The 55,465-nt window shown below is 68.6% G+C and carries 52 protein-coding genes (1 of these 52 cut by a window edge); 17 read left to right on the top strand and 35 right to left on the bottom strand.

What is annotated here, in order from left to right:
- Together HCC78_RS17720 and HCC78_RS17715 are read left to right on the top strand one after the other, a co-directional pair.
- Positions 1-367, top strand: the final stretch of a protein-coding gene (locus HCC78_RS17720) for an NAD-dependent succinate-semialdehyde dehydrogenase (protein ID WP_172330127.1). The gene continues 1,079 nt to the left of window position 1, outside the view; the window shows 367 of its 1,446 coding nt (coding positions 1,080-1,446); the start codon falls outside the window, past its left edge; its stop codon occupies positions 365-367.
- A gap of 13 nt (positions 368-380) precedes the next feature.
- Complete coding sequence (locus HCC78_RS17715; RefSeq protein ID WP_172330126.1) at positions 381-2,126, top strand: dihydroxy-acid dehydratase; 1,746 nt, start codon at positions 381-383, stop codon at positions 2,124-2,126.
- A 48-nt stretch (positions 2,127-2,174) separates the two neighbouring features.
- Here the strand turns inward: HCC78_RS17715 and HCC78_RS17710 are convergent, their stop codons facing one another.
- The gene (locus HCC78_RS17710) at positions 2,175-3,197 is read right to left on the bottom strand and encodes a LacI family DNA-binding transcriptional regulator (RefSeq protein WP_216671206.1); all 1,023 of its coding nucleotides are present in this window, start codon (positions 3,195-3,197) and stop codon (positions 2,175-2,177) included.
- Between the two features lie 4 nt (positions 3,198-3,201).
- On the opposite strand from HCC78_RS17710, the gene HCC78_RS17705 reads away from it, so the two are divergent.
- The 7 genes from HCC78_RS17705 to HCC78_RS17675 all read left to right on the top strand — a co-directional run bounded on the left by HCC78_RS17705 (position 3,202) and on the right by HCC78_RS17675 (position 9,295).
- A complete protein-coding gene (locus HCC78_RS17705; protein ID WP_172330124.1) occupies positions 3,202-3,396 on the top strand; it encodes a hypothetical protein in 195 nt (64 codons plus the stop codon).
- Positions 3,393-4,424, top strand: coding sequence for a sugar ABC transporter substrate-binding protein (locus tag HCC78_RS17700; protein ID WP_172330123.1), 1,032 nt, complete (start codon positions 3,393-3,395; stop codon positions 4,422-4,424). Before HCC78_RS17705 ends, HCC78_RS17700 begins: the two co-directional genes overlap by 4 nt.
- Before the next feature lie 106 nt (positions 4,425-4,530).
- On the top strand, positions 4,531-5,487 hold the full coding sequence (locus HCC78_RS17695; RefSeq protein WP_172330122.1) for an ABC transporter permease: 957 nt from the start codon (positions 4,531-4,533) through the stop codon (positions 5,485-5,487).
- Between the two features lie 15 nt (positions 5,488-5,502).
- Positions 5,503-6,273: an ATP-binding cassette domain-containing protein gene (locus HCC78_RS17690; protein WP_172330121.1), complete on the top strand. Its 771-nt coding sequence runs from the start codon at positions 5,503-5,505 to the stop codon at positions 6,271-6,273.
- Positions 6,273-7,307: an ABC transporter permease gene (locus HCC78_RS17685; RefSeq protein ID WP_172330144.1), complete on the top strand. Its 1,035-nt coding sequence runs from the start codon at positions 6,273-6,275 to the stop codon at positions 7,305-7,307. Before HCC78_RS17690 ends, HCC78_RS17685 begins: the two co-directional genes overlap by 1 nt.
- A gap of 12 nt (positions 7,308-7,319) precedes the next feature.
- On the top strand, positions 7,320-8,324 hold the full coding sequence (locus HCC78_RS17680) for a Gfo/Idh/MocA family oxidoreductase (RefSeq protein WP_172330120.1): 1,005 nt from the start codon (positions 7,320-7,322) through the stop codon (positions 8,322-8,324).
- 11 nt (positions 8,325-8,335) lie between these two features.
- Positions 8,336-9,295, top strand: coding sequence for a sugar phosphate isomerase/epimerase (locus tag HCC78_RS17675; RefSeq protein ID WP_172330119.1), 960 nt, complete (start codon positions 8,336-8,338; stop codon positions 9,293-9,295).
- Between the two features lie 73 nt (positions 9,296-9,368).
- Here the strand turns inward: HCC78_RS17675 and HCC78_RS17670 are convergent, their stop codons facing one another.
- From HCC78_RS17670 to iolG, 5 genes are read right to left on the bottom strand one after another with little or no spacing between them, the layout of a single operon-like run.
- A complete protein-coding gene (locus HCC78_RS17670) occupies positions 9,369-10,487 on the bottom strand; it encodes a Gfo/Idh/MocA family protein (RefSeq protein WP_172330118.1) in 1,119 nt (372 codons plus the stop codon).
- A gap of 9 nt (positions 10,488-10,496) precedes the next feature.
- On the bottom strand, positions 10,497-11,468 hold the full coding sequence (locus tag HCC78_RS17665) for a hydroxyacid dehydrogenase (protein ID WP_172330117.1): 972 nt from the start codon (positions 11,466-11,468) through the stop codon (positions 10,497-10,499).
- Positions 11,468-12,280, bottom strand: a complete 813-nt coding sequence (locus tag HCC78_RS17660) for an HpcH/HpaI aldolase/citrate lyase family protein (RefSeq protein WP_172330116.1) — start codon at positions 12,278-12,280, stop codon at positions 11,468-11,470. Before HCC78_RS17660 ends, HCC78_RS17665 begins: the two co-directional genes overlap by 1 nt.
- Before the next feature lie 12 nt (positions 12,281-12,292).
- Positions 12,293-13,720 (bottom strand): NAD-dependent succinate-semialdehyde dehydrogenase, encoded by a 1,428-nt coding sequence (locus HCC78_RS17655; protein ID WP_172330115.1) that lies wholly within the window; start codon positions 13,718-13,720, stop codon positions 12,293-12,295.
- Between the two features lie 5 nt (positions 13,721-13,725).
- Complete coding sequence (gene iolG, locus HCC78_RS17650; RefSeq protein WP_172330114.1) at positions 13,726-14,733, bottom strand: inositol 2-dehydrogenase; 1,008 nt, start codon at positions 14,731-14,733, stop codon at positions 13,726-13,728.
- 97 nt (positions 14,734-14,830) lie between these two features.
- Here iolG and iolD point away from each other — a divergent pair, with 97 nt between their 5' ends.
- The 4 genes from iolD (at position 14,831) to HCC78_RS17630 (ending at position 19,581) form a co-directional block, all read left to right on the top strand.
- On the top strand, positions 14,831-16,702 hold the full coding sequence (iolD, locus tag HCC78_RS17645; RefSeq protein ID WP_172330113.1) for a 3D-(3,5/4)-trihydroxycyclohexane-1,2-dione acylhydrolase (decyclizing): 1,872 nt from the start codon (positions 14,831-14,833) through the stop codon (positions 16,700-16,702).
- Between the two features lie 5 nt (positions 16,703-16,707).
- Positions 16,708-17,619, top strand: a complete 912-nt coding sequence (gene iolE / locus HCC78_RS17640; protein WP_172330112.1) for a myo-inosose-2 dehydratase — start codon at positions 16,708-16,710, stop codon at positions 17,617-17,619.
- Entirely contained in the window at positions 17,616-18,431 is an 816-nt protein-coding gene (locus HCC78_RS17635) for an SDR family oxidoreductase (protein ID WP_172330111.1), read from the top strand. The genes iolE and HCC78_RS17635 overlap by 4 nt, the downstream gene beginning before the upstream one ends.
- Positions 18,432-18,507: 76 nt before the next feature.
- Complete coding sequence (locus HCC78_RS17630; RefSeq protein WP_172330110.1) at positions 18,508-19,581, top strand: Gfo/Idh/MocA family protein; 1,074 nt, start codon at positions 18,508-18,510, stop codon at positions 19,579-19,581.
- A gap of 113 nt (positions 19,582-19,694) precedes the next feature.
- Here the strand turns inward: HCC78_RS17630 and HCC78_RS17625 are convergent, their stop codons facing one another.
- From HCC78_RS17625 to HCC78_RS17585, 9 genes are all read right to left on the bottom strand, one after another.
- Complete coding sequence (locus HCC78_RS17625) at positions 19,695-20,579, bottom strand: MurR/RpiR family transcriptional regulator (protein WP_172330109.1); 885 nt, start codon at positions 20,577-20,579, stop codon at positions 19,695-19,697.
- 110 nt (positions 20,580-20,689) lie between these two features.
- Positions 20,690-21,508 (bottom strand): ATP-binding cassette domain-containing protein, encoded by an 819-nt coding sequence (locus HCC78_RS17620; RefSeq protein WP_172330108.1) that lies wholly within the window; start codon positions 21,506-21,508, stop codon positions 20,690-20,692.
- Entirely contained in the window at positions 21,508-22,629 is a 1,122-nt protein-coding gene (locus HCC78_RS17615) for an ABC transporter permease (protein WP_172330107.1), read from the bottom strand. Before HCC78_RS17615 ends, HCC78_RS17620 begins: the two co-directional genes overlap by 1 nt.
- Positions 22,630-22,688: 59 nt before the next feature.
- On the bottom strand, positions 22,689-23,639 hold the full coding sequence (locus HCC78_RS17610) for a sugar ABC transporter substrate-binding protein (protein WP_172330106.1): 951 nt from the start codon (positions 23,637-23,639) through the stop codon (positions 22,689-22,691).
- 56 nt (positions 23,640-23,695) lie between these two features.
- Positions 23,696-24,805 carry a phytanoyl-CoA dioxygenase family protein gene (locus HCC78_RS17605; protein WP_172330105.1) on the bottom strand — a complete coding sequence of 370 codons (1,110 nt, stop codon included), beginning with the start codon at positions 24,803-24,805 and terminating at the stop codon, positions 23,696-23,698.
- Between the two features lie 188 nt (positions 24,806-24,993).
- Positions 24,994-25,935, bottom strand: a complete 942-nt coding sequence (purU, locus tag HCC78_RS17600) for a formyltetrahydrofolate deformylase (RefSeq protein WP_172330104.1) — start codon at positions 25,933-25,935, stop codon at positions 24,994-24,996.
- 3 nt (positions 25,936-25,938) lie between these two features.
- Entirely contained in the window at positions 25,939-27,102 is a 1,164-nt protein-coding gene (locus HCC78_RS17595) for an FAD-dependent oxidoreductase (protein WP_172330103.1), read from the bottom strand.
- Positions 27,099-27,413, bottom strand: a complete 315-nt coding sequence (locus HCC78_RS17590) for a MocE family 2Fe-2S type ferredoxin (RefSeq protein ID WP_172330102.1) — start codon at positions 27,411-27,413, stop codon at positions 27,099-27,101. The genes HCC78_RS17595 and HCC78_RS17590 overlap by 4 nt, the downstream gene beginning before the upstream one ends.
- Before the next feature lie 54 nt (positions 27,414-27,467).
- Complete coding sequence (locus HCC78_RS17585; RefSeq protein WP_172330101.1) at positions 27,468-28,604, bottom strand: fatty acid desaturase family protein; 1,137 nt, start codon at positions 28,602-28,604, stop codon at positions 27,468-27,470.
- A gap of 166 nt (positions 28,605-28,770) precedes the next feature.
- Here HCC78_RS17585 and HCC78_RS17580 point away from each other — a divergent pair, with 166 nt between their 5' ends.
- Positions 28,771-29,811, top strand: a complete 1,041-nt coding sequence (locus HCC78_RS17580) for a LacI family DNA-binding transcriptional regulator (protein ID WP_172330100.1) — start codon at positions 28,771-28,773, stop codon at positions 29,809-29,811.
- Here the strand turns inward: HCC78_RS17580 and HCC78_RS17575 are convergent.
- The 19 genes from HCC78_RS17575 to HCC78_RS17485 form a co-directional block, all read right to left on the bottom strand.
- The gene (locus HCC78_RS17575; protein ID WP_172330099.1) at positions 29,790-30,614 is read right to left on the bottom strand and encodes a 3-methyl-2-oxobutanoate hydroxymethyltransferase; all 825 of its coding nucleotides are present in this window, start codon (positions 30,612-30,614) and stop codon (positions 29,790-29,792) included. The genes HCC78_RS17580 and HCC78_RS17575 overlap by 22 nt on opposite strands.
- A 72-nt stretch (positions 30,615-30,686) precedes the next feature.
- Positions 30,687-31,700 (bottom strand): sterol desaturase family protein, encoded by a 1,014-nt coding sequence (locus tag HCC78_RS17570; RefSeq protein ID WP_172330098.1) that lies wholly within the window; start codon positions 31,698-31,700, stop codon positions 30,687-30,689.
- Positions 31,701-31,752: 52 nt separating this feature from the next.
- A complete protein-coding gene (locus tag HCC78_RS17565) occupies positions 31,753-32,586 on the bottom strand; it encodes a TIM barrel protein (RefSeq protein WP_172330097.1) in 834 nt (277 codons plus the stop codon).
- Between the two features lie 2 nt (positions 32,587-32,588).
- Positions 32,589-33,785 (bottom strand): Gfo/Idh/MocA family protein, encoded by a 1,197-nt coding sequence (locus HCC78_RS17560; RefSeq protein WP_172330096.1) that lies wholly within the window; start codon positions 33,783-33,785, stop codon positions 32,589-32,591.
- A gap of 13 nt (positions 33,786-33,798) precedes the next feature.
- The gene (locus tag HCC78_RS17555) at positions 33,799-34,590 is read right to left on the bottom strand and encodes an ATP-binding cassette domain-containing protein (protein WP_216671204.1); all 792 of its coding nucleotides are present in this window, start codon (positions 34,588-34,590) and stop codon (positions 33,799-33,801) included.
- An 11-nt stretch (positions 34,591-34,601) separates the two neighbouring features.
- Positions 34,602-35,672: an ABC transporter permease gene (locus HCC78_RS17550; RefSeq protein ID WP_216671203.1), complete on the bottom strand. Its 1,071-nt coding sequence runs from the start codon at positions 35,670-35,672 to the stop codon at positions 34,602-34,604.
- A 73-nt stretch (positions 35,673-35,745) separates the two neighbouring features.
- Positions 35,746-36,714, bottom strand: coding sequence for a substrate-binding domain-containing protein (locus HCC78_RS17545; protein WP_172330095.1), 969 nt, complete (start codon positions 36,712-36,714; stop codon positions 35,746-35,748).
- Between the two features lie 270 nt (positions 36,715-36,984).
- Positions 36,985-38,343 (bottom strand): fumarylacetoacetase, encoded by a 1,359-nt coding sequence (gene fahA, locus HCC78_RS17540; protein ID WP_172330094.1) that lies wholly within the window; start codon positions 38,341-38,343, stop codon positions 36,985-36,987.
- A gap of 64 nt (positions 38,344-38,407) precedes the next feature.
- Positions 38,408-39,781: a short-chain fatty acid transporter gene (locus HCC78_RS17535; protein ID WP_172330093.1), complete on the bottom strand. Its 1,374-nt coding sequence runs from the start codon at positions 39,779-39,781 to the stop codon at positions 38,408-38,410.
- Between the two features lie 21 nt (positions 39,782-39,802).
- Positions 39,803-40,750 (bottom strand): 3-hydroxyacyl-CoA dehydrogenase family protein, encoded by a 948-nt coding sequence (locus HCC78_RS17530; RefSeq protein ID WP_172330092.1) that lies wholly within the window; start codon positions 40,748-40,750, stop codon positions 39,803-39,805.
- Positions 40,751-40,855: 105 nt separating this feature from the next.
- Positions 40,856-41,539, bottom strand: a complete 684-nt coding sequence (locus HCC78_RS17525; protein ID WP_172330091.1) for a GntR family transcriptional regulator — start codon at positions 41,537-41,539, stop codon at positions 40,856-40,858.
- A gap of 298 nt (positions 41,540-41,837) precedes the next feature.
- Positions 41,838-43,058 (bottom strand): Gfo/Idh/MocA family protein, encoded by a 1,221-nt coding sequence (locus tag HCC78_RS17520; protein ID WP_253949235.1) that lies wholly within the window; start codon positions 43,056-43,058, stop codon positions 41,838-41,840.
- 7 nt (positions 43,059-43,065) lie between these two features.
- On the bottom strand, positions 43,066-43,875 hold the full coding sequence (locus HCC78_RS17515; protein ID WP_172330090.1) for a TIM barrel protein: 810 nt from the start codon (positions 43,873-43,875) through the stop codon (positions 43,066-43,068).
- Positions 43,876-43,941: 66 nt separating this feature from the next.
- Complete coding sequence (locus tag HCC78_RS17510) at positions 43,942-45,054, bottom strand: ABC transporter ATP-binding protein (protein WP_172330089.1); 1,113 nt, start codon at positions 45,052-45,054, stop codon at positions 43,942-43,944.
- 2 nt (positions 45,055-45,056) lie between these two features.
- Positions 45,057-46,127, bottom strand: coding sequence for an ABC transporter ATP-binding protein (locus tag HCC78_RS17505; protein ID WP_172330088.1), 1,071 nt, complete (start codon positions 46,125-46,127; stop codon positions 45,057-45,059).
- A 4-nt stretch (positions 46,128-46,131) separates the two neighbouring features.
- Positions 46,132-47,016, bottom strand: a complete 885-nt coding sequence (locus HCC78_RS17500; protein WP_172330087.1) for a carbohydrate ABC transporter permease — start codon at positions 47,014-47,016, stop codon at positions 46,132-46,134.
- Positions 47,016-47,894 carry a carbohydrate ABC transporter permease gene (locus HCC78_RS17495; protein WP_172330086.1) on the bottom strand — a complete coding sequence of 293 codons (879 nt, stop codon included), beginning with the start codon at positions 47,892-47,894 and terminating at the stop codon, positions 47,016-47,018. The genes HCC78_RS17500 and HCC78_RS17495 overlap by 1 nt, the downstream gene beginning before the upstream one ends.
- A 78-nt stretch (positions 47,895-47,972) precedes the next feature.
- Complete coding sequence (locus HCC78_RS17490; protein ID WP_172330085.1) at positions 47,973-49,316, bottom strand: ABC transporter substrate-binding protein; 1,344 nt, start codon at positions 49,314-49,316, stop codon at positions 47,973-47,975.
- Between the two features lie 154 nt (positions 49,317-49,470).
- On the bottom strand, positions 49,471-51,192 hold the full coding sequence (locus HCC78_RS17485; protein ID WP_172330084.1) for an extracellular solute-binding protein: 1,722 nt from the start codon (positions 51,190-51,192) through the stop codon (positions 49,471-49,473).
- A 601-nt stretch (positions 51,193-51,793) separates the two neighbouring features.
- Between HCC78_RS17485 and HCC78_RS17480 the strand changes: the two genes are divergently transcribed.
- Both HCC78_RS17480 and HCC78_RS17475 read left to right on the top strand, forming a co-directional pair.
- Positions 51,794-52,045: a hypothetical protein gene (locus HCC78_RS17480; RefSeq protein ID WP_172330083.1), complete on the top strand. Its 252-nt coding sequence runs from the start codon at positions 51,794-51,796 to the stop codon at positions 52,043-52,045.
- Positions 52,046-52,603: 558 nt separating this feature from the next.
- Positions 52,604-52,858 (top strand): carboxymuconolactone decarboxylase family protein, encoded by a 255-nt coding sequence (locus tag HCC78_RS17475; protein WP_172330082.1) that lies wholly within the window; start codon positions 52,604-52,606, stop codon positions 52,856-52,858.
- A gap of 356 nt (positions 52,859-53,214) precedes the next feature.
- Here HCC78_RS17475 and HCC78_RS17470 read toward each other — a convergent pair whose 3' ends face one another.
- A complete protein-coding gene (locus HCC78_RS17470) occupies positions 53,215-54,108 on the bottom strand; it encodes a LysR family transcriptional regulator (RefSeq protein WP_172330081.1) in 894 nt (297 codons plus the stop codon).
- A 90-nt stretch (positions 54,109-54,198) separates the two neighbouring features.
- Between HCC78_RS17470 and HCC78_RS17465 the strand changes: the two genes are divergently transcribed.
- Entirely contained in the window at positions 54,199-55,137 is a 939-nt protein-coding gene (locus tag HCC78_RS17465) for an NAD(P)H-binding protein (protein WP_172330080.1), read from the top strand.
- Positions 55,138-55,465: the final 328 nt, after the last annotated feature.

Here is a 55,465-nt window from a genome sequence, read left to right as displayed (position 1 = left end):
CAACCGCGGCTTCTATGTCGAGCCGACCGTGCTGGGCCAGGTCCCGGAGGATGCCCGCATCCTGTCCGAGGAACCCTTCGGCCCGGTCGCCCCGATCATGCCCTTCGCGGGCTTCGACGAGGCGATCGCGCGCGCCAATGCGCTGCCCTTCGGACTGGCGGCCTATGTCTTCACCGGCTCGATGGCGACCGCGGACCGTGCGGCCAGCGCGCTCGAGGCCGGGATGATCGGCGTCAACGACATGCTGCTGGCCACCGCCGAGGCGCCGTTCGGCGGCATCAAGGACAGCGGCTCGGGGCGCGAGGGCGGGCAGCTCGGCATCCTCGACTATCTCGAACCCAAATACGTCAAGCAGCGGCTTGCCTGAGCAGGAGACCAGAATGACCAAAGACAAGCCCCAGGGGATCGCCCGCGGCCTGACCAATTACGGCGACGCGAAATTCTCGAAATACCTGCGCCGCAGCTTCGCCTCCTCGATGGGCTACAGCCGCGAGATGCTGGACAAGCCGATCGTCGGCATCGCCCATTCGGCCTCGGGCTTCAACAACTGCCACCGGCATTTCCCCGAGATGATCGAGGCGGTGAAGCGCGGCGTTCTGGCCGCGGGCGCCCTGCCGATCGAGTTTCCGACGATCTCGCTGGGCGAGGTGTTCCTGTCGCCGACCTCGCTGAAATTCCGCAACCTGATGTCGATGGATGTGGAGGAGATGGTTCGCGCCCAGCCGATGGACTCGGTCGTGCTGCTGGGCGGCTGCGACAAGACCGTTCCGGCGCAGCTGATGGGCGCGGTTTCGGCGGATCTGCCGGCCGTGCAGCTGGTCGCCGGTCCGATGTCCACTGGCCGCCACAAGGAGCACCGGCTGGGCGCCTGCACCGATTGCCGCCGCTTCTGGCAGCAGTACCGGGCGAACAAGATCGACGACCAGGAAATCGACACGGTCGAGCAGAAGCTCGCCTCCACCGCAGGGACCTGCGCGGTGATGGGGACGGCCTCGACCATGGCCAGCCTGACCGAGGCGATGGGCATGATGCCCGCCATGGGCGCGGCGATCCCGGCGGTCAGCGCCGACCGGCTGCGCATGGCCGAAGCAACCGGCAAGCTCGCGGTGGACCTCATCGGCTCGGACCGCACGCCGAAGGCGATCCTGACCCGCGAGGCGCTGGAAAACGCGGTCACCGTGCTGCTGGCGCTCGGCGGCTCGACCAATGCGGTGCTGCACCTGGCGGCCATCGCCGGGCGGGCCGGGCTGTCGCTGGATCTGCACCGGCTGAACGAGATCTCCGACCGCACGCCGGTTCTGGTGGACCTCAAGCCCACCGGCGCCTTCTACATGGAGGACCTGCACTATGCGGGCGGCATTCCGGCGGTGATGCGCGAACTGCGCGACCTGCTGCATCTCGACGCCGTGACCATCACCGGCGAGACCGTCGGCGACCGGATTGAGGCGGCGGACCCCTGGGTCGACCGCAACGTCATCCACGAGGGCAGGGCGCCGGTGCGCGCCAATGGCGGGCTGGTTGCGCTCTACGGCAATCTCGCGCCCAATGGCGCGATCCTGAAGCGCTCGGCGGCGGATGAAAGCCTGTTCGAGTCCGAGGCCCGCGCGGTGGTGTTCAGCTCGCTCGCCGATCTGGCCGAGCGGATCGACGATCCCGATCTCGACGTGACCGCCGCCGACATCCTGGTGCTGCAGAATGCCGGGCCCGCCAGCGAGGCCTCGATGCCCGAGGCGGGCTACCTGCCGATCCCGAAGAAGCTGGCCCAGGCCGGCGTCACCGACATGATCCGCATGTCGGATGCGCGCATGTCGGGCACCGCCTACGGCACGATCGTGCTGCATGTCTCGCCGGACGCGGCCTCGGGCGGCACGATCGGCCTGGTGCGCGACGGTGACCGCATCCGCATGAGCGTGGCCGAGCGGAAGCTGGAACTGCTGGTCTCCGAGGAGGAGCTGGCGCGGCGCCGTGCGGAAATGCCCCCGGCGCCCGCGGTGGAGCGGCGCGGCTATGACCGGCTCTACCACCGGGAGATCCTGCAGGCGGAGGCGGGCTGCGATTTCCGCTTCCTCGTGCCGGAACCGGCGGCCGAGGCCGCCGGAGAGGACCGGCTGAGCGCCGCCGAGTGAGCGCGGCCGGGGCGGTGCCCGCCACCGCCCCGGCGCCGGCTGCGGGGATCAGAACCCGCAATTGTAGCGGGTATGCACCAAGATCGGCGTGTGCGGTGGGTCGCTGCGCAGCCCCTGGTGCCATTCCCGGATCCAGCGCGCCGCCATCGCCACCTCGGCCGCGAAATCGTGCGAGATGACGTAGTCCATCACCTTCTCCTCCAGCAGCAGCCGGGAATGCGGCGTCAGCTCGTGGCCGACGAAGACCGTCTCTTCCGCGCGGCCGATGTCCTTCAGCGCCCGGGCGAGGCCGCGGTTGGCGCCGGCCACGTTGTAGATGGCGGCGGGCGGGCCGTTGGCCTCGATATACTGGCTGAACTGGGCATGGGCATTGCCCGGGTCGTCGTCGACGATCACCCGCTCCTCGATCCGCAGGTAGGGAAAGTCGTTGCGCAGCGTGCGGCGGAAGCCCATCTCGCGCTCCTGCTGGCAGCGGAACGGCTCGCTCATCACGAAGAGGATGCGGCGGCCTTCGCATTTTTCCAGCGCGTTGCCGATCAGCAGCCCGGCGACGGACCCCGCCGCATACTGGTCATTGCCGACATAGGCGCTGCGCCGCGAGGAGGGCAGGTCGGTGGTCAGGCAGACCACGGGGACGCCCGCGGCTTCCAGCCGCCGGATCGCGCGGTTGATCGCCGGATGCTCGCGGGCGATGACGACGGCGCCCTTCGCCTCCAGCCCGTGTTCGGTGATCTCGCGCGCCAGGACCATCGGATCGGTCTGGCTGGTGCGCTCGTAATGGTCGTGCAGGACGATGCCGGGCAGACGGCGGTTCACCTCCTCGACCGCCCGGCGCATCGCGGCGTTGAAACCCTCGCCGGAATCGCAGAACAGCCGCAGCTCGGTCTTGCCCTCGGCCGAGCCCGCCTCCTGGCGGAGCTTCTCCAGCGCGCCGAGCACGCGCTGGCGCGTCTTCGTCCGCACGCCTTCGCGGTTGTTGAGCACCCTGTCGACGGTGGCTGGGCCGACGCCGGCCAGCGCGGCGATCTCCCGGATCGTGGGGGTCTTCCAGTCCGGGCGGGCAGGCGGCATGTCCATGGCTATCCAATTTCTGATGTCCAACACATCATTGCTGCCGCAATCCGCCCGGTTTGGCCAGATGGAAGCCGAATTTTCGCAGATGCAGCATAAAATGATGCCGAACACATCAAAAATGATCGAACGCGAACCTTTCCTCTCCCCTCCCCATTATGCAATGAACATTGCACGAACTTGGAGGAGGAAACAATGAAAATTGCAAGAACGCTGGCGGCCTCGGCTGCGCTGGCGACGGCGGCGCTTGCCGGCAGCATGGCCGCAGCGCAGGAAAGCGACGACAGCTACCGTTTCGTGATGGTCTCGCATATCGGTTCGAACGACCCGAACATGGCCTGGCTGACGCTGTCGATGGACGAGTTCACCAAGCGCTATCCGAACGTCACCACCGAATACATCTCCACCAACCAGTATTCCATCCAGGAGCTCGTGCGGCTTCTGGAACAGGCGATCGCGACGCGCCCCGACGGCATCGCCGTGCCGATCGTGTCCTCCGACGCGCTGGAAGGTCCGCTGCGCAAGGCCATCGAGTCCGGCATCCCGGTCGTCGCCTTCAACATCGCCGATCCGCGGCCGAAGGACGAGCGCATCCCCTATCTGACCTATGTCGGCGGCGACGAGTACCTGACTGGCCAGGAACTGGGAAAATACGCGCTGGAACAGGCGGAGGCGGGCGAGATCCCGATGCCCGAACGCGTCGTCTGCGCCAGCCATGACAGCGCCCACCAGGGACTGAAGGCGCGCTGCGCCGGCATGAAGGAGGTCATGGAGGCGGCCGGCGCCAAGTTCGAGGAGCTGTTCATCGGCGCCGAACCCGCGACCGCGCGCAACACGCTGCAATCCTATCTGCAGGCCAATCCGGACACCAACTACATCTTCACCGTCGCGCCCTGGTCGGCGCCCTGGGCCTGGGGCGTGGCCAACGACATGGGGCTGGACCCCGATGTCGACGACAAGGGCATGACGATCATCACCGTCGATGCCTCGCCGGCCGCGCTCGAAGGCATCAAGGCGGGCCATGTGCTGGCCTCGACGAGCCAGGGCTTCTGGCTGCAGGGCTATGCGCCGATGGAGTGGCTCTACTGGTACCACGAGCTGGGCTACACCCCCCAGTCCGACATCCTGACCGGCCCGACGGTCATCACCGCCGACGCGATCGACCACTGGGAGACCATGGTCCGCAAGGTCTTCGGCGATGTGTATGACGAGCAGAACACCTGGTGAGGCTCCCTCCGGAGCGGCCTGCATTCCGCCGGCCGCCCCGACTCCGGGCCGCCCCGGCCTCTTCCCCCGGGGCGGTTCGCCTTTCCAGCCATTGCCAGGACCTGCCATGAAACATCTCGTCAAGGGCCAGGGGTTCGGCGCCGTGATCGGCGTCGCGCTGATGCTGGCCGTCTTCTCGCTGATCGACTTCTCGGGCTGGTGGACCGCCCAGACCATGTCGAACGTCATCCACTACACATCCATTCTCGGCATCCTCGCCATGGGCCAGGCCCTGGTCATCATGACGAAGGAGATCGACCTGTCCGTCGGCTCGGTCTACGGGCTGGCGGGCATCGCCTTCATCATGCTGCAGCCCGCGCTCGGCGTGCCCGGCGCGATCATCGCCGCGCTGATCATCGCTGCCGCCATCGGGCTCCTGCAAGGCTTCGGCGTCGTCAAGGGCGGGCTGCCCTCGATGATCGTCACCCTGGGCGGGCTCTTCACCGTGCGCGGCATCATCTATGTCTGGACCGGCGGCTCGGTGAAGGCCTTCCCGGAAGAGGCCCGCAATGCCGTCGTCACGAGGCTCTTCGGCGGCGAGATCCTCGGTCTGGAGGCCGCTGTCTTCTGGATGCTCGCGATCGGCGCCGTCCTGAACCTGATGCTCTGGGCGACGCGCTTCGGCAACCACCTGCTGGCGACGGGCGGCAGCGCGGAAAGCGCCGACAGCCGCGGCGTGCTGACCGGGCGGGTCAAGATCACCGCCTTCGTCCTCTGCTCTGTACTCGCGGGCTTCGCCGGCATTCTGACGCTGGCCGACCAGCCGCAGACCCATGTCACCATCGGCGACCTGATGGAGCTGGAGGCGATCTCGGCCGCGGTGATCGGCGGCTGCCTGCTGTCGGGCGGGCGCGGCTCGCTGACCGGCGCGGTTCTTGGCGCCTTCATCGTCACCAGCTTCCGCTACGAGCTGATCGCGCTCGGCGCGCCGAGCTCGTGGTTCATCACCTTCGTGGGTGTCGTGCTAATCGTGGCCGTCATCTTCAACCAGAAACTCGCCCGCATGGCCGGGCACAGCGTCTGAGGGAGGAAGGACGCCATGGCACATCCCCTGATATCGGTGAAGAATCTCGACCTCTATTTCGGCGCCTTCCATGCGCTGAAGGACGTCTCGGTCGATTTCAACGCGGGCGAGCTGGTCGGGCTGGTCGGCGACAACGGCGCGGGCAAGACGACGCTGATCCGCGTGCTCTGCGGCATCCACAAGCCCACAAAGGGCGAGGTCTGGTTCGACGGCACGCAGGTGAAGGAGTTCCACCCCAAGCTTGCCATCGACAACGGCATCGAGACGATCCAGCAGTCGGTCGGGCTCTGCGACAACCTTTCGATCGCGCGGAACTTCTACCTGGGCCGCGAGCCGGTGAGGAAGATCCTCGGCATCCCGTTCCTCGATTTCGCCAAGATGCGCGGCGAGAGCCGCAAGGTGATCCGCGAATTCGGCCTGCGCGACAATGTCAGCGCCGATGACGAGGTCGAACGGCTCTCGGGCGGCGAGCGGCAGTCGGTCAAGATCGGCCGTGCGGTGGAATTCATGAACCGCGTCGTCATCATGGACGAGCCGACCAACCACCTTTCCGTGCGCGAGCGCGAACATGTCAACGAGCTGGCGGTGCAGCTGAAGGAGCAGGGGCTGCTGGTCATCTACATCACCCATGACATCTTCCAGGTGCACAAGCTCGCCGACCGGATCGTCATCATGGAGAACGGCGAGAAGGTCGAGGACGCCAGGACCACCGACATGACGGCCGACGAACTGGAGGAAGTCATCCGCCAGGGCGGCCGCAAGGTCGAGAAGCGGGGGGCCGCGTGATGGTCGCCGCCGCCGCAAGCGACACCGCCGCGCAGCGCCGGGCCGCCAAGCGCAGCCCGCTTTCCGTGGCGGGCTTCAAGAAGACCGTCAGCCGCCATGCCGAGATCGGCATCTTCCTGATCGCGGCGCTGCTGATCCTGGTGTTCTCGGCCACGTCGGACGGCCGCTGGGCCAATGCCTACAACATCGGGACGATCCTGCAGGTCACCGCGACGCTCGGGCTGATGTCGGTGGGCGTGGCCCTGGTGATCGGCACCGGCGAGATCGACATTTCCGTGGGCTCGACCTTCGGCATGGGGGCGCTGACCTACCTGTCGCTGGTGCAGCAGATCGATCCGCCGCTGGCCGCGCTGGCCTCGGTCGCGGTGGGGGCCGCCATCGGCGCCTTCAACGGGCTCCTGGTGACGCGCACGGGCACGCCCTCGCTCATCATCACGCTGGGATCCCTCATGATCTTCCGCGGCATCGCCATCGCGCTGACCGACGGGTTCAGCTTCTCGGTGCCCTACAAGATGCGATCCGGCGCGATGTACACGGCCTTCGGCGGCGACAGCATCGGCATGTTCAACACCGGCGTCTTCTGGCTGGTGGCGGCGCTGATCGTGCTGACCGCGATGCTGAAGCTCATGCCCTACGGCAACCGGTTGCTCGCGGTCGGCGGCTCCGCCGCCTCCGCCCATTCCCGCGGCGTCCGCGTCGACCGGGTGAAGCTGCAGGCCTTCATCCTCTGCGGCGCGCTGGCCGCGCTCGGCGGCACGCTCGAGGCCGGGAAGCTCGGCTTTGCCGACGGCTCCATGGGCCGGCTGATGGAACTGCAGGCGATCGCCTCCTGCGTGCTCGGCGGCTGCCTGCTGGCGGGCGGGCGGATCTCGCTGATCGGCGCCGTGATGGGGGCCTTCGTGCTCAGCTCCATCCAGTCCTATCTGGTCGTGATGGGCGTGCGCCCGCAATGGTTCATGCTGCTTCTCGGCCTGATCGTCGTCTTTGCCGCCCTCGGCGACCGCAAGCTGCGGGCCTGGGCCCTGAAACGTTAGGAAACCTTTCGAATGACACTCAGACTTGCCGTCATCGGCGCCGGGATCATGGGCGCCGACCATGCGAGGATCATCGCCGAGGACCTGCCCGGCGCCACGCTGCAGGTGATCTGCGACGCCTCCGCGGAGCGGGCGCGGGCCGTGGCCGAGGCACATGGAGCGGCGGATGTCGCGACCGACCCGGAGGCAGTGATCGCGCGTCCGGATGTCGATGCGGTGCTGATCGCCAGCCCCGACGAGACCCATGCGCCGCTGACGCTGGCCTGCATCGCCGCGGACAGGCCGGTGCTCTGCGAGAAGCCGCTGGCGCCGGGATCGGCGGCCTGCATCGAGGTGATGGAGGCCGAGATCGCCGCTGGAAAGCGGCTGGAGCAGCTCGGCTTCATGCGCCGCTTCGACGGCTCCTACACCGAGATGAAGGCCGCGCTCGACGGCGGCCAGATCGGCCGGGCGCTGATGATGCACAATTTCCACCGCAACGTGGACAGCCCCGGAAGCTGGTTCACCGGGCCGATGGCGATCACCAACTCGGCTTCGCACGAATTCGACGTGGTGCGATTTGTCCTCGGCACGGATTACGCGACAATCTCGGCCTTCCAGCCCAAGCGGTCGGACGACATGGTCGCGCCGGTGATGATGGTGCTGGAGACCGCCGCCGGGCAGCTCGTCAATATCGAGATCAACAACAATGCCGCCTATGGCTATGACGTGCGCGGCGAGCTGGTGGGGGAGGCGGGATCGGTGATGATGAGCACGCCCGTCTATGCCACCTACAATTCGCAGCTCGCCCATGCCGAACGCTATGCCGCCGACTGGCGCCGCCGCTATGCCGAGGCCTACCGGCTGCAGAACCGCGCCTTCCTCGATTTCGCCGTGACCGGCCGGCCTTCGGCCATCGCGGCTTCGGCCTGGGACGGCTATGCCGCCGCGGTGGCGGGCGAGGCGGGGGTGAAGGCGCTGGCCAGCGGCGCGAAGGCCCCGGTCGAGATGATGGCGAAACCGGATTTCTATTCCTGAAGGACCCGATCATGAAACTTGGATTCGTCACCGACAGCCTCGGCGGCATGGATTTCGACGCGGTGCTGTCCCATGCGCAGCGCATGGCCGTCGAGGGGCTTGAGATCAACACCGGCGGCTGGTCGACCGCGCCGCATTTCGACGTGAACGCGATGCTGGGCTGCAAGGCGGCGCAGGCGGAGTTTGCGGCGAAGATGGCGGATCACGGGCTGGAGGTCATCTCGCTCAATGCCAACGGCAATCCGCTGCATCCGACGCAGCCCGCCCAAGGGGAGTGCCTGAAGGACACGATCCGGCTGGCGGGCGAAATGGGGATCACCAAGGTCTGCACCATGTCGGGCCTGCCTGCGGGGCGTGCGGGCGACGAAATGCCGAACTGGGTCACCGCCTCCTGGCCGCCCGAGACGCAGGCGATCCTGCGCTATCAGTGGGAGGACGTGCTCGTCCCGTTCTGGACGGAGATCGCGGCCCTGGCAGCGGAGTGCGGGGTCGAGCGGATCGCGCTGGAGCTGCATGGCAACCAATGCGTCTACAACGTGCCGTCGCTGCTGAAGCTGCGCGGGGCGGTCGGCCCGGTGATCGGCGCCAATCTCGATCCCTCGCACCTGCACTGGATGGGCGCAGATCCGCTGGCCGCCGCCGAGGCGCTGGGGCAGGCCGTCTATCATGTCCATGCCAAGGACACGATGCTGAACGCGCCGGTGCAGGCGGTGACCTCGCTGCTGGAAAACGGCTCGCTGACCGACATCCCGGCGCGCAGCTGGTCCTATGTCACGCTCGGGATCGGCCATGGCGAGGAATGGTGGCGGCAGTTCTGCTACCGACTGAAGATGGCGGGCTATGACGGCTGGCTGTCGATCGAGCACGAGGACGTGCTTCTGAACTCGGTCGAAGGTCTGGAGAAATCCGTCGCGCTTCTGCGCAACGTCATGCCGGTCGAGCCGGCGGATTTCCGGCTGCAGGCGATCTGAACCTTTCCCCGGAGCGGCAGAAGGCCCGGCAGGATCGCTCCTGCCGGGCCTCTTCCCGTCGCGTGGCCGGGGATCAGACGGGTTTCCAGATGCGCTCCTTCGAGGACTGCTGGATGGTTTCCACCAGCGTCTGGATGCGCAGCCCCTTGCGGAAATTGAACGGCTCCCCGCCGCCGCTGCCGATGGCAGAGACATAGCCCGCGACCTCGATCGCCTTGAGGTCGTTGAAGCCCAGCTGGTGTCCCGGCGCGACGCAGAACCGGCCATAGGGCGCATGTTCGGGCGCGGCCTCGATCCGGCGGAAGCCGCGGCGGCCGGGCGCGTCATCGGCGGAATAGAAATGCAGCTCCGAGAACCGCTCCTGGCTGAAGGCCAGCGCGCCCCTGGTGCCGTAGACCTCGAAATCATGCTGCATCTTGCGGCCCGTCGCGATCCAGTTGCCCTCGACCGAGCCCTGCGCGCCATTGGCGAAGCGCAGGAAGGCGCGGCCCACGTCGTCGACCTCGACCGCCTTGGTGCCGCCGCGTCCGTCGGGCCGTTCCGCGATCATCGTGACGCAATCGCCCATGACCTCGGTGACCGGCCCCAGCAGGTATTCGGCCGTGGCCAGCGCGTGGCTGCCGATATCCGCCAGCGCGCCGCCGCCTGCCGGATCATGCCGGAAGGTCCAGGGGGCCATGGGATCGGCCATGTAATCCTCGGCATGCAAGCCCCGATAGCCGCGGATCTCGCCCAGCTCGCCGCCCTCGATCATCTCCTTGGCCAAGCCCAGCATCGGGTTGCAGAGATAGTTGAAGCCGACCTGCGTCTTCACCCCTGCCGCCTCCGCCGCCTCGGCCATCTCGCGGGCATCCGCGGCGAGCGGCGCCAGCGGCTTCTCGCAATAGACATGCTTTCCGGCCGCGATGGCTGCCAGCGCCATCTCCTTGTGCAGCGCGTTGGGCGCGGTGATGTCGATCACGTCGATGCCGGGATCGGCGATCATCTCGCGCCAGTCGGCGGTGCCGCGGGCAAAGCCGAAGGCGGCAGCGGCCTTCGCGGCGGCCTCTTCGGTGATGTCGGCAACGCAGGCCAGCTCGATCTCCATGGGCAGGTCGAAGACCTTGGGGGCGGAGGCGAAGCCGAAGACATGGGCCTTGCCCATGAATCCGGTGCCGATCAGCCCGATGCGGAGCTTGGGTTTCGCAGTCATGATGGTCCTTCAGGCGGAGGCGCGGATGCGGTTGACGACCAGCGCCGGGTCGATGGTGCCGTCGAGAAAGCCCATGGCGTTCCCGATCGCCGAGAGCGCCATGCGCTCCGAGCATTCATAGGTCAGCCCCGCGACATGGGGCGACAGCACGGCGGTGTCGCAGCTGGCGAAGGGCCCGCCCGCGACCGGGGGCTCGTCGTCGAACACGTCGAGCCCGGCGGCGGAGACATGGCCCGAGGCCAGCGCCGTGGCCAGCGCGTCCTCGCAGACGATGCCGCCGCGGGCGGTGTTCGAGATGACGATGCCGGGCTTCATCGCAGCGAATTCCGCCGCGCCGAGCAGGGGCGCGTCGCCGCGCGGGATGTGGATGGTCAGGAAATCCGCCCAGCCCAGGCCCTCCTGCAGGTCGGTGACCGGCTCGACCGGCCCTTCGGGCCAGCCGGTGCGGGCGAGATAGGGATCGTAGGCGCGGATCGCCATCCCGAAGCCGCCGGCCATCCGCGCGACATGCCGCCCGATCCGGCCATAGCCCAGGATCAGCAGATTCCGCCCCGAGATCTCGCGCGGCTCCAGCTTGTTGCGCCAGCCCCACTCGCCGGGATGGCGCACCGCGGCATCGCCCTTCAGCGTGCGCTTGGCGGCAGCAAGGATCTGCATCATCGCGTGCTCGGCCACCGAGACCGAATTGACGTCGCCGCAGACAGCCAGCGCGATGCCGCGGGCGTTGAGCGCGTCGAGATCGACCGAGTCGTAGCCGACCCCGTGGCGCGACACGACCTTCAGCCGCTCCGCCTTCGCGATGGTCGCCGCAGACAGCGGCTGGGTCCGGATCACCAGCGCATCCGCCTCCGCGATCCGCGCGGCGCAGGAGGGTTCGGAGACTTCCTCGACATAGTCGACCTCGACGCCCCCGGCCTCCAGCTCGCGCAGCCGCGCCTCGCCAGAGGGATGGAGCTTGCCGGCAACCAGCAGGCGGACCATCAGTAGCCCCCCTTGATCGCCGTCACCTTCGCCTTGCCCTCGATCCCCTTGCGCCAGTCGGCCACCGACTGCGCCGCGGCGCCCGCGAGCAGCCGCGTATCGCCCGAGACCGTGGTCATGTCGAAGCCCCACTCCACCGCGCGGATGGCATATTCCGCCGTGCCGCAATGGATGGCCGCCCGGATCCCGTTGGCGCGGCAGGCATCGCGCACCTTCAGGATTGCCTCGATCACCTCCGGTTCCTCGCGGTCGAAGGCCGGGGTCAGGCGGCCCTCGGAAAGCGAGAAGCTCAGGTCCGCCGGGCCGATATAGATGCCGTCGAGCCCCGGCGTGGCGGCGATCTCGTCGAGGTTCGACATTGCCTCCGCCGTCTCGATCATCGCCCAGGCGAGGATCTCGCCATTGGCCTCTGCCGCGTAGTTGCCGCCTGCCGGATAGACGGCGCGGGTCGGGCCGAAGCTGCGCACGCCCAGAGGCGGATAGCGCATGTAGCTGACGAATTCCTCCGCCTGCGCGCGGGTGTTGATCATCGGGCAGATGATGCCGTAGGCGCCGGCATCCAGAACCTTCATGATCCAGGCCGGGTCGAGCCAGGGCACGCGCGCCATGATGACCTTCTCGGAGGCCCGCATCGCCATGAACATCGCCAGCACGTCCTCGTAGCCGACCGCGCCGTGCTGGATGTCGATGGAGATCGCGTCGTAATCCTGCGCCGCCATGATCTCGGCGCCGAAGGGGCTGGCCATGGAAAGCCAGCCATGCAGAACGGGACGGCCGTCGGCCCAGATGTCCCTGAGCTTGTTCCTCTTCATCTTCCGCCTCCTTCAGAACACGATCTGTGCCAGCTTGGTGTCGAGATAGTCGCCGATCCCCTCGGTCCCGCCCTCTCGGCCCATGCCGGAGAAATTCGTGCCGCCGAAGGGCGCCTCGGAGGCCGCGAGTGCATAGGAATTGATGCCGACCATCCCGGCCTTCAGCGCCGACACCGTGCGGCGCGCGCGGTCGGGCGAGCGGGTGAAGGCATAGGCGGACAGCCCCATCTCCGAGGCATTGGCGCGGCCCAGCACCTCGTCCTCGCCCGAGAAACGGGTGATCGCCGCGAGCGGGCCGAAGTTTTCCTCGGCAAAGACCTTCATGCTGTCGGTGACGCCGGTCAGCACGGTCGGCTGGAAGAAGAAGCCGGAATTCAGCTCGGCCGGACGCCCGCCGCCATGGGCGATGGCGGCGCCCTGCGCGATGGCATCCTCGACGATGCCCGCGATCTCGGAAAGCCGGTTGCCGTTGATCAGCGGCCCCATGCCGGTTTCCGGGTCGAGCCCGTCGCCCAGCCGGATCTTCGCGGCACGCTCGACGAAGCCCTCGACGAAGGCGTCATGCAGGCTGTCATGGATGAAGAACCGGTCCGGGGTGACGCAGACCTGGCCGCAATTGGCGTATTTCGTCGGCACGGTGACATCCAGCGCCAGCTCCAGGTCGGCGTCGTCATAGACGATCACCGGCGCGTTGCCGCCGAGTTCCATGCTGACCTTCTTCACCGTGTCGGCGGCGTCGCGGATCATCTGCTGGCCGACGCGGGTGGAGCCGGTCAGCGACACCTTGCGCACCCGCTTGTCGGCCATGACGGGCCCGTAGGTCGCGGCGGTGGTGCCGGTGACGAGGTTCACGGCACCGGCGGGCAGACCGCCCGCGCGGCAGCAATCGACCATCAGCATGGCGGTGCCCGGTGTCTGCGAGGACGGCCTGAGCACCACGGAGCAGCCCGCCGCCAGCGCCGGGGCGAGCTTGCGTGCGGGCAGGGCGGCCGGGAAGTTCCAGGCAGTGAAGGCGCCGACGACGCCGACGGGCTCGCGGGTGATCTCGAAGCGGCCGCCGGGGACGCGGGATTCGACGACGCGGCCGTAGATGCGGCGGGCTTCCTCGGCATGCCAGCGGAACTGGTCGCAGGCGAGAACCCACTCGCGCCCGGCTTGGGCGATCGGCTTGCCGGTCTCGGTGGCGATCATCCGCGCGGCCTCGTCGGCGCGGGCGATCATGGCGTCGGCGATCCGGTGCAGCGCGTCGGCGCGGGCGAAGCCGCCCATCTCCCGCAGCGGATCCAGCGCCGCCTCCGCCGCGTCGATGGCCGCCATCGTGTCCTCGGGCGAAGCCTGCGCGACCCGGCCGAGAACCGCCTCGGTCACCGGCGAGATCACCTCCGCCGCGGCGCCGCCGATCCAGCGGTCGGCGATGAAAAGTCCGTAGCTGTCATACATGTGCGTTACCCGATCTCGCTGGTTGAAACTGTGCGGCCCTCGGCGATCGACTTGAGCGCGGCCTCCGCCAGGACCAGCGCTTCGCGCCCGTCCGCGAAGCCGACCTCGGGCGCGCGGCCCTGTTCGGCGGCATCGACGAACTCGCCGATCACCGCCGCGAAGGCGTCGTCATAGCGCTCGATGAAGAAGTCGAGCAGCGCAGGTGCCTGGCCGGTCAGCCCCGCGCCGTGGAAGCGCGTGTTGTCGAGCGGCTTGTTGTCGGTGGTGATCATGCCGGCCGAGCCGAAGGCCTCCACCCGCTGGTCGTAGCCATAGACCGCGCGGCGCGAATTGGTGATCAGGCACTGCTTGCCGCTGGCGGTTGCCATTGTGATCGTCACGGTGTCGTAGTCGCCGCAGCGCTCCATCAGCGCCGGATTGACCAGCCGCGACCCGGTGGCCGTGACCGTCGCGATCTCCTCGCCCAGGAAATAGCGGGCCAGGTCGAAATCGTGGATGGTCATGTCGCGGAAGATGCCGCCCGAGACCTCGATATAGGCATCCGGTGCCATGCCCGGATCGCGCGAGGTGATGACCAGCTGGTGCAGCTCGCCGATCCGCCCGCTTTCGATCGCCTGCTTGACCGCGCGGTGGCCGATGTCGAAGCGGCGCACGAAGCCCAGCATGATCGGCACGGAGGTCCCGGCGATCTTCGCGGCGCAGGCATCGACCCGCTCCAGCGACAGGTCGATCGGCTTCTCGCAGAGCACCGGCTTGCCCGCCGCCACGCCCATCTCGATGAAGTCGGCATGGGTCGCGGTCGAGGACGCGATCAGCACCGCGTCCACCTCCGGGCTGGCAAAGGCATCCTCGGCTGCGGCGAATTTCACCGTCGCGAGAGATTCCGCAATTTCCGTTGCAGCCGCCTCGTTGACATCGAATACTCCTGCAAGCGAGGCTCGCGGATGGGCGGCAATATTCGCGGCGTGCATGCGGCCGATACGGCCCACGCCCAGCACTGCTATTCTCAGCATGATCTCCTCCCGAAATCTTCTGCAATGATTGTTGCAAAGCTATTGCGGTGTCAATGGACATTTCATAAGCTGGCGTCAAATCAGAGGAGGAGACAAGATGACTCGGGAAACCGTGCGCCTCACGATGGCCCAGGCCCTCGTGCGCTACCTGACGAACCAGTTCACCGAGATCGACGGCGAGCGGGTGCCGCTCTTCGCCGGGCTTTTCGGGATTTTCGGACATGGCAACGTGACCTGCCTGTCGGAGGCGCTGGAGCAGGTGCAGGACCGGCTGCCGACCTGGCGGGGGCAGAACGAGCAGTCCATGGCGCTGGCCGCGGTAGGATTCGCCAAGGCCAAGCGGCGGCGGCAGATCATGATCGCGGCAACCTCAATCGGGCCGGGGGCGGCCAACATGGTGACGGCGGCCGGGACGGCGATGGCGAACCGCCTGCCGGTGCTGCTGCTCGCGGGCGACACCTTCGCCAACCGGCTGCCGGACCCGGTGCTGCAGCAGGTGGAGCATTTCGGCGATCCGACGGTGACGGTGAACGACGCCTTCAAGCCGGTGGTGCGCTACTGGGACCGGATCACGCTGCCCGAGCAGATCATCACCTCGCTGCCGCAGGCAATTGCCACGATGCTGGACCCCGCTACCTGCGGACCCGCCTTCATCGGGCTGGCGCAGGACACGCAGGAAAAGGCCTTCGACTACCCCGAGGTGTTCTTCGATCCCAAGGTCTGGCACATCCCGCGGCCGCGTCCCGACCGCCAGGCCGTCGAGGCCGCGGCGGAGATCCTGCGAAACGCCTCGAAACCCTTGATCATCGCGGGCGGCGGCGTGCGCTATTCGCTGGCCGAGGAAGCGGTTGCCGAATTCGCGGCAAAGCGCGGCATTCCGGTGGTCGAGACCATCGCCGGCAAGGGCGGGCTGACCCATGACCACCCCGTCCATGCCGGTCCGATCGGCATCGTCGGCTCGACCTCGGCCAATGCGCTTGCGGCAGAGGCGGACGTGATCCTCGCCATCGGCACGCGGCTGCAGGATTTCACCACCGGCTCCTGGACGGCGTTTTCCAAGGACGCGCAGTTCGTGTCGATCAATGCCGCGCGCTTCGACGCGGTGAAGCACCGCGCTCATGCCGTGATCGGCGACGCGCTGGAAACCGTGGGCGACCTCGACAACGCCCTGGGCAACTGGACGGCGCCTGCCGATCTGATGCCGAAGGCCAAGGCGCTGTTCGCCAAGTGGAACGAGACGCTGGACGAGCACCAGCAGCCCACCAACACGCCGGTGCCGTCCTATGCGCAGGTGATTGGCGTTCTGAACAAGTGCGCCCGCCCCGAGGATACGCTGATCGGCGCGGCCGGGGGCACGCCCGGCGAGATCACCAAGAACTGGAAGGTGAAGAACCCCAACACCTTCGACTGCGAGTTCGGATTCTCCTGCATGGGCTACGAGATCGCGGCCGGCTGGGGCTGCGCCATGGCCCAGGAAGGTCCCGGGGGGGCGGGCGGCACGCCCATCGTCATGCTGGGCGACGGCACCTACATGATGATGAATTCAGACATCTATTCGGCAGCGTTGACCGGCCACAAGATGATCGTCGTGGTCTGCGACAACGGCGGCTACGCAGTGATCAACCGGCTGCAGCAGTTCAAGGGCGTGCCGGGCTTCAACAACCTCCTGACCGACTGCCGGGTGCAGAACCGGGAAAATCCGCTGCATGTCGATTTCGCGAAGCACGCCGAGGCGATGGGCGCAAAGGCGCGGCACTGCGAGAGCCTCGCCGATCTGGAGGCCGCGATGGAATGGGCGCAGGGCAATGACGGGCCCACCGTGCTGAGCATCGTGTCGGATGCATGGAAATGGGTGCCGGGCGATGCCGACTGGGATGTCGGCGTGCCGGAAGTATCGAATTTCGGGACCGTGCGCGAGGCACGCGAGGCCCAGGATGAAATCCGCCGGAAGCAGCGGGTGGGAGTGTGACGGACATGGAAGCGAAACTCGGCATAGCGCCCATCGCCTGGTGGAATGACGATCTGGAGGAACTCAGCGACGATGTCTCGCTCGACGAATGCCTGCGGCAGGCGTCGGTCGCGGGCTTCACCGGCATGGAGACCGGGCGGCGGTTCCCGATGGACATGGCCCAGCTCGGCCCGGTGCTGGCGCGGCACGGCATCTCGGTCTGCGGCGGCTGGTTCTCCGGCCTGCTGCTCGACGGCGATCTCGAGGCGGAAAAGGACCGCGTGGCCGAACAGCTGGAGTTCTTCGTTGCCGCGGGTGCGCCCTGCCTCGTCTACGGCGAGACCGCGCGGTCGATCCAGGGCGTGCAGACAGCGCCGCTGGCGACGAAAGTGAAGCTCTCCGAGGCGGAGATCGCTGCCTATGGCCGCAAGATGAGCGAGTTCGCCGACTGGTGCGCGGAGCAGGGGATGCCGCTGGCCTATCATCACCACATGGCGGCGGCGATCGAGACCGAGGCTGAGCTCGACCTGCTGATGAAGCACTCCTCGGTGCCGCTTCTCTTCGATGCCGGTCATATGGCCTTTGCTGGGGGGGACGTGTTCTCGGTGATCGAAAAGCACCATGCCCGCATCATCCATGTCCATGTGAAGGACGTGCGCATGCCGGTCATCGACGCGCTCGACCGCAGCCGGGAAAGCTTCCTCGATGCAGTGGTGAAGGGCGCCTTCACCGTGCCGGGCGATGGCAGCCTCGATTTCGAGGCGATCGTCAAGGCGCTGGCGGCGAAGGGCTACGAGGGCTGGTTCGTCGTCGAGGCGGAGCAGGATCCCAAGGTCTCGCCGCCGCTGGACATGGCGGTGAAGGGCCATGCGGAACTCATGCGCGTCATGGCGGCGGCGGGCTACACCGTGGCAGGCACGGAGGGCGTCCCTGCATGAACCGGCTCGACGGAAAGATCGCGGTCATCACCGGCGGCACCCAGGGACTCGGCGCGGCGACCGCGCGAATCTTTGCCGCCGCCGGAGCCGAGGGGCTGGTGATCTGCGGCCGCGGCGCTGAGAAAGGCCGCAAGGTGGCCGCGGAGATCACGGAGGAAACCGGCGTGCCGGTCGCCTTCGCCGCGGCCGATCTCGGTGTCACCGCCGAGGCGCAGGGCGTGATCCTGGAGGCCAAGCGGGTCTTCGGACGGGTTGACGTTCTGGTCAATGCCGCCGGCCTGACCGAGCGGGGGACGCTGCTCGACACCTCGCCGGAGCTCTTCGACCGGATGTTCGCCGTCAATGTGCGCGGCCCGTTCTTCCTGATGCAGGAGGCGGCGCGGCTGATGATCCGGCAGGGCATCGAGGGCAGCATCGTCAATATCGGCTCGGTTTCGGAACTGGCCGGTCAGCCCTTCATCTCGCCCTATGTCGCCTCGAAGGGCGCGCTGGCCTCGCTGACGCGCAACTCGGCCTTCGCGCTGATGCGCAACCGCATCCGGGTCAACCAGCTCGATATCGGCTGGATGGCGTCGGATAACGAGAAGGCGCTGCAGGCGGCCGAGCGCGGCGATCCGGACTGGCTGGACAAGGTGGCGGAGGGCATGCCGTTCGGGCGGCTGATCGATCCGGTGGAAGTGGCGCGCGCCGCGCTGTTCCTTGCCTCGGAGGACAGCGGGATGATGACCGGCGCGGTGATCCCCTTCGACCAGTCGGTCTGGGGCGGCTTCGCCGCGGCCCCGCCGACACCGGACGGGCCGATGGCCCTCTGACTAGACAGCGATGGCGCGCCGCGCCCCCGGCAGGACATCCTGCGGGGCGGGAGGCGGCTGCGCTGGGAGGAATGACATGAAGACGATACGATACGCGGTCGTGGGGGCCGGCTGGATCACGCAGGAGGCCTTCCTGCCCGGCATCGCCCAGGCCGCCAATTCCGAGGTTTCCGTGCTGGTCAGCGGCTCGCCGGAGACGGCCCGAAGGCTCGCCGGGTTCCACGGCATCCCGCACGTCACCGGCTATGACGGGTTCGACGCGATGCTGGCCGCGGATCTGTGCGACGCGGTCTATGTCGCGCTGCCGAATTCGATGCATGCCGATTACGCCATCCGCGCCGCGCGGGCGGGCAAGCATGTGATGGTCGAAAAGCCGCTGGCCATCTCGGTCGCCGAGGCGGAGGCGATGATCTCCGCCGCGGCGGAGGCGGGGGTCTGGCTGATGACCGCCTACCGGCTGCATTGCGAGCCCGGCACGGCGGATCTGATGGCGCGGATCGCGGCCGGAGAGATCGGCGAGCCTAAGCTCTTCTCCTCGATCTTCTCCTTCCTTCTGCCAGAGGGCAACCACCGCCTGTCCGCGGGCCATTGGGGCGGTCCGCTGCAGGATGTCGGCGTCTATTGCCTGAACGCGGCGCGCCACGTCTTCGGCGCCGAGCCGGTTGAGGCGGTCGCGGTGAAGAGCCATGGCACGGATCCGCGCTTCGCCGAGGTGGAGGAAAGCATCGCGGTGACGCTGACCTTTCCGGAAGGCAGGATCGCGCAGTTCCTGGCGAGCTTCGGGGCGGATGCCGTCGACAGCTATACGGTGGTCGGCACCGAAGGCAGCCTGACGCTGAATCCCGGCTTCCGCTTCGACCTGGCCCAGCGGCTCCTGGCGGTGAAGGCGGACGAATTCGTCACGGTGGACCATCCCCAGGTCGACCATTTCGCGGGCCAGGCGGCCTATTTCTCGGACTGCATCCTCGAAGGGCGGCGGCCCGGTCCTGACGGCGAGGAGGGGCTGGCCGACATGCACGCGCTGCTGGCGATCGAGCAAGCGGCGAAGACCGGCCTGCCGCAGCGGATCGGCGCGCCTGTCCTGCCGTTCCGGCGGGGCACCGGGATGGCCCGCCGCCTGCCGGTCACCGACCGGCGGCTCGTGCTCTAGCCTCCCCCCGGTCCCGCCGACGGGCAGGAAGGCGCGGACCCGGCTGCCGCCGGGTTCCCGCTCCCCAGGGCCGCCGGACCGGGCCGGCATGCCGCTCCCGCGCGGAACAGGGGTCAGGCGCCGGTGACGGTGGGGATGCGCGGGCTTTCGGCATTTTCCTGCACGCGGGCGGCGACCGCCACGGTGATGGCCTGCGCCAGGCACATCGGGGCCGCCAGCGAGCGCGAGAAGGTGTAGTCGTGCTCCGGCACGGCGAACAGCACGTCGGCGGATTTCGCCAGCGGGCTCAGCGTGCTGTCGGAGATCGCGATGATCGGCACGCCGCGCGCCTGCGTCTCCTCGACGATGTTCACCACCTCGTTGGCGTAGAAGCGGAAGGAGACCGCGAAAAGCAGCGAGTCCCCGTCCATCGTGTGCGCCATGTGCGTCGCCAGTCCGCCCCCAGTGTCCAGCAGCACCACCCGCTTGCCCAGCATCGTCAGGACATAGCGCAGGAGCTCCGCCACCGGGGCGGAGCGCAGCTGGCCGACGATGTAGACGTCGCGCGCCGCCACGATCATGTCGGCGGCGCGGGTCAGGTCCTCGGGCGGGGTCTGTTCCAGAAGCCCTTCGAGCGAGGCGATGTCGCGCACCACCAGCTCGCGGAGGAAGCCGTATTCCGACAGGTCCTCGCGGTTCTCCAGTTCGGCTTCCAGCGCCTGCTTCCGGGCCTCGAAGCCCGGCGCGGCTGTGGCCAGCCGCTTCTGGAACAGCTTCTGCAGGTCCTTGAAGCCGGTATAGCCCAGCGACTGGGCGAAGCGCACGAAGGACGAGGCGTGGATGCCGCAATGTTCGGCAATGGCATTGACCGACTGCACCGCCACGTCGTTCGGGTTCTGCGTCAGGTAGACCGAGATCTTCTGGTAGGTCTTGCTCATCTGGCCGTGGCGGTCATGGATCAGACGGATCAGCGTCTCGTAATCCTTCGGCGCGGCGGGCACCTGGGGGATTTCGGCCATCGGTGCTGTCTCCTTCATGGGGCCAAACCGCTGGCCGGGAACTCGTGTGCAATCCGCAGCTTAATTGCTGCAACGATAATTGCAAGACAACCGGCGCGTGTGCCGCAGCGTCAGATCGTGCCGCCCAGAGAGCCCTCCAGTTCCGCCAGCTCGCGCCCGCCGGCCATCAGGTCCTGCAGCTCGGAGGCATCGACTTCGCCGCGCCGCGCCGTGCCCAGCGTCTGTCCTCGGTTGAGAACGGTGAAGCGGTCGCCGACTGCCAGCGCATGGCGGACGTTGTGCGAGATGAAGACCACGCCGACGCCCTGTTTCCTGACCTTGTCGATGGTCGCCAGCACGTTCGAGGTCTGGCGCACGCCGAGCGCGGAGGTCGGCTCGTCGAGGATCAGCACCTTGGCGCCGAAATAGACCGCGCGGGCGATGGCCACGGTCTGCCGCTCGCCGCCCGAGAGCGTGCCGACCGCCTGGTCGGGGCCGCGCAGGTGGATGCCCATGCGGTTCATTTCCTCCATGACGATCTCGCTTGCGGCCTTCATGTCGAGCTGGCGGAAGGGGAAGGTGCCCTTTTCGGGCTCGCGCCCCATCCAGAAGTTCCGCGCCACGCTCATCAGCGGGATCATGGCGAGGTCCTGGTAGACGGTGGCGATCCCCGCCGCCATCGCGTCGCGCGGGCTGTCGAAGCGCACCGGGCGGCCCTCGACGAACATCTCGCCCGAGGTCGGCTTGTGGACGCCCGACATGGTCTTGATGAAGGTCGATTTCCCGGCGCCGTTGTCGCCCAGCAGGCAGTGGCACTCGCCCGAGCGGATGTCGAAGCTGACGCCGTTCAGCGCGATGACATGGCCGAAATGCTTGGCGATGTCGCGCATCTCGAGGATCGGCGCGCCGGTCGCGGGATCGCCGTGGTGGAAGGTGGAGTCGGTGGTCATCAGCGTTCTCCGGTGATGATGCGGCGGATATAGGTGTTCATGATCACCGCCACGAGCAGGATGACCCCGAGGAACACCCGGAAGAGCGAGCTTTCGGCATTGGCGAAGAACAGCCCCTGCTGGACCACGCCGAAGATGATCGCGCCGAGCGCCGCGCCGATCACCGAGCCGTAGCCCCCGGTCAGCAGCGCGCCGCCGATCACCACGCAGATGATTGCCTCGAATTCCTTCAGCAGCCCGCGGTCGGCGGCGGCCGAGCCGAATTCCATCACCTGGCAGGCGGCGAAGACCGTAGCGCAGAAGGCCGAGACCATGAACATCGCGATCTTCACCCGCGCCACCGGCACGCCGACATAGAGCGCGGCCTGCTTGTCGCCGCCTGCCGCGAAGATCCAGTTCCCGGTTTTCGTGCGGGTCAGCAGCCAGTGGCCGAGAATGGCTAGGCCGACCGCCCAGACGATCAGCATCGGGATGCCGTCGACCACAGGCTGCCCGGCCCGGTTGCCGCGGGTGAAGACATCGATCCAGCCCTGGTTGCCCATCCAGGTGAAGAGCCCGCCGAGGACCTTGCCGCCGAAAAGCCAGGCCAGCCAGTCGCCCTCTGCCTTCTCGCCGACGCCCGAGATGATCGTCTGGCGGGTGAAGTAGATCGATCCCCAGATGGTGGCGCCGCGCAGGATGTAGAGCGAGGCCAGCGTGACGATGAACGACGGCAGCCCGGTCTTGATCACCAGCCAGCCGTTCAGCCCGCCGATCACCGTGCAGATCGCGAAGGTCAAGAGCAGCGCCGACCACATGGGCAGGCCGAGATGGACCGAGAAGATCGCCATCAGCATGCCGGAAAAGCCGATCATCGAGCCGACCGAGAGGTCGAATTCGCCCGCGATCATCAGCAGGCAGGCGCCGACCGCGATGATCATGAACTGGGCCGAGACGGTGGTCCAGTTCATCACGCCCGACAGGCCGAACATGCCGCTGTCCCCGGCGATGGAAGCAAAGAGGAGGAAGACGAGGATGGTGCCGCAGATCCCGCCCAGCTCGGGGCGGATCAGGGCGCGGCGGAGCGCGGAGACGTCGCGGACGCGTTCGTCGGCCTGCGCAGATGCGGTGGCATCCGTCATGGCAATGGGACTCCTGGAATGGGGAGGGCCGGGCCGCCGGGGCCCGGCCTTGGAAGGGCTCAGCGGAATTCGCCCGCGAGCGACTCGACCATGTCGATGTTGTCCTTGGTGACGAAGCCCGGCCCGGTGAAGATCGAATTCGCGGGCGCCACGCCGTAGCGGACATAGTTGGCGAGGATGATCACCGGCATCGCGCCCTGCAGGAAGGGCTGCTGGTCGATGGCGAAGTTGATCACGCCTTCCTTGATCGCCGCCGAGATCTCGGGCGAGAGGTCGAAGGTGCCGAAATAGATCGCCCCGTCGAGCCCCATGTCCTTCACCGCCTTGACCGTCGGCGCTGCCGAGTTCGGGCCGAGCGTCAGGATCGCGCCGGTATCGGGATTGGAGGTCAGGAAGGCCTCGACCTTGTTCTCGATCTCCGAGGGGTCCATGCCGCTGTCGATCATCTGGCTGCCCAGGTCGACGCCGATGGCGTCGGCGAAGCCGCGGCAGCGTTCCACCGAGGCGGGGTTGGAGATGTAGTGGTTGACGCAGAGGAACGAGGTCACGCCCGCTTCCTTCTTGGCGCGCTCGCCCGCGCCGAAGCCGGCCTCGTATTCCGGCTGGCCGACATGCAGCAGCGCGCCGAGCTGCTTGCTCTGCTCCACGGTGCCGGAATTGACGGTGACCACCGGAATGCCCGAGGCGACCGCGTCCTTGATCGGCCCTTCGAGCACGTCGTAATCGGCGATGGTCACGATGATGCCGTCGACGCCCGCCGCGGCCGATTGCTGGACGATGCGCGCCATGTCGGCAAGGTCGCCGGTCGGCGGGTTGCGGTACTCCGTCGAGGTGCCCATCTGCTGGTCGGCGACGCGGATCGCGTTCTTGATTACGTTGAACCAGCTGTCGCTGTCGGGCCCGTGGCTGATCCAGACGAAGGAAATGTCGTCGTCGGATTGTGCCGATGCCGTGATGGCAGCCGAGGCAAGTGCGGCCGCCATGGCCACGGTCTTCAGAAGCGTTTTCATTCAATCCTCCCTTGCGACCCCGTTCCCTCCCGCCGGGGCCATGCGGTATTCCTGTGTCAGGCGCGCCGCACGGCCGCCCGGCGGTCCAGCGCTTCTGCGAGCGCCTCGCCGTCCCAGCCTTCGCGCAGCGCGCGGGCCATCACGTCGGCCTGCGTTTCCGGCGCCAGCCCTCCGGCCGGCGGGTCGGTGTCGAGGTTGGTCGGGAACGGGTAGCCCTCCGACGTGGCCGCGATCACCGCGGCCGCGCCCTCGGCGGACAGCGCGGACAGATGCGGATAGACCGCCTTCGACATGCTGCGCCGATCGACCGTTTCCATCGAGCGGGCGAAGGCGTGGCTGGTCTGGATCAGGTTGACCATGCGCGTGACGTCCTCGGTCACGTTCTCGCCCGCGGCATGGAACAGCGCCGGGCTGAAGAAGATCGCGTCGCCCTTCGACAGCGGAAGCTGCACGCAATGGTCCTCGAAGATCGCGCGGAACTCCGGGAGGGTCGCGGCGACATAGCCCTCCAGGTATTTCTGCGAATGCGGCAGCAGCTTGGTCGTGCCGCTCTCGACCGGCATGTCGGAATGCGCCACGCCGCCCTGCAGGACCAGCGTCGGCGCCATCGCGTGGATATGCGCGGGATATTCCGACATCTGCGCGACGCTCATGAAGCCCAGATGGTAGTCGCGGTGCGGCGCCTGCGCCTTGCCGCCGGGACGGACCTGGTTGACCTGCGTGGCGATCTGGTAGCCCGGACCCAGCCAGGCGCGGCAGGCCAGGTCGATCACCGGGTTGGCCATGTAGCGCGCGTAGACGGCCGGGTCCTTCAGGCAGAGCTTCTGCAGCGAGTTCCAGATCCGGTCATTGGCGCCTGCCGCGGCGAAATGGTCGGCGCCGCCGCCGTTGGACTCGCGCTCCTCGGCAATGATCCGCCGGAAGACCGCCGTCGCGGCGTCGATCGCCTCGAGGTCGGCGAAGGCGCCGCGCACCACGAAGACGCCCGGTCCCCGGCCGATCACCGAAGCCCATTCCGCCGCGGTCTCCTCGCCGACCGCGGCACCGTCATAGACCGGGATGCCCTTCTCGACGGCCGCGGCCGTCGGGCACATGGCAGGCGTGGTTTCGGTTGCGATCAGGTCGAGGAAATCCTCGCTCCGGCAGCTTGCCGCGAGATCCTTCATGTCCGTCCTCCAGGTCTCCCGCGCGGTCAGGTCCTCCGTGCCGCGCCCTCCCTGCAACGTTAATTGCAATTAATCCGGCCAGTCAATCCCGTACTGCAATTTCCGTTGCAAGAGATTGCGCAGCCGGAACGCACAGGGCCCTGCGCCGCCTTCCGGCGGGCAGGGCCCTGCAGCGGCCTTGGCCGGGATCAGCCCATCCGGGCCGAGGCGTAGGAGCCGGGCGAGGCGGGGAAGACCACCGTGCGGCTGCCGTTGAGGAACACCCGGCGGTGGATATGGGCATGGATCGCGCGGGCCAGGACCTGGGCCTCGACGTCGCGGCCGAGGCTGACATAGTCCGCCGCCGATTGCGCATGGGTGACGCGCACCGTGTCCTGCTCGATGATCGGGCCCTCGTCGAGATCCGCGGTCACGTAGTGCGAGGTCGCGCCGATCAGCTTCACCCCGCGCGCATGGGCCTGTCTGTAGGGGTTGGCCCCCTTGAACGACGGCAGGAAGGAATGGTGGATGTTGATGATCCGCCCCGACATCCTGGTGCACATCTCGTCCGACAGGATCTGCATGTAGCGCGCCAGCACGATCAGCTCGGTCCCGGTGTCCTCGGCGAGGCGCAGGATGCGCGCCTCGGCCTTGGACTTGTTGTCCTTCGTCACCTCGATGTGGTGGAACGGGATGTCATGGTTCACCACCAGCTTCTGGCAGGTCAGGTGGTTCGACACCACGCCGGTGATCTCGATCGGCAGCCCGCCGATCCGCCAGCGGTAGAGCAGGTCGTTCAGGCAGTGGCCGAAGCTCGAGACCATCACCATGACCTTCATCTTCGCGCTCTCGTCATGGAAGGCGGCCTCCATGCCGAAGCGGGCCGCGGTCCCGGCGAAGCCGTCGCAGAGCGCCTGCAGCGTGGCGCCGGTTTCCGGGGCGAAGCTGACGCGCATGAAGAAGCGGCCCGTCTCCGCATCATCGAACTGCGCGCTGTCGGTGATGTTGCAGCCCGCCTCCGACAGGAAGGCCGCGATGGCGGCGACGATGCCGCGGGCGGCCGGGCAGGTGACGGTCAGGCAGTAGCTCGGCGCGGATGGCCCGCTTGCGGCGGGGCGGGGCCGGGCCTCGGCCAGGGGAGCATCGGTCATGGGTCAGAGCCTTTTCAGCGATTGCGCGGGATCGGCGAGCGCCTCCGCGGAGGGGGTGGCGCCGCGGGCGATCAGCCGCTCGGCAAGCTTGATGTCCTTCGAGAGCGCCGTGCCGCTGCCAAGGCCGGAGACCGAGACCAGCCGCCCGTCCGCGCCGGTCTGGAACAGCAGCAGCCCCCCCGGCACCTCGCGGCGGATGGCGGGGGCGGCCATGTCGGGCAGGCCGGCCACCTGCAAACAGAGGTCATACTGGTCGGACCAGAAATAGGGCAGGGGATCTGCCAGGGGTGCGGCCCCGGCGATGGCGGCGGCGGCGCGCTCGCCCTGGTCGCGGGCCATGCGCCAGCTTTCCAGCCGCAGGCTGCGCCCGCCCTGCCGGATGGCGCAGCAATCCCCGGCGGCGAAGACGCCCTCGGCCGAGGTGCGGAACCCGGCATCGACCAGAATGCCGTTCTCCACCGCCAGCCCGGCCGCTTCGGCCAGATCGGTGCGCGGCTCCGAGCCGATCCCGGCGACCAGCAGATCCGCCGCGATGACCTCGCCATCGGGCAGCCGCACGCCGCCCGCCAGGGGTTCTGCCGTGGCGCTGGTGATCAGCCGGACGCCTTCGGCGGCATGGCGCCCGGCCAGCCGCTCCGCCAGTTCCGGCAGCACGGCGCGCCCGAGGATGCGCGGCGCCGCCTCGATCACCGTGACCTCCGCGCCTTTCGCCCGCGCCGTTGCCGCGAGCTCCAGTCCGATCAGCCCGGCGCCGAGAATGACAAGACGCAGACCCGGCTCCAGCAGCGGCAGGATGCGGGCGGCATCGCTGTCGCGGCGCAGCACCAGCGCCTGCGGGCAGCCGGGCAGGCGCCGTGCCTCGGCTCCGGTTGCGATCAGCAACCGGTCATAGGGCAGCATCCCGTCCCCGGTCTCGAGCCGTCGCCCGGCAAGGTCGATGCCGGTCGCGGCCAGGCCCAGCCTCAGCGAGATGCCCTGCGCTTCATACGCCTCCCGCGGCATGATCGGCCGCGTTGCGCCGCCCGCCTTCGACAGGGGCGGCCGTTCGTAGGGCAGGCTCTCCTCCTCCGAGACCAGCGTCACCGGGCCGTCATGCCCCATCTCGCGCAGGGCGAAGGCGGCGCGCACCCCGGCCTCGCCCGCGCCGATGATGGCGACCGAGGTCACGCCGGGACCTCGATCAGCACGTCGGTGCCTTCGACCTTCACCGGATAGGTGCCGAGATCCTTGCAGACCGGGGCGCGCATCGCCTCGCCGGTGCGGTAGTCGAACTGGCCGTTATGCTTGGGGCATTCGATCACGTAGTCGATCACAAGCCCGTCGGCGAGATGCACGTCCTCATGGGTGCAGAGCCCGTCGGTGCAGAAGAACTCGCCGTCGGGGCTGTGATAGACGGCGAAGCTGCGGCCGCCATGGTCGAAGCGGATCAGGTCCTCTTCCTCGATGTCTCCGGTCGTGCAGGCTTTGATCCAGGGCATGATGTGCTCCAGTCGGGGTCTCGTGGGGATGGTGTGGTCGGTGAGGGGCCGCGGTCACTCGGCCGGGACGGCGTCCGGCGGCAGGCCGCCGTAGCCGCCGATGCCGGGGGTCGGACGGCCGGGTTCCAGATCGCCGTGGAATTCGGGCCGGTAGGGTTTCGCGGTCGGCGGCAGCGTGCGCTTGACGAACCAGTCGGGGTTGGAGAACTGCCGGACCAGCGCAGGCAGGATCTCGCGGTAGGCCGAGAGCATCGAGGGATGCGCGGGCGGCAGGTCGTGGCGGATGCGCTCGTGCAGGTCCTTCAGCCGGTGATAGGGCACCATCGGGAACATGTGGTGTTCCACATGGTAGTTCATGTTCCAGTAGATGAACCGGCTGACCGGGTTGATCAGGACGGTGCGCGAGTTCAGCCGGTGGTCGAGCACATTCTCGGCCAGCCCCAGATGCTGCATGTATCCCGTGAGGACCATGTGCCAGCTGCCGTAGAAGATCGGCAGGCCGACCAGCATGAAGGGCAGGATAGAGCCCATGGCAAGCGCCGCGGCGGCCACGCAGGCGTAGATGCCGAGCCAGATCCGCGCGATGCGGAAGGCGGCGGGGCGCTCGCTTTCGGGGACGTAGGACTTCTCTTGCTCCGACATCTGGCCCGCGGCCAGCGTCAGGAGCGCCCGGGCATTGCCCAGGAATTCGAAGATCCCGAAGAGGTTCAGCACCAGCCGTGCCACGACGGCGGGGCGCATGGCGATGATCTCGGGGTCATGGCCGACGATGATCGTGTCGGTATGGTGGCGGGTATGGCTCCAGCGCCAGAGCACCGGATTGCGCAGCATGCAGAAGCAGGCGACCTGGTAGAGCGCGTCGTTCATCCAGCGGGTGCGGAAGGCGCTGCCATGTCCGCATTCATGCCAGCGGCTGTCCATCGCCGAGGCGTAGAGCACGCCGTAGACCGCCCAGAACGGCGCCGACCACCAGCTGGGCCAGAGCGCGATGCCCCCCAGGGCCGAGACCGCCATCGCGGCGAAGAGCATGGCGGTGTCGCGGATCGCGGGACCGTCCTCGCGCTTCATCAGCGCCTTCATCTCCTTGCGCGGCATGTCGGTGTGATACCATTGCGCCGAGACCAGCCCGATCTCCTCGGCCAGCTTCGCGTCGCGCCCCAGAAGCGCGTAATCGCGGTTCGTCCGCGCCATCGCGGCCCCTCCCTTGATCTTCCGCCGGTTGTTTCCGGCTCTCCTTCTCCCGAGGCTAGGAAAGCCCGCCCGGGCGCTCAACGGAATCCGCATCGTCGACGCATCAATCATTGCAAAATGCCTCAATCGCAATGAATAGTGATGAGGGGATATGAGGGAGGACAGCATGGCCAAGAGGCCCACGATCCGGGATCTTGCCGAGGAGAGCGGCGTTTCGGTGGCAACGGTCGACCGGGTGTTGAACGGGCGCCAATCGGTGCGCGAGGGCACGGCGCTGCGCGTGCTGGAGGCGGCGCGGCGCATCGGCTACCATGCGACTCCGCTTCTGAAACAGCGCATTGCCGGGCGCGCGCCGGTTCTGGCGCTGGGGCTTCTGGTGCTCGACTCGGACGAGGAATTCTATGCCCACATGCTGGAGGTGGCGGCGGATCTGGCCGGGATGTCCCAGGCGCCGCGGGTCAAGCTGGTGACCGGCATCCTGCCGTCGATCGCGCCGGATGACATCATTGCCGCGCTGAGGGACATGGCCGCGCGGGTGCAGGCGATCGGGCTCGTCTCCATCGACCATCCGCGCATCACCGAAGAGGTTGCGCGGCTGCGCGGCGAGGGCATCCCGGTCTTCGCCATCCTGTCGGATTTCGCGCAGGGCGTGCGGGCGGGCTATATCGGCACGAACAACCTGAAGGTCGGGCGGACGGCGGCCTCGATGCTGGCCCGAGCGCTGCCCGAGACCGATCCGCCGCGCGAGGTGGCGATCTTCGTCGGCGGGCACCGCTGGCACGGGCACGAGCTGCGCGAGACCGGCTTCCGCACCTGGTTCCGGCTGAACCGCCCGGACATCCGGCTGCTCGACACCCAGGTCAATCTCGATACCGCGAAGCTGACCTACGAGGCGACGCTGTCTCTCCTGTCGCGCCATCCGCGGCTTGCGGGCATCTACTGCGCGGGCGGCGGGCGCGAGGGGCTGATCCGCGCTCTGAGGGACGAACGCCCGGGCACGCGGATCGAGGTGGTGGCCAACGAGTTCACCGAGGCGACGCGACGCGCGCTGGCGGACGGGTACGTCTCGATGGTGATCCACTCGCCGGTGGAGGAGCTCCTGCAGAACTTCTTCCGCATGGCTGACGAGGCGCTGAAATCCGGCCCTGCCGAGTCGGGGGTGCAGAAGTTCCTTCCGATGCAGCTCTACCTGCCGGAAAGCTTCTGAGCCGGGGCGAGCGGGTCCAGCCGGGCGAGGAAGGCGTCGAATTCCTCGTCCGCGATCCCGACCTTGTGGCCCTCCTCGGGGTACGCGCCCGAAGCGACATCGGCGCGGAACTCGCCGAAGGCGGCGATCCGCTCCTGCTGGAGCCGCGCATGCTCGGCGGCGAAATCGCGGTAGGTCTTCGCGTGGCGCGGCTTGTGGCCCTTGGTGCAGCCCAGCACGTCCTCGGCGAAGAGATACTGCGCATCGGCATGCGGCCCGGCGCCCATGCCCAGCATGATCAGCGGCGAGCGGCGGGTCAGTTCGGCGGCGACGCGGTCGGGCACGACCTCCAGCTCCGCGCCGAAGGCCCCGGCCTCTTCCAGCGCCTGGGCCTGCGCCCAGATTTCCATCGCGGAGTCGGCGGTTTTGCCGACGGCGCGGAAGCCGCCGGTCCAGGTGCATCGCGACGGGATCAGCCCGAGATGGCCGACGACCGGCAGGCCCTCGTCGGCCATTGCCCGCACGGTGGGCAGCCCGGCCGCGCAATAGAAGGCGTCGCCGCCGGTCCTGAGCGCGTCGAACCCCGCGCGCAGGTAGTCCTCGGTGGTGACGAGCTCGCCATAGAGCAGCCCGACCTGCACGAAGCAGCTGCCCGCCGCCTCGCGCATGGAGGGCGTCCAGATGGGGGCGATGATCGACAGCATGTCGATGCCCGCGGCGGCGGCGGCGCGGGCTTCGTCCTCGGTCTCGACATAGAGCATGGAAAGCTGCCGCACGCCCTTGAGCGCGCGGATGTCGGCAACGGTGGGTCTGGTCGGGGGCATGGGCGTCTCCTGGGGATCAAAATGCCCGCGGCCGCTGATGAGGGGGGCGGCCGCGGGCGGGAGGTATCTGGGTCAGCCGGCCTGGCGCTGGCTCTGCATCCGGCGGCGGCGGCGTGCATCCATCGCCCGGTCGCCCTCGGGCGTGCCGTCATGGAAGGTGCCGAAGACGCGGTCCAGGGGGACCAGCCCGTCGCCGTAGTTCACCTCGAAGAACTTGTGGTGCAGGTAGTGGGAATAGGCATGCGTATCCATCGCCGCGCGGTCCCCGGTCACAACCTTGTCGAAGCCGATATGGCCGATCAGCGAGCCGAAGGCGGCATGGTGCAGCGAAAAGAGCGCATGCAGCGGATGGCTGGGCAGGATCACGTGGATCAGCACCACCGAGAAATAGAGCGCATGCTCGACGGGATGCATGGACAGGCTCGACCATGGTCCCGGGTTGACGTTGTTGTGGTGCAGCTTGTGGATCCAGCGGTAGAACGGTCCCCAATGGATCAGGCGGTGGATGCAGTAGAAGTGGAACTCCCGCCAGATCGGAATCAGCGCCATGAAGAGGATGAACCAGACCGGGCTGTCGGCGAAGCTCAGCCAGGGCAGCTTGCCGGAGGCGAAGAGCCAGAGCATCAGGACCTCGTAGGCGGTCCAGATCGGCACGCCGCTGCACAGCGTCCAGAACACGTTCTCGCGGGTCTGGCTGCCGAAGAGGAAGCCGCGCTGCCCGGCCTTCTCGGGGAATTTCGGGTTGTACTTGAAGGCGGTGCCCTGCTTCTGCTTCATGTAGAGCCGCAGGTGGAAGGCGCCGAAGAACAGCGTGATCAGCACCGCGTTGCGCGCCAGCAGGTACAGGATCCATCCCGGCGACAGGGTCGCCATGGTCTCCATGGGCGGGGTGAGCAGCACCCAGATCCCGGCGGCGATGGCGAAGAGCGCCGCGTTCCAGGGAAACAGGTAGCCGTCATGGCCGACCAGCCACGAGAGCACCCGCTTCGGGTGCGGCGGCATCTCGTAGATCGGGGCGGATTCTATCGGGTCCTTGGGGACATAGTGGCCGCGCCGGTCGCGCGTGCCGTGGGCAGTCTCGTCCATGAGCCTCCTCCTCTCTTGGCGTCTCATGCGGGGGCGCGCGGCCCCCGGCGGTTCAGGATGCCGCCCGCGCCGGGTCCGTCGCGGTCAGGCGGACATAGTCGATGCTGGCGGCCAGATGGTTGGCGAGGCGCGGGTCGCGCTGCACCTCGGGATCGAAAGGCTCGAAGGAAACCGTCCCGCGGTAGCCCGCGGCGAGGATCTGCCTGAGCTGGGCGATGGTGCCCGCCCGGTCGCCGGGAAAGACCAGCCCGCGGTCCGGCTCGTCCAGCTCGCCCGGCTCCAGGTCGGGCCGCGCGATGCCCGAGACATGGACCATGCCGAAATGCTGCGGGAACATCCGGTCATCGCCGCAGCGCCAGTACTGGAACGTGTCATGGCAGAGCGCGAAATTCCGCCAGCCCGCGGCGTCTTCCACCGCGGCGACGGCGGCGTCCTGCCGCTTCATGGTGGAGCCCGCCATGCCCAGCGGCTCGACGAGGCCCTTCACGCCCGAGCCCTCGAAGAGCGGGGCGAGCCCGGACAGTCCGGCGCAGAGGCGGTCATGCGCCTCTGCGGGGCTCCAGCCGGCAGAAGCATCGACCACCGGGCACAGCACGATGCCCGAAGCGCCGAGCGCCGCCGCCTGGGCGATCAGCTGCCGTGCCTCGTCGGCGCGCTCCGGCGTCCAGTCGTTGAAGCGCTGCAGCGCGTTCAGCGCGGCGCAGCGCAGCCCGGCGGTGTCGAGCATCGCCCGGACCGCGCTGACCGGCATCTGGCCGTCGAGCTCGCCGCCCATGTCGTTGCGGATCTCGACCGCCGTTGCTCCGGCCTGGCGGGCCAGCGCGAGGAAGTCGAGGAAGGACATCTGCGGCGCGCAGGTGCGGTTGACCGCGACGGCGAAGCCCATGCTCATGCCTCCGCCGCCAGGCCGACCCAGCCGCCGCCCGCCTCGTGGCTGTCGGCGCAGGCATGGACGAAGGCCACGCCCTTCGCGCCCTCGGCCACGTCGCTGAGATGCAGCCCCATGTCGTTCGGGCGCTGCCCCGAGCGGCGCGCGGCCACCGCGAGGCCGATCTCGGCATAGAGATTGGCCCAGGCATCGCTCAGCGCCTCGCCATGGCCGCGGGGCAGGACCACCAGCGACTCCGCCTCGGGCAGCATGCCGGATCCGGTGCCGCGGGTCAGGATCTGCACCGGGGCGTCCAGCGGCGCGAAGCGGAGCTGCTCTGGGAATTCCTGGTCCCATTCCAGCGCTCCGGTCTCGCCGAAGACGCGCAGGCGCAGCCCGCAGAAATTCCCTGGCGCGGCCTGGGTGATCCACAGGAGCCCCGGCGCGCCGTTCGCCAGCTTCACGTTGACGAAGGCGGTATCCTCCATCGCCTTCGCGGCGCCGCAGACATGGAAATCCGCGCGCAGCTGCGCGACGTCCTCGCCGGTGACGTATTTCAGCAGGTGATAGGCATGCGTGCCGATATCCCCGGTGGCCGAGGCGCGGCCGACCTTCGCGGTGTCGCGCCGCCAGGCCGCGCCCTTGAATTCGGGATCGGCGGGACCGGTCGCCCAGTCCTGCACGTATTCGACATGGACCTGCCGCACCTTGCCGATCATGCCTGCCGCGACCATCAGCTTCGCCTGCCGCACCATCGCGTGGTAGGTGTAGGGATAGGTCATCGCCAGCACGAGCCCGGTCTCGCGCTGCAGCTTCACCAGCGCCTGCGCATCTTCCAGCGTGTTGACCATCGGCTTGTCGAGGATGACGTCGATCCCGGCGTTGAGAAAGCTCGAGGCCATGTCGAAATGCGTCCAGTTCGGCGTGCAGATCGTCACCGCCTCGATGCCGTCCTCCCGCGCCGCCTCGGCCGCGGCCATGGCGCCATAGGTGCCGTAGGAACGGTCATCGGCAATGCACCAGTCGCGGGCCGAGGCCGCGGCATTGGCCGGATCGGAGCTGAGCGCGCCCGCGACGATGTCCCAGTGGTTCGACAGCCGCGCGCCCGAGGCGTGCCATTCGCCGACGAGCCCGCCGCGGCCGCCGCCGACGAAGCCCAGCCGCAGGCGGCGTCCCAGCGGCGGATGGCGGAGATTTGCGGATGTGCTGAGTCCCATGCCTCGGCTCCCTTCAGGTGCGGATCACGTGGTAGGTCACCTCGTCGATCGAGGTGTCGGCCTTCGCGGCCTCGAAGACCTTCTGGCCATGGCTCATCACCACGAAGCGGTCGCAGACCTGGAAGGCATGGTAGATGTTGTGGGTCACCAGCACCGAGGACGTGCCCTGGTCGCGCAGTTCGCGGACATAGGCCAGCAGATGCTCGGTCTCGCGCACGGAAAGCGCCGAGGTCGGTTCGTCCAGGAGCAGGATGTTGCGCTTGAAATGCACCGCGCGGGCGATGGCGACGGCCTGCTTCTGGCCGCCGGAGAGGAAGCCGACCTCCTTCTCCGGGTCGTCGATCCCCGAGATCTGCACGGCCGAGCCGAGGATCTCGATGGTCTTCTCCTCCATCGCGCGGTGGTCGAGGAAGCCGCCAGGCTTCACGATCTCGCGGCCGAGGAAGATGTTGCGGGTGATCGACATGGCGTCGACCAGCGCGATGTCCTGGTAGATGGTCTCCACCCCCGCGGCCTCGCTGTCGGCGCGCGAGCGGAACTGGACCTCCTTTCCGTTCGCCAGGATGGTTCCGGAGGTCGGCGGGTTGATGCCGGACATCATCTTGACGAGGGTCGATTTCCCGGCGCCGTTGTCGCCCAGCAGCGCAACGACCTCGGCATCGTTGACATGGAAGTTCATGCCGTTGAGCGCGGTGAAGCTGCCGTAGCGCTTGACGATGTCGCGCATCTCCAGAAGCGGCGTGCCCACGGGCGCAAGGCCGATGACGGGCGGTTCGGACGGGGCGATGGTTTCGATGGCGGTCATGGTCTCCTCCCTCAGCCGCGGCGCCGGATGGCCATGTTCATGATCACGGCGAGCACGATCAGCAGGCCGACGAACATCTCGAAATAGAAGCCCGGGGCGCGCATCAGAAGCAGCACGTCCTGGATGGTGAACATCAGCGCGGTGCCCAGCACGATGCCGAGGATCGAGCCGCGCCCGCCCATCAGCGCATGGCCGCCGATCACGCAGGCCGCGATGGCGACGAGCTCCAGCCCCTGGCCGCCGCCGGGCTGGATGGAACTGACGCGGGTGCCCGCGATGATCCCTGCGAAGGCCGCCATGAAGCCGGTCAGGCCGAAGGCGATCAGCTTGGTCTTCATCGGGTTGATGCCGATCGCCACCGCGGCCTGGCGGTTGCCGCCGACGGCGAAGAAATGGTTGCCGATGCGGTGGTGGTGCAGCATCGCCCAGAAGATCGCGGCCGCGATGGCGAACCAGATGATCGAGGCATGGACGATCCCGACCGACCCGCCGAAGAGCGTGGCGAATGGCTCGGACGGCTTGAAGCGCAGCGACGTCGCGCCGTGGTAGAACAGCGTCACGCCCTTCCACATCAGCATCGCGCCCAGCGTGGTGATGAAGGAGGGGATGGCGAATTTCAGCGTGACATAGCCGTTCAGCAGCCCCGCGGCCGTTCCGACGGCAAGTCCCGCCGCAGCCGCGGCAAAGGGCGCCCAGGCCACGCCCTCGGCCCCGTCGCCGCCCCATTGCGCGGTCAGCGTCGCGGTGACGATGGCGCAGAAGGAATAGAGCGAGCCGACCGAGAGGTCGAATTCGCCGGCGATCATCAGCACGCCGACGCCGAGCGCCATGATGCCCAGCGGCGCGATGGCTTTCAGCATGACGGCGATGTTGGCATCCGAGAGATAGCGGAACTGCGGATTGGCGAGCGCCGCGGCGATCACCACGATCTGGACGGTGACGAAGAGCACGGCGATGCCGCCCTCGGGGCGCGAGGTGATCCAGTCGCGCAGCTTGACGAGGGGGCCGCGCTGGTTGCGGGTGTCGATGGCCGCGCGGATATGGTCGGAGGAGGCGACGGGGTCGCTCTGGGTCATGGTCATTGGTCTGGCTTTCCGGCTCGGGCTGGGGGACCGGGGGCGGCCGCGGCCGCGCCCCGGGGGACGGGCGGGGCGCTCAGCGCACCCGGCCGGACCACTCGACGGCGGCGCCGAAATTGGTCTTGTCGACCAGACCGATGCCGCCGGTATCCATCTCTGAGGGATAGAGCCCGTATTTCACCGCCAGCGCCGCCTGGGTGACGGCGTAGTAGCCCTGGCTGTAGGGCTGCTGGTCGACCGCCGCGGTCAGCACGCCGTCGCGGATGTCGGCGAGGATCGATTCCGAGATGTCGAAGCCGCCCGCCGGGATGTCGAGCCCGGCATCGCGGATCGCCTGCCCCGCCTGGCTGGTCGGCGTCTGGCCGAGGCCGATCACCGCCTTGGTGTCGGGATGGCCCAGCAGGTACTGGGTCATCAGGTTCAGCGCGGTGCCGTGGTCGTTGGTGGTGGCCAGCATCTCGGTGGTCGCGCCGACCTCGGCCATCGCCTCGGCCACGCCCTGGTGGCGCAGCACGGCGTAGGTGCCCTCGGGTGCCTCGACCGGCGTGAAGACCAGGTCGCCCGCGCCGATGCCGTGCTCCGCGATCATCCGCTCGCCGAGCGCCTTGCCCGCCGTCACGAAGTCCTGGCCCATGAAGGCCAGCCGGCAGGTGCCGTCGCGGCCCTTGCTGTCGTCGATGTTCATGCTGACCACGACGATGCCCTGCTGCGACGCGCGGCACAGGATGTCATCGTAGCTGTCGTCGTCGGCAATGCCGAGCGCGATGGCCTCCACGCCGTTGGCGATGGCGGTCTCCAGGATGTTCGAGGTGACCACCGGGTCCTCCTCGCCGAACTGGATGTCGATGTTGACGCCCTGGTCCTCGGCGGCGTCCTCGGCCCCGGCATTGACCGGGCCGAAGAACGGGTTCGAGGATTGCGACCAGTGCAGCACGAGAATGTCGATGTTGCTCCAGTCGTGGTCGCTGTCCTTCGCCAGCGCCGGGCCGCAAAGGGCCAGCAGCGCCGCTGCCGGGACACCGGCAAGCAGGCTCTTGAATTTCATGCTATCCTCCCTGATCGCATGCATGTCGCGCCGGAGGCGCAGCAGGCTCTGCGGGCCCGCTTCTGCGCCGCTGCGGCGGGACCGCCGCAGTCCGGGACCGCCGCCCCGGCCCTGCAAGGAGTGCATGAAATTTTCTGAATTTCAAATATCTGCAATATGTGTTGCAGAGATCCTTTCAAAATCCCTCATTCCCGGCCGCGGGCAACCTCATTCCCGCTCAAGCGCAGGCGCCTCCGGCCCCGGACCGTCCCGGCGTCCGGGGAAATGCCGTCAGGCCGGGCTGCCGGCCAGCGTGCGGGGCGCGGCAGCGACCGGGGCAGGCAGGACGGTGCCGGTGCAGGTGCCAAAGCCGATCGGCACGAAGCCCTCGCGTGTGCAGCGGCCTTTCAGCGTGATTTCGTCGCCATCGGCCAGGAAGCTGCGGGTCTCGCCGTTCGGCAGCCGAACCGGGCGCGCGCCGTTCATGGTCAGCTCCAGCAGGCTGCCGAGCTCGTCCTCGCGCGGGCCGGAAATCGTGCCGGTTCCGATCAGGTCGCCCGCCTCCATCTCGCAGCCCGAGCAGGTGTGGTGGGCCAGCAGCTGCTGCGGCGTCCAGTAGAGGTCGCGCATGTTGGAGCGGATGATCGTCACCGGCGCGTCGCCCGCCGCCCGCATCCGCCCGGTCCGGATCTGGACGCTCAGCGCGACGTCGAAGGTGCCCTTGGCCTGGTCCTCGGCGGACATCAGGTAGGGCAGGGGCTGCGGATCGGCCGGATCGCGCGGCGCCATCGCCACGCGGAACGGCGCCAGCGCCTGCGGCGAGAGCACCCAGGGCGACAGCGAGGTGCCGAGGTTCTTCGACAGGAACGGCCCCAGAGGCTTCATTTCCCAGCGCTGGATGTCGCGCGCCGACCAGTCGTTCAGCAGCCCGTAGCCGGCGACATGCTCCGCCGCCTCGGCGATGCCCAGCGGGCGGCCCCATTCGGTCGGACGGCCGACATAGACGGCCATCTCCAGCTCCAGGTCCAGTTCCCGGCAGGGGCCGAATTCCGGCGCGGCGCCTGGTGCCGGCTGAAACTGGCCTGCGGGGCGGCGGACATCCGTGCCGGAAACGCGCGTCGTCGAGGCACGGCCGTGATAGCCGATCGGCACCCATTTGTAGTTGTCGGGCAGCGGGTTCTCGGGCTGCAGCAGCCCGCCCGCGCGCACCGCGTGATGGATGCCCGCGTAGAAATCGGTGTAGTTGCCGACATGCACCGGCCGGTGCATCGTGACCGTTTCCATGTCATGCAGGATGGCTCCTGCATGGGCCTGCGCGCCCATCGTGTCGGAGGCCTCCAGCAGCGCGAAGGCGGCATGGCGCAGCCGCAGTCCGGCCCCGTGCCCCGCCGCGAAGAGATCGTTGAGCCCGGCCTTCGCCAACAGCTCCCGCGGGACGGCGTCGCCGAGAAGCCCCAGATCGGAGGCGGCCACGAGATCGAGCACGCTGGCGCCGATGGCCATGCCGGCCCGCGGCGGCAGGCCCGCCGCCGAGAAGATGCCGAGCGGCAGGTTCTGGACCGGGAAATCGTTGATGCCGTCATTGGCCGTCCCGACCCAGGAGCGGGCGGCCGGATCGTTGGTATGGTCGAGTTCGGGATATCCTGGCATGGGAAGTCCTTTTCGCGTCGCTTCGGGAGATGTCCCGGCGGCTGGCCCGCCGGGACCGGGAAAGTCAGAGGAAGGCGGGGATGGCCAGCAGCAGCACCGAGGTCACCGCGAACCAGATGCACCACAGGAAGGCCATGTAGCCCCACACGTCGCGCAGCCGCATGCCGACCACGGCGAGCGCCGGGATGACGTAGAGCGGCTGCAGCAGGTTCGTCGCCTGGTCGCCGTAGACGAAGGCATTGACGATCAGCGGCAGGTCGGCCCCGGTCTGCAGCGCGGCGTCCACGGTGATCCCGCCCTGCACGATCCACTGCCCGCCCTGCGAGGGGATGAACAGGTTCACCAGGGAGGAGGAGAGGTAGGTGAAGAACGGCAGCGTGTCCGCCGTCGAGATCGAGGTGAAGAAGCCGACGATCGCCGTGGCCAGGCCGGATTTGGCCATCATTCCGGCAATGCCGCCGTAGAAGGGGAACTGGATCATCACGTCGGTCGCGAGCTTGAGGTTGTCGCGGTAGGCGGCGATGAACCGGGCCGGGGTGTTGTAGAGGAAGAAGTTGGCGATCAGGAAGACGAAGATCACGAAGCTGAGCGACAGCGACGAGAACAGCCCGTTGCGCGCCACGGTGAAGGCGATCATCACCGCGCCCAGCGTGCCGATTGCCCACATCAGCAGGCGGCTGCCGTTCAGCCGGTCGGCAATGGACCCGGCGAATTCGTCTGGTTCCGGTTCTGCTTCGGGCGCGGGCGCATGGTCGCGGCGGAACTCGACGATCTCGGCCTCCGAGGGCCGGGTGCGCATCGCGATCAGCGTCGTCAGCCCGGCGAGCAGCACCCAGATGACGATGTTGGCCGGATTGTAGGTGGTCATGGTCTGCGGCATGACCCCGATCTTCTCCGCCAGCGGGTGGTCGCCTGCGAGCAGGGCGAAGATCGTGCCGGTGGGGCTGAGGCACTGGCCGAGGATCATGGTCGAATAGCCGGCCGCGATCAGCATCGGGAAATGCAGCCCGCGGATGCGCTGGCTCAGCGCCATGGCAAGGACCGGCGTCACGATCAGCGCGAAGGCCCAGTTCACGAAGCTGGCGAGATAGCCGAAGACCATCAGCATCAGCACGGCGGTGGCCGGGCGCTGCACCGCGCGGGCCAGCCGGTCGAGCCCGCGGCTGACCTGGGCCGAGCGCGCGGTCACCGCGCAGCAGACCACCATGAAGGCCATCTGGAAGGCGAAGGCCGCCTGCGACCAGATCCCGTCATACCAGTACTGCGCCATCGCCAGCGGCGCGTTGCCGGTGGCCAGCACGCCCGCGCCGAAGATGATGACGGTGAAGATCATGCAGAAGACCAGCGGGTCGGGGATGATCCGCTCGGCGGCGAAGTCGAATTTCTTGGACAGGCGCCAGAGCGGCGATCCTGCGTTTTCCATGTCCATCAGGCTCATGGGGTCCTCCCTGGGGCGATGTCAGTTGTCGTCGATGGTGGCGAGCTGGCGGATCAGCCGCCGGTGGAAGTCGCGGGTGATTTCGGCGCTGCGGCCCTCGCCGTAGCTGAAGAACCCCTCTCCGGTCTTCAGCCCCAGCTTGTTCTCCGCGATCTTGCGGCGCAGCAGGTCGCTGGCGGCCTGGGCGGCACTGATCTCGGGCAGCAGGTTGTCGCCGACGGCGCACCAGATGTCGATGCCGCCGAAATCCGCGATCTCCAGCTGGCCGGTGGTGGCATAGCGGAAGGCGGGGCCGTATTTCAGCGCGGCGTCGATGTCCTCGGGCGTCGCCGCCCCGGATTCGATCAGCGCGAAGACCTCGCGGGCGATGCCCTGCTGGATGCGGTTGGCGATCAGCCCGGGCAGGTTCTGCAGCACCCGGATCGTCTTCTTGCCACAGCCCTGCAGCAGCGCTTCGACCCGCTCCAGATCGGCCGGGTCCATGTTGCCAAAATCCGAGAGCTCGACCAGCGGCACCAGATGCGCGGGGTTGTACCAGTGGCAGATCATGCAGTCCGCGCGCCGCGCCCCGGGCAGCTCCGCGATCATGTCGTCCAGGTCGAGGCTCGAGGTGTTGCTGGCCAGGATCGTGCCGGGGGCGCAGAGCCGGTCGAGATCGGCGAAGAGCGCGCGTTTCAGCGCGATGTCCTCGGGGATGGCCTCGATCACGAATTCCGCGCCTGCCACGGCTTCGGCCAGGTCCTCCGGGAAGGCGATGCGCGCCAGGATGTCCGCGGCGGCGGCCGGGCCGATGCGGCCGGTCTCGGCCAGCAGCTCCAGCTCGGCGGCGATGGCGGCGCGGGCCTTGCCGCGCATCTCGGGGAAGGGGTCGAACAGGCGGACCGCGTGGCCATGGATCGCGAAAGTCTCCGCGATGCCGTGGCCCATCGTGCCTGCGCCGATGACCGTTATGGTGCCGATCCCTGTCATGGGGTCCTCCGGTTGATCTGGCATGAGCTGTCCCATCCGGCCGCGGGGAGGCGGCCGGGGGCATGTGCGTGTGTCGGGAGGCCGCTGCGCCGCGGCCGGGGCGGGTCAGGCCGGGCCGTGCTCCGGATAGACATTCGCCAGGGTGGAATTCAGGTGGCTGCGCAGCAGCGCATGGGCGCGGTCCTCGTCGCGCCCGATCGCCGCCTTGGCCAGCACCTCGTGCATGCCGACGAAGCTTTCGGCATCGGCCATGGCGCGCATGTTGATCTGGCGGTAGCGGAAGGCCTGGTTGTAGAGGTCGCCCGCCAGCTCGATCAGCCGGGGCGAGCCGCAGCCGCCGATCAGCGCGGCGTGGAAGCCGTGATGCAGCCGGTCGAATTCCTCGCCGCCGCTGCCGAAGGCGGCGCCCGCGCGATGAACGTTGAGCCGCAGCCGGTGCAGCGTGCCGATCACTTCCGCCTCCCAGGCGTCGCCGCCATGGAGCATCGACAGGCGCAGCGCCTCGCGCTCGACGAGGATGCGGACCCGGGTGATGTCGGCAAGGTCCTCGCGGCTCAGCTCCCGCACGCGGAAGCCGCGCCTGCCGGTGGCGGCCACCATGTTGCGCGCGGCCAGCCGCGACAGCGCTTCGCGCACCGGGCTGGAACTGACGCCGTAGCGCTTCGCCAGGTCGGTCACCGCCAGCCTTGTGCCGGGCTTCAGCGCGCCGGACATGATGTCCTGCTGCAGCCTCTGCACGGCCTGTTCCGCCAGGGTCTCCCCGTCGCCGCGGGGCTCGAGCTCCGTCATGTTTCATCCTCCCTCCGGGTCTTTTTGTGCACAAAAAATTAAAGTGTGCAAAAAGATTCGGGGCGGGACCGGAAATTTCGCGCGGGAAACCGGCGGTTCGCAGCACGGGACAGGGTGCAGGTTGCGGTCTGCAGCGCGCAGGGGTCCCGGAGGTTGCGCGCTGCGCCGCGGGGGCGGCCGAACTGCCGGTTTTCAGGGCACTCTCCGCGGTTGGCCCGACGAGGACAGACGGCAACGGCCCCCGTCCTGCGCAGGGACGGGGGCCGGACAGGCCGTCGAGGAGCCGGTGGAAGGCGGCTCAGGTCTCCAGCCGGGTCCAGGCGCCGCCCGCCCGGTCGGATGCGATGGCCGCCTGGATGAAGGCCACGCCGCGGATGCCCGCGCGCAGGTCGGGATAGGCCAGCAGCCCTTCCGGCGGGACCGTGCCGGTCCGGCGCGCCTCGACGGCGATGGCCATCTCCTCGTAGATGTTGGCCCAGGCATCCGACAGGGCCTCGGGATGGCCGCGCGGCATGTGGACGAAGCGCGAGGCATCGCCCAGCATCCCGGCGCCGTGTCCGCGCGAGATCCGCCGCGCGGGCGCGTTGAACGGGCGGTGGTGCAGGAATTCCGGATCCTCCTGGTTCCATTCCAGCGTGCCTTCCGTGCCGGAGATGCGGAAGCGCAGCTCGCATTGCGACCCGGCCATGGCCTGCGACACCAGCAGCGTCCCCGGCACCCCGCCGGCATAGCGGCAGGAGAAGAAGGCGCTGTCCTCGAGCGGCTGCGGCGCACCGAGCGTGTGGAAGTCGCAGCGCAGCTCCTCCAGGTCGAGTCCCGAGACATATTCGGCCAGGTGATGCGCGTGGCTGCCGATATCCGATGTCGTGGCCGCGCCGCCGACCTTGTCGGGATCCTTGCGCCAGTCGCTTTCCGACCAGGCATCCTCGCCGGTCAGCATTGCCATCTCCTGCAGGAACTCGCCGTGGATCTGGGTGACCCGGCCGATCATGCCCTCGCGGATCATCTGCCTTGCCTGGCGCACCATCGAATGGCCGGAATAGGAATAGGTGACGCCGAAGACCAGCCCGGTCTTGCGGGCCATCTCCTCCAGTGCGCGGGCTTCCGCGAGCGAGTTGGCCAGGGGCTTGTCGCAGATCACGTCGATCCCGGCCTCCATGAAGGCCATGGCAACCGGGAAGTGCAGGTGGTTGGGCACGGTGATGGCCACCGCGTCGATGCCGCCGGGCCGCGCCGCCTCGGCGCGTGCCATTTCCGCCCAGTCGGCATAGGCCCGGTCATCCGCGATCAGCCAGTCCCGCGCCGACGCCGCCGCCACCTCGGGGCGGGAGGACAGCGCGCCGGCCACGACCTCCCACCGGCCCGAGAGGATGGCGCCGCGGCTGTGCACGCGGCCGATGAAGGCGTTGCCGCCGCCGCCGACGACGCCGAGCCGCAGCTTGCGCGTCCGCGCGGGAAAGGCCGCCGGGGGCTTGGCTTGGCTGGTCAGGGAAACCTGCATGTGAGTGTCGTCCCGCATGTGTCGCTCACGCCGGCTCGAGCGCGGTTTCGAGGAAGCCGAAGGAGGTCTCGTAGGCCGCGCGCGGATCGGCCAGCGCGTGGATCTCGGCGGCGAAGGGCTCGAAGCTGACCGGTCCGGCATAGTCCGCGCGCCGCAGCGCCTCGAGTTGGCCGAGATTGTCCAGCCGGTCATGCGCATCCACCAGCACCCGGTGGCTGTCCTGCATGTCCGACACCGACAGCGACGGGTCGGTCACGCCCGAGACATGGACGATGCCGGTCATCCCGGCGAAGATTTCGCCTCCGCCCGCCAGCGCGTGGTGGAAGGTGTCGTGCACGATCTGGAACCGCCCGGCGGCGCCCGCGTCCAGAATGGCCCCGACGGTGTCGGCCTTGTCGCGCAGCGAGCAGGCGGCGAAGCCCAGCGGCTCGATCAGCCCGACGAGGCCATGCGCCTCGAGCAGCGGGCCGAGCCCGTCGATCGCCGCCTTCAGGTCCTCCTGCCGCTCGGCCTTGGCCATGCGCTTGCCGTCGTTGCGGGCGATCAGGCTCACCCGTTCGGCGCCGCAGGCGCGGGCGATCCGCATCAGTGCCTCTGCCTCCGCAGCCTTTTCCGGCGACCAGTCGTTGAAGGCCTTCACCTCGGCCAGGGCCAGGATGCGCAGCCCGCGGGCGGCGGCAAGCGCGGCGACATCGCCGGGGGCGGATCCGCCAAAGAGCTCGCCGTCGAGGTCGTTGCGGAATTCGACTCCGGTGCAGCCGAGCTGCGCGGCGAGGTCGAGGAAATGCACCCAGTCGAGGCCCGGGGCTGCCATGTGGTTGAGGGCACGCTGCATCGCGTTGGTCTCCTTGAGAAGGGGGATCGGCCCGGGCGCTGCCGCCCGCGGCCGGAAGCGGGGAGGTCAGGCGGCGCGGCGCAGCGGCGGGCGCAGCCGGTCGCCGGTCGCGGCATCGAAGAGCAGCCCCTCCGAGGCGTCGACGCGGAACCGCAGCCGGTCGCCATTGGCCACCGGCGCGGTCTCGCTGCGCTGGATGTTGACGCGCTGCCCGTCCGCCTGCAGCACCAGCCGCTGCGCGCCCTCGATCATCTCGTGGGCCGCGACCGTGCCTTCGACCGGACCGTCCGGGTCGACGGCAAAGGCGCTGGCTGGCAGGGCGATGGTCACCGTCCCGCCGCCCGCCTGCCTTGCGGCGGCCACAAGCGCTGGCGGCAGCGGCACGTGCTGGCCGCCGAGCCGCAGCCCGGCTGTGCCGTCCCTTTCCGACAGCGGCAGGGTCAGCACCGTCCGCGGCACCGCGCCGAGGAAGCCCGCGACGAAGGCCGTGGCCGGGTCGGAATAGACCTCCATCGCAGGCGCGGCCTGCTCGATCCTGCCGCCGCGCATGATCACCAGAAGGTCGGCCATGGCCAGCGCCTCGCCCTGGTCATGGGTGACATGGACGGTCGTGGTGCCCATCACCTTGTGGATGCGCTTCAGCTCGGAGCGCATCGCATAGCGCAGCCGCGCGTCCAGATGGGTCACCGGCTCGTCGAGCAGCAGCACCTTGGGATGGCGCACCAGCGCGCGGCCCAGCGACACCCGCTGCTGCTGTCCGCCCGAAAGCTGGTTGATCGCGCGGCCCAGGAGGGGGCGGATCTGCAGCAGGTCGGCTACCTCGCCGACGCGCTCCGTCATCTGCGCCGCGCTCCAGCGGCCCTTCTGCAGCGGTGCCTTCATCGGGAAGCGCAGGTTTCCCTCGACGGTGAGATGCGGATAGAGCGCGTAGTTCTGGAAGGCCATGCCGACATCGCGCTGCGCCGCGGTCAGGTGCTCCACCGGCTTGCCGTCGAAGCGGATATGGCCGCCATGCTCGGTATCGAGACCGGCGATCATCCGCATCAGCGTCGACTTTCCGCAGCCCGAGGGACCCAGAAGGCAGACATAGCTGCCCTTCGGGATGGCGAGGTCGAGATCCTCGAAGACCCTGTAGGCGCCGAAGGACTTGGACAGCCCTTCCACCGAAATCCGTGCCATGGTCAGTCCTCCCCGCTGCGGATGGCCCGCCCGGAGGCGGCAAAGAAATGGACGTGCTCCGGCGCGGCGACAAGCCGGAACCGGTCGCCCTCGCGCGGGACCGCCGCCATCGGCACGATCACCGTGGCATCGCCTGCGGGCGTGTCGCAGAGAACGGCCGCGCTTTCCCCCATCGGCTGGACCAAGCGCGCCTCGGCCGAAAGTCCCGGCATGTCGCTGCCCGCGATGCGGAAATGCGCCGGGCGCACCCCGGCCGAGGCGGGTCTTGCCTTGCGGCTGCCGGGCGGCAGCGGCAGCCGCCAATCGCCGATCGACACCTCCGTTCCGGTGGCGCGAAGCTCTTCGAAGATGGAGATCGGCGGCTCGCCCACGAATTCCGCGACGAAGCGGTTGGCCGGGCGCTCGATCAGCTCCTTCATGGTGCCGAGCTGCTGAAGTTCTCCCGAAGACATCACCGCGATCCGGTCGCTGACCGCGGCGGCCTCCTCCTGGTCATGGGTGATGTAGAAGGTCGTGCCGCCCGCCGCCTCGTGCAGCGCGCGGATTTCCCGGCGCAGCTCGATGCGCATGTATTCCTCCAGGTGGCCCAGCGGCTCGTCCATCAGGAACATCTTCGGCCGCCGGATCATCGCGCGGGCCAGCGACACGCGCTGGCGCTGCCCGCCCGAGAGCTTGCCCGGCCGCTTGGCGAGATGCTCGGTGATCCCCATGGTCCCGGCGATGCGCCCGACCCGGTCGCGGATCTCGGCCTTCGGCCGCCGCCGCGCCACCAGCGGCATGGCGATGTTGGCGAAGACGTCGAGATGCGGGTAGAGCGCGTAGTTCTCGAACACCATGGCGATGTCGCGTTCCCGCGCGGGACGGCCCACCACGTCGTCGCCGTCGACGAGGATCTGCCCGGTGGAGACCTCCTCCAGCCCGGCGAGCATCCGCAGGGTGGAGGACTTGCCGCAGCCCGAGGGGCCGAGCACGCAGAGGAATTCTCCCGCAGCGATGTCCAGGTCGAGCCCGGTCACCGCGGGCGTGCCGTCGGCATAGATTTTCGAGACGTTGCGTATCTGTACATGTGCCATGTCTTTACCTCACGGCTCCGAAGGTCAGCCCGCGCACCAGATGCTTCTGCAGCACCAGCGTGAAGATCATGATGGGAAGGACGGCGATGGCGCCCACGGCCATGTAGGGACCCCATTCCAGCCCCATGGAGCCGGAGAAGCCGCCCAGGTAGACCGGCAGGGTCGCAGCCTTGTTCTGGGTCATCACCGTGGCGATCAGGAACTCGTTCCAGGACATGATCGCCGAGAGGATCGCGGTGGTGATCAGCCCGGGTTTCACCAGGGGCAGCGCGACCTTGAAGAAGATCTGCAGCCGCGAATAGCCGTCGATCTCGGCCGCTTCCTCGATCTCGACCGGGATCGCCTCGAAGAAGCCGCGGATGATCCAGACCACCAGCGACAGGTTCATCGAGGTGTAGATCAGGATCAGCGCCAGATGCGTGTCCATCAGCCCGGTCTGCCGCACCATCAGGTAGAGCGGCACGACGAAGGCCACGGGCGGGGCGAAGCGCGTCGACAGGATGAAGAAGAACAGGTGGCTGCCGCCGCGGATGCGGAACCTGGTCAGCCCGTAGGCCACCATGGCGCCCAGCCCGACCGCCGCCGCCGTGCTGGCCGCGGTCACGATCACCGAGTTCAGCAGGAAGGGCATCACCCCGGTGCCGCCGAAGACGAAGAGCGCGTCGTTGAAGTTGTCCCAGATCGGCCGGAAGCTCCAGGCCGGCGGGAAGGCGAAGATGTCGGCCTCGGCCTTCAGCGAGGTGGAGAGCACCATGTAGAGCGGAAAGAGGCAGAAGCCGACGAAGATGCTGGCCAGCGCGTAGCGCAGGATGTCGCCGGTGCCGAGGCTGCCGGGGGCCCTTGCGGCCTTCGGGGCGAGACGGGCGGTGGATGTGTCCATGCTGGCCATCAGGCGGCTCCCGGATCTGCGATCTTGCGGACGAAGACCTGCGCGCCGAGCGTCACGAGGACGATCATCACCACCGCCATCGCGGCGGCATAGCCGAGGTCGAGCGAGAGGAAGCCGGTCGTGTAGATGTACCATGGCAGAACCTCGGTCGAGCCGCCGGGGCCGCCCTTGGTCATCATGAAGACCAGCTCGATCATGCGGAAGGCGTCGATGGCGCGGATCACCAGCACCACGAGGATCGCCGGGCGCAGGAGCGGCAGGGTGATCCGGCGGAAGATCTCGCGCTCGGTCAGCCCGTCCATTCGTGCCGCCTCGAAGACGTATTCCGGCAGCGACTGCAGCGCGGCGAAGATCACCAGCATGACGAAGGGCGTCCACTGCCAGACATCGGCCAGCACGACGCTGAGCATCGCCAGCGTGCCGTCGGTCAGGAAGGGCTGGGCGCCGATGCCGAAGAGCGACAGAACCCAGTTGGTGACGCCGAAATTCTGGTTGAGCATGTAGAACCAGACCAGCCCGACCACCAGCGGCATCGCCATGACCGGCAGGAGCGACAGCTTGCGCAGGGTCTCGAGCCCGCGGAGCTTGCGGTTGAAGAGGAAGGCCAGCCCGAAGCCGAGCGCCAGCTCGATCAGGACGGCGAGGGCGATGAAGGTGGCCGAAACGCCGAGCGAATTGGAGAAGCGGCCGTCGTACCAGAGTTCCTGGTAGTTGAAGAGGCCGGCGAAGCGCGGCGGGTTGGGGCTGGCCAGCGACCAGTGGTGCAGGCTGATGTAGACGGCGTAGAGCACCGGGAAGATGTTGAGCGCGAAAAGCAGCAGCATGGCCGGAGAGACTAGCACGATGGCTGCGCGTTTCGCCTCGCGATTGCGTGACATGGCGGGACCTGTTCGATGGTGGGGCGGAGCGCGGCGCGGGATGCGGGCCGGTCCCCCGGACGGGGACCGGCGGAGGGCTCAGTAGTAGCCGGCCTTGCGCATCTCGCGGTCGAGCAGCCGCTGCGAGCTTTCCAGCGCGTCTTCCGCGGATTTGTCGCCGGACAGCATCTGGTGCATTTCCGCGCCCAGCACGTCGACGATCTTCTGGATCTCGGGCACCGGCGGGCGCTGCCACCCGGCCAGTTCGCCGGCCTCGGCCATGCGGTCGACCGCCGGGATCACCGGGCAGGCGGCCTGGACGTTCTCCAGCTGGCTGACCGAGCGGCGCGGCGAGACGCAATTGCCGTGCTGGGTGTAGAGCTCGATCATTTCCGGGCTCGACAGCCACTGGATCGCCTCCCAGGCAAGTTCCTTGCGCTCGGGGTCGATATTGGCCGGGATCGCCAGGTACCAGCCGCCCAGGGTGGAGCGCGGCGGCGCGCCGGGGCCTGAGGGATGCGGCAGGTAGGCCGTGTTGCCCTTGGCGGGCGATTGGTCGTCCTGCTCGAAGATCGCCGAGCGGCCGGCCCAGATATAGGTCATGGCGCAGCCGCCATTGGCATAGACCCGGACGCGCTCGTCCCAGGCCATGTTGAGGATGCCGGGCGGCGAGACCTCCTCCATCGCCAGCAGGTAGTCCGCCGTCGCCTTGCCTGCTTCGGTGTCTATGGTCGGATGCATGTTCTCGGGCTTGATGTCGCCCATCTCGAAATCGTCGCCCTGCTTCTCCATGTCGATCGGCGCCGCGCCGAAATCGCCCATCACCGTGATGAAGGTCTGGCCGAGCGCCGTGCCGCGCGCCGCGTTCCAGCACACGCCCGACATGTCGTCGCTCTTCTCCGAGATCACCTGGGCGGCATGCAGCAGCGCCTCGTGCGTGGTTGGCGGCTCCAGCCCGTATTCCTCGAACACGTCCTTGCGGTAGGCGAGGATCTCGGGATGCGGCTGCAGCGGGATGCCGAGCTGCCTGCCGCCAAACTGCGCGCCGGTCCAGGCGACTTCGTGGAAATCCGAGCCGTCATAGCCGGAGGCCTCGATCATCGGGCCGAAATCGGTGAGGTAGGGCATGTACTCGCCGAATTGCGGCAGGTCGACGGCGATGATGTCGTAGTTCGAAACGTCGTTCTGGGCATTCAGCAGCACCTGCTGGTGCAGCACGTCGAAGGGGCGCACGTCGAGCTGGATCGAGCCGCCGCCCATCTCCTCCATCTGGCCGTGGATCTTCTGCATGACCTGGAACACCGGATCGCCGATGCCGAGGATGCGGATGGAGCGGCCCTCCAGCGGGCCTTCGGCGGATGCGGCCGAGCCGGCCAGGATGCTGCCGGCCAAAAGGATGCCGGTCAGCGCCCCGCGCGGGGCCGCCGATGTTCTGCGAGTCATGGATTTCCTCCCGTTAGGTCTTGTCCGGACCCCGTTCGCGTCTCCTCCGGACCCGCGGGATCGGTGCAATCAACATTGCAACAATGCCAATGGAAGAAAAGGATCAACCTGTCCATTTTGGACATGGATATAAATAACGTTGTATTTCCGATTCTTAGTCATGCTTCCGGAGATCTGTTCGCAATGTTTGTTGCAGGGACTCGTACATCGGTGCCAGGCTTGCCTCCGCCCGGGCCAGCGCCTGCGCCGCATCCGCGCCGCCCCAGATCACGTCATGCATCTCGTGGCCGACGATGCGCATGAGCGAGGTGATGAATGGGATCGGCGGCCGCGGCCAGATCTGCAGCTGGCCGCGCCGCTCCATCGAGGCCATGGCATCCATCGTCGGCAGCCGGTTGGCGATCTCGGGATCGGCGCTGACGCTGTAGAGGCAGCGCGCGGTGGAGCCGTTCTGCACGAGGCTCTTGGTGAACTCCGGCGAGACCAGCCATTCCAGCGCGCGCCAGGCCGCGCCGCGCCGCGCCGGGTCGATGTTGGACGGGATCGCCAGGACCCAGCCTCCCATCGGCGCGACCCCCGGCAGGTCGCCGGGCGCCGGATAGGGCAGGTAGCCGGTGGTCCCGCAGGCCGGCGAGGCGGGATCGTCCTCGAAGCCGATCGTGCTGGTGGACCACTCGTAGCACATCGCCGCCGCACCCCGCCGGTAGCAGGCCTGGCGCCGCTTCCAGTCCATGGCGGCGATGTCCGGCGGCGAGTGCCGCGCCAGGTCCCTGAGATAGTCCGCGGTCTGCAGCGCCGCCGCGCCGCACAGCTGCGGGCGCAGCTCCGGCCAGGGCGTGTCGGTGTCGTAGCCGCTGCCGAAGCGGCGCAGCGAGACCGCGGGCTGTCCGAAGGCCGCCATCACCTGGATGAAGGTCTGGCCCAGCGGCTGGCCGCGCGCCGCGTTCCAGGCGATGCCGTAGCGGCCATCCTGCGGGCGGTGCAGCACGCGCGCCGCATCCAGCACCTCTTCGGGCCGGCGCGGCGGCGCCAGGCCGGCCGCATCGAACAGGTCGCGGCGGTAGAGGAACATCTCGGCGGCCGGCGAAAAGGGAATGCCCAGCTGCCGGCCCATGCAGCGCCCGCTTTCCCAGGCCGCGGCGAAGAAGTCGAACGGGTTCAGCCGGCTGTCGCGCAGGTCCCCGTCCAGCGGCTCGAGCGCGGATTCCATCGCCATCCGCCCCAGCCAGGGCAGGTCGAGCGCGATCAGGTCGTGGCGCGACCGCGGCTGGCGGCTGTTGGCGATGACCGCGCCGTTGAGCTCCTCGTAGGCCAGAAGCTCGATTTCCACCGGCACTCCGAGGAACTCGGACACTTTCGGCGCCATCCGCGACAGCGCCATGAACGGCACCTCGTCCTTCAGCAGCAGCCGCAGCGGACCCTCCAGTCCCAAGGGCGTCCGCAGCCGCCGGGGCTGGTCGAGGATCGTGGCGGCCAGCCCGGCGCTGCCGAAGCGGAACTCCTCCGCGCCGCCCTGGCTCAGGCCGAAGATGCTGCCGATCTGGCCCTTCAGGTGCAGGCAGTATTCGTGGAAGTTGTGCAGCAGCCGCTGGGTTGGCTCGATATAGACCAGCCGCGGCGCCGTCTCGCTGGGCACCCGGGCCAGCAGGTCCCCGGCGATCATCCGGTCGATCACCCGGAGCGCGGTGGCATAGGGCGCGCCGGAGGTCTCGGCCAGCGCCGAGATCGTCGTCCGCTGGTTGCGGAAATGCCGTCCCAGTAGGCCCAGCGACATCATCCAGACCGGATCGCGCGCCTCGATGCCAAGCCCTTCGAGCCCGGCCCCGCGGATGCCTTCGAGGAATTTCAGTATGGCCTGGATTTCGTATTTGGTCATGGCGCACCGGAACCGGACGGGCAGTCGCGCCCACCCTGCAATGCCTCCGCTCCCATTGCAACGTCCGTTGCAGCGGTGCCGTTCCACGGCTTGGCAGGCAGGAATCCGGCTCGGCCGAAGGCGCCTCCGGTCACCGCTGCCGCTCTGCCCGGTGCCATGGGCCGGGATGGACATGTGCGGCCCAGCCATCGGGCGCGCGGCATCCGGCCTGTTGCGCCGGATCCGCCCCTCCTTCCGCCACGATGCATCGCACGGGACGGAAAACCGCCGCGCTCGTCCGACATGCCGACATGCCGACAAGCCGACAAGATGCAGCGGCAGGCAACGGCCATAGTGGCCAGTGGGGCGATGCGAATGGCGGTGCCGCAGCAGCGCACCTCTTCGGCATCGCGTCAAAGCAGTCAGAGCGTCTCGTCCGGCGAACAGTGCCCGATGGCAAGGCCGGGACAGCACGCCCGGCCCAACTGCTCCGGGAATCGGGGGCCGGGGCTTTCCGGCGCGCGCTCCGCCGGCCGCCGCAGCCAGGATCGCCGCGTGCCGCCCCCCAACGGGTGCGATCCGCGGCGCCGGGCGCATCCCGCTCCTGCCGCCGGAGCAGCCCATGGCACTGCGGGAACCGATCGAGGATGCGATTCCATGCATCGGCGCGACCAGCGCGCTGCTGTCCCCGAAGCTGGCTCCGGCGGTCGATGGCGCACGCGGCAATGCCGCAGAGGTCTTCGGTCAGCCCGGCTACCTCGGTGCCGCGCGCCTCCGCCTCTTGGCCTTGCGAATGCCGCCGGTGCCGACCTCCGCAGGCATGAGCCGGAGCACGGGCCTGCCCGCATTCATCCTCAGGTCGACTTCCGGCTGATAGCCGGGGCACCCGGCCCGGGCGGCCGAATTGCGGCCGGTTTCAGGCGGAAGCGCCCCGGTGGCGCCTGAGGATGCGACCTGCAGCCAAGCAGGGCAGGGCCGAGCGGGATGGCGAGGTCCCGCGCTCGGGCCGTCCCGGCCTGGGCAGCGTCCGGATCGCGCGGCCGGAAAGTCAGCATGCCCGTTGCGGGCGGTTCCGGCGCGGAACTGCGACCCTGCGCCAGCCACTCTCCGCGCGGGCGCCCGCAGCCGTTGCCGGGCTGCGTCCCGATCCGCTTGGCAGGCGGCTCCGTCCGGGATCTCGCCAATGCTGCCGGACGGAAACCGGGCGGAATGCTGCGCCCGGACAAGAGGCGCTCCATCGGCATCGCGCCGGGTCGACATGGCCGGGACATCGCCGCAGCGGCGCTCCGCCGGGCAGGCCCTGCCGTTCCGCAAGCTCCATCCGCATCTCCTCCGCCGTCACCGGAGGGCCCGGAATTTCGCAAAGTCTCATCCCGCCCACCTCGCGGCCGGAGGCAGCATGGGCACACAGCGAGAGCGAAAGGAACATCCGATGAAATCCGTTTCCACCGCGATTGCGCCGGTCCTGGGCGCGGGTGCGGCCGCCGCGTTGGAGGCCCCGCGCGTCTTGTCTGACGCCTGTCCCCCGAACGCGCTCGGCCCGGCCATGCAATGGCAGGGCAGCTTCGGCGGCCGCGAGACGGAGCTCGGCCGCCTGACGCGCGAACTTGTCATGCTCGGTGTGGCGGCCCAGCCCCCCTGCGGCTACTGCATCGACGACCATACGGCGCTGCAACCGAAGCGCTGATCCGGGAGGCCGTGGCAGCCGCAGGGGCCATGCGCATGTGGAGCACCATGCTCAACGGCATGGGCTGCGACTTCGCGGAATTCGCTGCGGAGATCGACAGGATGCAGGCAGCCGCCAGCCAGTGACCATCTGCCGCTTGCCTCCGGAGCGCTGCGGGGGCTGCAGTCTGGCACCGGCGCGTCCGCTCGGGATCGGTTCAGCCGGTCCGGTTTCGTCCCCCGGGCCCGCGCCGGTTTCAACGGCTCTCCGGCACTCCCGTTTCGCGCTGGCGCGGCAAGCTGGATCGCAGCTGCGCCGGGTTTCGGCGGTCGTCGGCCTTGGCCCTCGCCAGGGCTCGAGACCGCTCTCGGCATGGCTCAGGGCGCAGCCGCTGCACCTTCCAGCCCCTGCACCAGGGTGTCGAAAACCACCCGCACGCGGGGCACGGCGCGGAGGTTGCCGTGCATGACGACATGGACCGGAAGAAGCGCAACCGTGTCCTGCGGCAGCACGCGCCTGAGCCGGGGATCGGCCTCGGCGCCCGGGGCCGGCAGGACTGCGATCCCGAGGCCCGCGCGCGCCGCCGCCGCCTGGGCCGGGTGGCTGTCCGTCCTCAGCGCGAGGCTGGAGAGAGGCCGCCCCGAAAGCAGTTCCGCGGCCAGCGCCAGATCGCTGGGGTTGCGGTCGGGACCGATCAGGTCGTGCCCGGCCAGATCCGCGCGGGATGCCGGATGGCCGCGGCGGCGGAGATAGTCCTCCGAGGCGAAGAAGCCCAGCGGCACCGGCGGCAGCCGGCGCATGACGAGCGCCCCCTGCGACGGCTCCATGTGCCGCACCGCGACATCGACTTCCTGGCCGAGAAGGTCCGCCGGTGCGTTGCTGAGCACGAGCTCGATGCGGAGCTCCGGATGCTCCCGGCGCAGCCGGGCCAGGAGCGGCGGGACCACCTCGACGCCGGTGAAGTCCGACACGCCGAGCCGGACCACGCCCGCGATCCCTCCGGGCGGCGAAGCGGCGACCCGGCCGAACAGCTCGGCCCCGCGGGCCATGGCGCGGGCGGGTCCGGCAAGGCTCCGGGCCAGTGCGGTGGGCGCCAGCCCCTGTGCCGACCGGGTGAAGAGCACCGTGCCGAGCGCATCCTCCAGCGCCTCGATCCGCGCGCGGACGGTCGGATGCGCCAGCCCCAGCTGCCGCGCCGCCCCGGCGAGGCTTCCCGTGTCGATCACCGCGAGGAAGATGCGCTGATCGTCCCATGTTACCCGCTTGCTCATAGATTTTCTTCTATCGGATGACGGAAAGCCTGCAATTCATTTTCCATCAGCCCGGCCACATCTGTGTCCCGTCACTGCGGGAGAACGGATATGGAAACGGGAAGGACAGCGCTGGTTCTCGGCGCGACGGGCGGGATCGGCGGCGCCGTTGCAGCAGCGCTGCGGCATCATGGCTGGCAGGTCCGGGCCATGGCCCGGACACCGGCCAAGGCGGTGCAGGGCATCCGCTGGGTCGAAGGCGACGCGATGCGGGGCGGGGACGTGCTGCGGGCCGCCGAAGGGGCCGAGGTCATCGTGCACGCGGTCAATCCGGCGGGCTACCGCGACTGGGACAAGCTGCTGCTGCCGATGATCGGCAACACGATCGCGGCGGCCCGGAGCTGCGGAGCGCGCGTCGTCCTGCCGGGGAACACCTACAATTTCGATCCGGCGGCTGTGCCGCTTCTCGGCGCGGACAGCCCGCAGCAGCCGCGGAGCCGCAAGGGCCTTGTCCGGCGCGAGCTGGAGGCGCAGCTCGAAGCCGCGGCGCCCGGGGTGCCGTCGCTGATCCTGAGAGCGGGGGATGTTTTCGGTCCCGGCGCACGCTCGAGCTGGTTCTCGCAGGCCATGGTGCAGCCCGGCAGGCCGCTGCGCCGGGTGACCGAAATCTCCCGCGGCCCGGGCCATTCATGGGCCTATCTGCCCGATCTGGGCGAAGCCTTCGCCCGCCTGCTCGATATCCCCGGCAAGCTGGAGCCGTTCGAGCGGGTCCAGTTCGAGGGGCTCGTCGATGCCACCGGCCGGGACATGTCGGAGGCGGCCGAGCGCGCCTGCGGCCGCCCGCTGCGCCGCGTCCGGTTCTCCTGGGGTCTGATGCGGGTGCTGGCGCCGTTCGGCGGGCTCCCGCGCGAGGCGGCCGACATCGCCGACCACTGGCGCCATCCGGTGCGGCTCGACAACCGCCGGCTCGAGACCCTGATCGGCACGGAACCCCGCACCTCCCTCGACGCGGCGATCCGCGCGACTTTGGCGGAGATGGGCTGCCTCTGAACGGACTGGGCGACCCGCTGCTGGGCGGCTGCGGTCCCGGGAGAGGAGCTGCCGCGCACGGCAAGGCGGGGCCCGTCACCGGGCCGACGGCGCCACTGCAGAGCCGCTGCCGCCTCAGCCTGTGAAGCAGCTGACCGGTCCCTCTCCATCCGGTTCCGCGCGGCCCCGCCAGCGGTTCGGTTGCAGTCGCCAGCGCCTGGCCTGCGGCCGCCGCAGCGGCGGGACAGGCAATGAGTGACCTTGCCCCCCGGATTCCGGACTTGGCCGATATTCACCATTCCGCCATTGCGGCGGCCATGCCGATCCCTGCCTGCTCGGGCCTCCGGCA

Origin of the sequence: Mangrovicoccus sp. HB161399 (assembly GCF_013184745.1) — a bacterium.
Taxonomy (GTDB): domain Bacteria; phylum Pseudomonadota; class Alphaproteobacteria; order Rhodobacterales; family Rhodobacteraceae; genus Mangrovicoccus.
The sequence above is the reverse complement of the archived record's forward strand: the minus strand, read 5'-3'. Positions and strand labels throughout refer to the sequence as shown.

What these genes read in the sequence shown, in the direction of transcription:
- HCC78_RS17470 (WP_172330081.1), bottom strand. Translation starts at nt 54,108, where the DNA reads ATGAGCAAGCGGGTAACATGGGACGATCAGCGCATCTTCCTCGCGGTG.
- HCC78_RS17705 (WP_172330124.1), top strand. Translation starts at nt 3,202, where the DNA reads ATGGCTATCCAATTTCTGATGTCCAACACATCATTGCTGCCGCAATCC.
- HCC78_RS17685 (WP_172330144.1), top strand. Translation starts at nt 6,273, where the DNA reads ATGGTCGCCGCCGCCGCAAGCGACACCGCCGCGCAGCGCCGGGCCGCC.
- HCC78_RS17480 (WP_172330083.1), top strand. Translation starts at nt 51,794, where the DNA reads ATGGCACTGCGGGAACCGATCGAGGATGCGATTCCATGCATCGGCGCG.
- HCC78_RS17690 (WP_172330121.1), top strand. Translation starts at nt 5,503, where the DNA reads ATGGCACATCCCCTGATATCGGTGAAGAATCTCGACCTCTATTTCGGC.
- HCC78_RS17570 (WP_172330098.1), bottom strand. Translation starts at nt 31,700, where the DNA reads ATGGACGAGACTGCCCACGGCACGCGCGACCGGCGCGGCCACTATGTC.
- HCC78_RS17695 (WP_172330122.1), top strand. Translation starts at nt 4,531, where the DNA reads ATGAAACATCTCGTCAAGGGCCAGGGGTTCGGCGCCGTGATCGGCGTC.
- iolG (WP_172330114.1), bottom strand. Translation starts at nt 14,733, where the DNA reads ATGCTGAGAATAGCAGTGCTGGGCGTGGGCCGTATCGGCCGCATGCAC.
- HCC78_RS17580 (WP_172330100.1), top strand. Translation starts at nt 28,771, where the DNA reads ATGGCCAAGAGGCCCACGATCCGGGATCTTGCCGAGGAGAGCGGCGTT.
- HCC78_RS17530 (WP_172330092.1), bottom strand. Translation starts at nt 40,750, where the DNA reads ATGACAGGGATCGGCACCATAACGGTCATCGGCGCAGGCACGATGGGC.
- iolD (WP_172330113.1), top strand. Translation starts at nt 14,831, where the DNA reads ATGACTCGGGAAACCGTGCGCCTCACGATGGCCCAGGCCCTCGTGCGC.
- HCC78_RS17490 (WP_172330085.1), bottom strand. Translation starts at nt 49,316, where the DNA reads ATGACTCGCAGAACATCGGCGGCCCCGCGCGGGGCGCTGACCGGCATC.
- HCC78_RS17555 (WP_216671204.1), bottom strand. Translation starts at nt 34,590, where the DNA reads ATGACCGCCATCGAAACCATCGCCCCGTCCGAACCGCCCGTCATCGGC.
- HCC78_RS17630 (WP_172330110.1), top strand. Translation starts at nt 18,508, where the DNA reads ATGAAGACGATACGATACGCGGTCGTGGGGGCCGGCTGGATCACGCAG.
- HCC78_RS17465 (WP_172330080.1), top strand. Translation starts at nt 54,199, where the DNA reads ATGGAAACGGGAAGGACAGCGCTGGTTCTCGGCGCGACGGGCGGGATC.
- HCC78_RS17605 (WP_172330105.1), bottom strand. Translation starts at nt 24,805, where the DNA reads ATGAAGGATCTCGCGGCAAGCTGCCGGAGCGAGGATTTCCTCGACCTG.
- HCC78_RS17520 (WP_253949235.1), bottom strand. Translation starts at nt 43,058, where the DNA reads ATGCGGGACGACACTCACATGCAGGTTTCCCTGACCAGCCAAGCCAAG.
- HCC78_RS17500 (WP_172330087.1), bottom strand. Translation starts at nt 47,016, where the DNA reads ATGGCCAGCATGGACACATCCACCGCCCGTCTCGCCCCGAAGGCCGCA.
- HCC78_RS17635 (WP_172330111.1), top strand. Translation starts at nt 17,616, where the DNA reads ATGAACCGGCTCGACGGAAAGATCGCGGTCATCACCGGCGGCACCCAG.
- HCC78_RS17625 (WP_172330109.1), bottom strand. Translation starts at nt 20,579, where the DNA reads ATGGCCGAAATCCCCCAGGTGCCCGCCGCGCCGAAGGATTACGAGACG.
- HCC78_RS17675 (WP_172330119.1), top strand. Translation starts at nt 8,336, where the DNA reads ATGAAACTTGGATTCGTCACCGACAGCCTCGGCGGCATGGATTTCGAC.
- HCC78_RS17620 (WP_172330108.1), bottom strand. Translation starts at nt 21,508, where the DNA reads ATGACCACCGACTCCACCTTCCACCACGGCGATCCCGCGACCGGCGCG.
- HCC78_RS17545 (WP_172330095.1), bottom strand. Translation starts at nt 36,714, where the DNA reads ATGAAATTCAAGAGCCTGCTTGCCGGTGTCCCGGCAGCGGCGCTGCTG.
- HCC78_RS17655 (WP_172330115.1), bottom strand. Translation starts at nt 13,720, where the DNA reads ATGTATGACAGCTACGGACTTTTCATCGCCGACCGCTGGATCGGCGGC.
- fahA (WP_172330094.1), bottom strand. Translation starts at nt 38,343, where the DNA reads ATGCCAGGATATCCCGAACTCGACCATACCAACGATCCGGCCGCCCGC.
- HCC78_RS17665 (WP_172330117.1), bottom strand. Translation starts at nt 11,468, where the DNA reads ATGGTCCGCCTGCTGGTTGCCGGCAAGCTCCATCCCTCTGGCGAGGCG.
- HCC78_RS17510 (WP_172330089.1), bottom strand. Translation starts at nt 45,054, where the DNA reads ATGGCACGGATTTCGGTGGAAGGGCTGTCCAAGTCCTTCGGCGCCTAC.
- HCC78_RS17660 (WP_172330116.1), bottom strand. Translation starts at nt 12,280, where the DNA reads ATGAAGAGGAACAAGCTCAGGGACATCTGGGCCGACGGCCGTCCCGTT.
- HCC78_RS17715 (WP_172330126.1), top strand. Translation starts at nt 381, where the DNA reads ATGACCAAAGACAAGCCCCAGGGGATCGCCCGCGGCCTGACCAATTAC.
- HCC78_RS17565 (WP_172330097.1), bottom strand. Translation starts at nt 32,586, where the DNA reads ATGGGCTTCGCCGTCGCGGTCAACCGCACCTGCGCGCCGCAGATGTCC.
- HCC78_RS17525 (WP_172330091.1), bottom strand. Translation starts at nt 41,539, where the DNA reads ATGACGGAGCTCGAGCCCCGCGGCGACGGGGAGACCCTGGCGGAACAG.
- HCC78_RS17590 (WP_172330102.1), bottom strand. Translation starts at nt 27,413, where the DNA reads ATGCCCTGGATCAAAGCCTGCACGACCGGAGACATCGAGGAAGAGGAC.
- HCC78_RS17670 (WP_172330118.1), bottom strand. Translation starts at nt 10,487, where the DNA reads ATGACTGCGAAACCCAAGCTCCGCATCGGGCTGATCGGCACCGGATTC.
- HCC78_RS17495 (WP_172330086.1), bottom strand. Translation starts at nt 47,894, where the DNA reads ATGTCACGCAATCGCGAGGCGAAACGCGCAGCCATCGTGCTAGTCTCT.
- HCC78_RS17575 (WP_172330099.1), bottom strand. Translation starts at nt 30,614, where the DNA reads ATGCCCCCGACCAGACCCACCGTTGCCGACATCCGCGCGCTCAAGGGC.
- iolE (WP_172330112.1), top strand. Translation starts at nt 16,708, where the DNA reads ATGGAAGCGAAACTCGGCATAGCGCCCATCGCCTGGTGGAATGACGAT.
- HCC78_RS17475 (WP_172330082.1), top strand. Translation starts at nt 52,604, where the DNA reads ATGAAATCCGTTTCCACCGCGATTGCGCCGGTCCTGGGCGCGGGTGCG.
- HCC78_RS17610 (WP_172330106.1), bottom strand. Translation starts at nt 23,639, where the DNA reads ATGAAAACGCTTCTGAAGACCGTGGCCATGGCGGCCGCACTTGCCTCG.
- HCC78_RS17535 (WP_172330093.1), bottom strand. Translation starts at nt 39,781, where the DNA reads ATGAGCCTGATGGACATGGAAAACGCAGGATCGCCGCTCTGGCGCCTG.
- HCC78_RS17485 (WP_172330084.1), bottom strand. Translation starts at nt 51,192, where the DNA reads ATGACCAAATACGAAATCCAGGCCATACTGAAATTCCTCGAAGGCATC.
- HCC78_RS17515 (WP_172330090.1), bottom strand. Translation starts at nt 43,875, where the DNA reads ATGCAGCGTGCCCTCAACCACATGGCAGCCCCGGGCCTCGACTGGGTG.
- HCC78_RS17700 (WP_172330123.1), top strand. Translation starts at nt 3,393, where the DNA reads ATGAAAATTGCAAGAACGCTGGCGGCCTCGGCTGCGCTGGCGACGGCG.
- HCC78_RS17560 (WP_172330096.1), bottom strand. Translation starts at nt 33,785, where the DNA reads ATGGGACTCAGCACATCCGCAAATCTCCGCCATCCGCCGCTGGGACGC.
- HCC78_RS17585 (WP_172330101.1), bottom strand. Translation starts at nt 28,604, where the DNA reads ATGGCGCGGACGAACCGCGATTACGCGCTTCTGGGGCGCGACGCGAAG.
- purU (WP_172330104.1), bottom strand. Translation starts at nt 25,935, where the DNA reads ATGACCGATGCTCCCCTGGCCGAGGCCCGGCCCCGCCCCGCCGCAAGC.
- HCC78_RS17550 (WP_216671203.1), bottom strand. Translation starts at nt 35,672, where the DNA reads ATGACCATGACCCAGAGCGACCCCGTCGCCTCCTCCGACCATATCCGC.
- HCC78_RS17505 (WP_172330088.1), bottom strand. Translation starts at nt 46,127, where the DNA reads ATGGCACATGTACAGATACGCAACGTCTCGAAAATCTATGCCGACGGC.
- HCC78_RS17710 (WP_216671206.1), bottom strand. Translation starts at nt 3,197, where the DNA reads ATGCCGCCTGCCCGCCCGGACTGGAAGACCCCCACGATCCGGGAGATC.
- HCC78_RS17615 (WP_172330107.1), bottom strand. Translation starts at nt 22,629, where the DNA reads ATGACGGATGCCACCGCATCTGCGCAGGCCGACGAACGCGTCCGCGAC.
- HCC78_RS17680 (WP_172330120.1), top strand. Translation starts at nt 7,320, where the DNA reads ATGACACTCAGACTTGCCGTCATCGGCGCCGGGATCATGGGCGCCGAC.